Raw genomic sequence first — 56,595 nt, forward strand, 5'->3', positions numbered from 1 at the left:
GTCATTCGTGCATTATCAAAATACATTGGACCAAAGTCGGGAACGGATCGTCCATTTTTGTATGATACCAATGCAGAATATTTACCACCTTTACAAGATGTCAGTGACTGTTTCGATTTTCTCGCGTATCAACAGTATGGTAGCGATGACCAACGCACGCAACGAGCATTAAATAATTTAAGTCCGGTTCTCAATGGGGAACGATTTGTTCCAGGATTAACTTTCCCAGAAGAGCAAGATCGCAACCGCTGGTATGACACAAAAGAGCCGTATATGGAAAGTAACATGTATAAAGTAGCTCGTTATTCTTATGAAAATAATTTAGGGGGCATGTTCCTCTATGCCTTAGATCGCGATGGTCGCACCTATAATGAAGACGATTTAAATCAGATAAAACCTTCTAATTTACTTTGGACAAAAACGGCCATTGCAGAGAGTAAAGGCGTTTCTCTTGCAGAGATGCAAGCGGCTGCGCAGCACTATTTAAAACGAATTAGCTACGCCAACACAGACCTTGAAGCACAAAATAAAGCCGCAGAAGCAGTGACACAAGCAACGACGCTTTATGATGTGAATAAAGCTATTTTAGGTGGCGATTATGGCCAAGGGATTTCAAACACCTATGATGCTGAATTAGAAAAAGGCCTGTTAGCCATTGACTTAACCACTTTATATCGTGTGTTGGATCAAGCAGTTACAGCCATTGAAAAGTCAGAAAGCTATACACCAGAAACGATTCAAGCACTACAAACAACAAAAGAGACAGTCGCAACAGAACTTGCGGGAAAAACGTATACAGCCGCGCAAGTGACTACTTGGCAAACGGAGGTCCAAACAGCTTTGGATAATTTAAAAGAGAAACAAACACAACCTTTAAAAAGTGTCTTTTCCATTGATGCGGGAAGAAAATATTTTTCCGTGGAGCAACTGGAAGAATTAGTGGCCAAAGCCAGTCAAAATGGGTACACAGATGTCCAATTAATTTTAGGAAATGATGGCTTACGGTTTATTTTGGATGATATGTCGGTCAATGTGAATGGTAAAAAATACAACCACAACCGGGTTTCAAAAGCAATCCAACGAGGCAACAACGCGTATTACAATGATCCTAATGGCAACGCGTTAACACAAAAAGAAATGGATCGGTTGTTGGCTTTTGCGAAAGAGCGCAACATCAACATCATTCCCGTGATTAACAGTCCAGGACATATGGATGCCTTGTTAGTGGCCATGGAAAAACTAGCGATTAAAAATCCCGCTTTTGATGGCTCAAAACGAACAGTAGATTTAGGGAACCAAAAGGCAGTGAATTTCACAAAGGCGATTATCAGTAAGTACGTGGCTTATTTTTCCGCGCATAGTGAAATTTTCAATTTTGGTGGCGATGAGTATGCAAATGATGTCGACACAGGCGGTTGGGCGAAACTGCAATCTTCTGGGCGCTACAAGGATTTTGTCGCTTATGCGAATGATTTAGCTAAAATAATTAAAGATGCGGGCATGCAGCCAATGAGCTTCAATGATGGCATTTATTACAACAGCGACGATTCTTTCGGTACATTTGACCCAGAGATTATTATTTCTTATTGGACAGCCGGTTGGAGCGGATATGACGTAGCCAAACCTGAGTACTTTGTTCAAAAAGGACACAAAATTTTTAATACCAATGATGCGTGGTATTGGGTCGCTGGCAATGTTGATTCTGGCATTTATCAATATGATGATGCTTTAGCAAATATGTCGAAAAAAGCATTTACAGATGTGCCAGCAGGTAGCCCAAATCTTCCAATTATTGGAAGTATTCAATGTGTTTGGTATGATGACCCTAGTCGTGACTATGATTTTGAACGAATTTATACGCTAATGGATACGTTCTCGGAAAATTATCGTGAGTATATGGTGGTTAAATAAAACTAGTTAAAGCTAACGAGGTATCTATAAAGACTGATCCTGGGACAAAAACCACTTTGGATTTTTGTCCCAGGATCAAAACCTGATAAACGGCGGGAACAGAACCAACGCCTTCGGAAATAAGCCGAAATTCTCCAAAAATTAAAGAGCAATTTTCGGAAATTTCTTCTTATTTCTCGGAGCTAAACGGTTCTTTCCCGACCTCAGCCTTCTTTAACGGAAGAAGATTTGTTTGAGGGCCAACAATCAATTTAGGAATGCCTTATTGAAATGTTCCTGTTCTTATTGTAGACTGAAAGAAGTGGTGGTGGAAAGCTATCACCATTAATAGAAAAGCAGGAAAATAAAAAGGATCTTGTTGGAAGTTTAATGCTTGAAAATGTAAGCGGAATCATTTTTGTTGAAATGCTAAAAAAGGGAGTAGAGTTATGAGTAATGAAAATATCGTCTTAGCAAGAAATACAGAGCGTGCACCAAAGCATCCTCTCGCAGCCCAAACAGTCGCATTTTCCCACTATAATCATTTGTCAGCACAGTTACCTATTGAGCCAACCTCTGGACAATTGGTAGAAGGTGGCATTCGGGCCCAAGCGACACAATGTTTGAAAAATATCCAAGCGGTTGTTGAAAGTATCAACCATGTGATGAGTGACATTGTCAGAATGACCATTTTTGTCAAAGATATGCGGGATGCTGCCGCAGTTGAGGAGGTCTATGCGGCCTTTTTTACCCATTATTATCCAGCTAAAACAGTGGTCGCCGTCACAGATTTGCCGTTAGGCGCTTCCGTTCAAATGGAGGCACTTGTTTCAAATGGGGAAGGAACTATCCCTAATGCGCCTCAAGCTGGGGATTTAATTAAATTAACAAATCAGACTGTTCAGGCACCAATTGATGCTCTAGCCAGTCAAACGGTCGCGTTTTCTCACTATAACAATCTGTCTGCACAATTGCCTATAGATCCTCAAACGGGCAGAGTTGTGGCTGACTGTGTTAAAACGCAAACAAAACAATGTTTGAAAAACATAAAAGCCATTTTAACCAGTATTGATGTGCCTTTTGATGATATTGTGAAGGTCAATATTTATTTAAAAGATTTATCTAAGCTAGAAGCTGTCAATCAAGTATATGCCGCTTTTTTCCCAGATTCAGGAATTGCGCGTACGGTCAATTATATGCCAGCACGAACAGTGATTGCTGTTGCTGATTTACCAATGGGCGCGGCGGTGCAAGTAGAAGCGGTGGTTTCTCATGGGGATGGTACGCCACCACAAGCGATTGAAGATCGACATGGATTAATTATTGAAGCAAATAATACAGAGCACGCACCGAAGTGTCCATTTTCGACACAAACTGTTGCTTTTTCTCATTACAACCATCTATCAGCTCAGCTACCATTGGACCCTAAAACAAATGCGTTAGTCGCTGGCGGAATCAAGGAACAAACGACGCAATGCTTAGAAAACATCAAAGCGATTATTGAAAGTGTGGATCACAGCTTAGCTGATCTGGTGAAAGTGAATATTTTTGTGAAAGAGATTGAAGAGCTGGCGGCAGTAGATGACGTCTACCAAACGTACTTCCCTGAAGGCACGCCTGCCAGAAGAGTGATTGGTGTGACGGATTTACCAAAAGGTGCCCAGATTCAAATCGAAGCGATTGCTGGGAACGCAGAAGGTACGCCACCAATTGGCTAAACAGTAAAATAAACAAACGTCAGCTGGCTTCTGAAGCCAACTGACGTTTTTAGTATTTAGATAAATCAGTAAAGTAAGTTAGTTGCCATTTTTGTGTTTTTTTTGCGGTTTGATTAAGGTTTTGGCACCAAGAAGGATAAAAACGGGCCGCCATTTTGCCTTTTTGTTGGTGCGTTTTGAGAATTTTTTGTTGGATTAAACATTCTTTCGGCAGAAGAAAGAGACCTTGCTTTTCTTGATCAGCAATGACAATTGCTAACATTTCAGGGGCTTCCGTAGCATCAAAGGCTTCGTTCTGATTTTGTTGATTTTTTTCCCAGAAGGCTGCAAAATAGCCTTCTTTTTTCGGCGTTTTTTTGGCTAAGCGACTGCGGATAAGTTGTTGCGATTCATTAACTTGGCATAAAAAGCCTTCATATTCGGCATTTTGTTTTTCTTCGGAAAGCAGGGTGATCGCGCCCACTGCTTTTTCAAGTATTGGCAATGAATTCATAGGGAATGTCCTTTCTTTTCGTTTAACGTCGGTAAGAGTTCTTGGATAATGGTTAATCCTTTCGCCAATACCTCAAGCTGATTGGAGGCCAAGGAAATTCGTAAAAAAGCATCTGGCTGATTTTGCACAGTAAAGCGGCTCGAGTGAAAAAGACGTACCCCATTTTGGAGAAATTCTTGTTCAATTTGCGGCGCCGTTTTTTCGGTAGAAAGGGGAATAGTTCGGTAGTACGGCAAAGGATTGCTAGGTCTAGCTAACCCAAAAATGGTATCAAATAAGTCATTGGCTTGTTTTGTTAAAGCCAATTTTTCTATCACTAATTCTTCTGCAACTGGTGAGCGTAAGACTTGGGTGACAATTTCAGCATCAAAGCCAGAAGTTTTAACGTTAATATTAAAAATCGCACGCTCTATTTCTTGGCGAAGAAGCGGAGGGAAAACAAGGTATGCAACGCGTAAGCCTGTACAGACAAATTTTGTCATCCCCGCTAAGTAAATCGTTTGTTGAGGTAAGAGTTCTTGAAACGTTGGTAAAACTGCTTGCTGTGCATAAGTTGTTAAAAAAGAATGAATGTCATCTTCAATTACCCATAAGTGTTCTTGCTGAATAATTTCAGCTAAAGTCATTCGGCGGGCGCTAGACATTTGGAAACCAATCGGGTTATTACATGCGGGCATTAAGAAAATACCGTGTATTTTTTTCTTTTTGCATTCTTGCAGTAAATGCTCTGGGTCCATCCCCTCGGAATCATAGCCAATCGGGACGATTTCTAAATGATAAAGCTGGGCGAGTTCAATAAAATTTGAATACGTGTATCGATCTACGGCAATCCGCTGACCTGGAGAAAAAGCGGCGGCTAACGTCACGGCCAGCCCATTCTGGACACCAGATACAATGGCAACTTCTTCGGCATTGGTCCGAACGCCTTGTGTCTGAAGCCATTCGGCAGCGGTTGCTCGTTGAAAGTGCGTACCTAAAGGATCGCGATAATTTAGCAAACTGTTAAGGGCCGCATTTTTACTAACGGATTCAATAAAAGGTAAAATCCGCTGATTACACATATCAAAGGAACTAACCAGCCCTAAATCAATTAGATGGTCCGCTACTTGGTTGGTAGAGATTGTAATTGAGTGAAACGCGTTGGGAGAAACGAAAGTGCCGCTACCGATGTTGGTATAAAGTAAGCCTTTTTCCATAGCATGTTTATAAGCTTGACCAATCGTCGTGAAATTCAGATCCAAGTAATCAGCTAATTCTCTTTGCGAAGGCAATTTCACATTTTTTTGAAGTGCACCAGATAAGATATCCGCTTCTAATTGTTGAACCAATGATTGGTAATAAGGTCTTGTTAAACGTTCTTTAACAGGGCGCCATGACAACGCATAGTTCTCATAGGAATTAATCGGCATGAGGGGAATTTCCTTTCTATAAAATTGTATTCCATACAATTATAGCATTGAGTGTATTGTTTGTCTGGTTTATGATAGCGCAAAGGGAGGAATTCAGATGGACATTATTTCTTATGAGAGGGTCATTCAACAATTGTCGTTTTCCGAAGCAATTCAAGTGATGAAACGTTGCTTTGCAGAGTTGCAAAAAGGAAAAATTTCGCAAAGTGAGCGCCATGTAGAGGTTTTACCAGATGGGGAAAATCAGAATCTTTTTGCATTAATGCCTGCTTACTTAGGAAAAAATCGCTTTTTTGGGGCAAAAATCATTACAGCTTTTCCAGAAAATCCACAAAAAAATTTGGCCTCACATCTTGGTCAAATTTTATTGTTTGATAGTTCTACTGGAAGACCAGTTGCGATGATGGACGCCAATGCGATTACGTGGCTTCGCACAGCAGCTGTTTCTGCTTTGGCAACCGATTATTTAGCAGCTCCAGAGGCAAAAAGTATCGCTTTGATTGGTGCAGGTCAACAAGCTTCGTCTCATCTCGCAGCGCTACAAAGCGTTCGGGCGATTGAAAAGGTTTTTATATATGACCGAATAGCAGAACGCGCACGAAAATTAATCGCTAAGCAACAGCACAATTACCCCGCATGTACCTTTATTGGTTGTTCTTCTGTCCAAGAAACCGTCCAGGAAGCGGAAATTATCTGTACACTAACTTCCAGTCAGGACGCATTTTTAGAAGAAAAAGACGTTTTGCCGAATGCCCATATCAATGCAATTGGTACATTCACGCCGACTTCCAGAGAATTAACAAGCGACCTTGTTAAAAACAGTCAAGTGTTTGTAGATGAGTATGCGGCTGCATTAAAAGAAAGCGGGGATCTTTTAATTCCGATTTCAGAAGGTGCCTTTTCAGCTGAAAAAATTGTAGGTTCTCTCGGCGAATTAGTGACTGGCAAAGTTAAACTAAAGGCGGAGCAGAAAGGCCGCACGATTTTTGATGCAGTTGGCTTAGCAGTTGAGGATTTGTGTTGCGCGGAATACATTTATCAAAAAATACAAGGAGAGAATTAAAATGAGTTATTCCTATTATATTGTCGATGCTTTTGCGGAGGAAGTTTTTAAAGGCAATCCCGCAGTTGTTTATGTTTTGGAAAAATGGTTGCCAGAAGCGGTGATGCAAAACATTGCGATTGAAAATAATTTGTCAGAGACTGCTTTTACAGTCAAAGTGGGACAAAGTTACGCCCTGCGCTGGTTTACGCCGGAACGAGAAATCGATCTCTGTGGACATGCTACATTAGCGACGGCTTTTGTGTTATTTAACTATTATTCCGTTGCGGAAGAAACACTCCATTTTACTAGTCAAAGTGGACCGCTCGCAGTGACCAAAAAAGAGGAATACTATTATCTAGATTTTCCTTATATCCTACCGGAAAGGATTCCAATTTTGCCAGAGTATGAAGTCGCTTTAGGCGCGAAAATTTATGAAGCTTATTTAGGCCGCGATTTATTTTTTGTCTTAAAAAACGAAGAGACAGTGGCAAAAATCACACCAGATTTTTCTGCATTAAAAGCATTGGATTTAGGAGTAGGAGTCATTGTAACGGCACCAGGAGACTCGGTGGATTTTGTTTCACGGACTTTTTTCCCGAAACTAAGAATTAACGAAGATCCAGTTTGTGGTTCTGCGCACGCCAATTTAATTCCTTATTGGGGAAAACGGCTCAATCAAACGACCCTTTCGGCCTATCAAGTGTCCCCAAGAGGCGGCTTTTTAACTTGTGAAGTGAAAGAAGATCGAGTCATTATTGGTGGTACTGCTAAACTATTTGCAAAAGGGGAAGCTTACTTGCCTGTATAAAAGTACACCGACCGCTAGCAATTCGTCGTTAGCGATCGGTGTACTTTTTAAATAGAATAGTTGCGAGAAACAAAGGGGACTTCTTCACCATTTTCGAGCTTATTTAGATACAAAGCTAACATGAAAAAGTAACCTGAGAGTAAGTTGACTACATCATACAGCTGCGGATCAATTTTTTTACCACCATAGTCCATGCGATAAAGTAAACGAACAATATCTTTGGCTTTGGCTCTTAAAATGTGTGCATAAGAGGAACAGATTGTGCCCATCGGTAAAACAAAAGGACGATTTTCTTCGTATGTCAGTTCATTCATAGCATTGACACGTTCCAAAAGCCAGGCTATTTCTTCCTCTGTGACTGTTAATTTTGTTCGAGTCGTTGGATTGACATGGTAGATTAACTCGCAAATTTTGGCTAGTTCTTCTGTTAGTGCAGGCTGTTCAGGGACGTCTAATTGTTGCACATATCCTCGTAGAAGACCTGTCATCGAGGCTAATTCATCAGTCATTAATTCAAAATCACATCGTAAATCTTCTGGTTTAGAAGATAGATACGGGTACGCTTCATACGGACTGCGGTACATTTTTTCCATTCAATTTCCCTACTTTCTAAAAATAAAAAGCCCTCAAAAAGAATGCACGAAAGCCAATCTTTTTGAGCGCCGTTGCTCGACTGTTCACAGTACACCATTGTACTTGCTAAGGTAATCATAGCCAAGAGTGAAGGGAGAGTCAAGGGGGAATCAATATGAGATAACTCTATTGATTTATTTTTTGTTTAATATAATCAATGACATCTTTCTTTTGTTCTTTAGCCTCTGATATATATTCCTTTAGTTCTTTATCCGTAATTGTTGAACTGTTAATTCCTTGTTCATACAATTGTCGTCTAGTTTTTGAAACATCATCTGTTGGATTCAATTCTCTATTCTTTAAATTCTCGGTTGTTTCAATTGTTATAGATGATGTAGAAGTTGGTGTTGTGTCCGGATTACTACTATCTTTTTTAGAAGACTGGGTAGTTTGCTGTTTAGTTGATACTTCAGTAGATGAAGAATCTCTATTTTTTTCCACAGTATTATTACTACATGCCGTTAAAAATAAGGCTAACAATAGTACAATAAGTTTTTTTTTCATTATATCCTCCTATAAAATAACGAAACATGGTCGGCCTTCTGTCCAATCAATTGGATCATTTGACGGGGTATTCCAAAGTGCTTGTGTTGACACCCAACCTGAGTAAAACTGGCGACCATACGGATCATAGGTTAAAGTGTAACCATTTTTGTACTCATGAACAACAATAGCATGTCCAATCCCAACATTTTGATATAAAATAACAGGATATCCTTCAGAAAGATAGGCGTTCAATGTAGCTACATCATTAATAACTTTGATCGAACGGCCATATGATTGAGCTGTTATCACTAAATCAGTTGCAGAAGCGCCAAAGTATCTTTGATTTAACCCGCCATAAGAAGCCATTCTTGTTGCAACACTGACAGGATTTACATTATAACCGTAAGAGCCTCTTAAAATCATAGATAAACTTGTTGGAACACATCCTGCTGCGCCAATGGTATAGTTTCCGATATAAGTATTAATCCATTGTGGGTCACGTTGAGAATAATAATAAGGTTTTTTCTTTAATCTTTCTGCACGTAATCTGTTTGCTATCTCTGCTGGTGTGCGAGCTTCATCGCCAACTAAAAAAGCTTTTCCAGATCCTTTAGGAGCCGTTTCACCCTTTCTAACTATTTTGATTTGAATAGCTTCCAATCGTTTAGATGCAGATTGACTCCCAGATGGTGCGCCATTAGCTGCCCAATTCAACCAACCTTTATCTTGGATATGAACACGGTAATAGACATCATAATATCTGGAAACATCTCCAGATAGGTTTATTTTAATCGCTTCTAAACGTAATTTTTTCCCACTAGTACCAGATAACTCACCATTTTTTTTCTTCTCTTGCCAACCAATACTTTGAACATGTGTCGAATATTCTATATTTCCGGCTAAAGCAGCATCACTAAGATTGATTTTAATCGCTTCTAATCGTAGTTTTTTTCCACTAGTACCAGCGCTTTCACCATTTCTAACAAACCCTTGCCATCCGATTTCTTGCACGTGTGTTTGATAATTGACATTTGGTTTGATTTCATCTGGACGTTTTGCTTCATTTCCAATTAAAAAGGCTTTTCCAGATCCTTCAGGTGCCGCTTCGCCCTTCTTCACTAATTTAATTTGAATGGCTTCTAATCTTTTAGCGGCGCTTTGACTACCTGCGGACTCACTGTTTTTTGCCCAATTCAACCAACCTTTATCTTCTATATGCACACGATAATAAACATCATATGCGTTAGCTATTTCTCCAGTTAAGCGAATTTGAATCGCTTCGAGCCGCAAAGACTTTCCGCTTGTACCAGACAATTGATTATCTTTCACATATCCTTGCCACCCAATTTCTTGGACATGTGTTCTATATTCTACAGATCCAGCCAAATCTGAATTTGAAATATTCATTTTAATTCCTTCAAGACGTAAAGAGCGTCTGCTAGTCCCAGATATTTCCCCGTTTTTGACAACCCCTTGCCATCCGATGTCTTGGATATGTGTCTGATAATTAATATCAGGAACTTTTTCTTCTGCTTTTGCCGGTGCTACAGGTGTGTCCTCATTACTTTGTGATGTTTCCAAAGTAGTTTCAGTATCGTCGCTACTATTTTCTGTATCATTAACAGTTGTTACTTCTGATGTAGAAACTTCAGTGGTAGAATCGGAGGTTGAGGAAGTGGAAGTTGTTTCTGTTTCCTCTTGAGAATTTATGATGCTTGGATTCATTTCTTCAGTGACACCGCTACTCATTTGTTGCTCCGTTAGAGATGTTTCTGAAGCCACCGTTTCTTCAGTAGTTCCCTTAGAGCGTTCCAAAGCGTAAGCAGAAATAGGGGTAACGAGAAATCCAGACAATAAAACCGCTAACATAGAACTAGTTATAACACTTTTTTTCATTAATTTACTCCTTCATAGCTTATTTATTATTTATAGTATACGACAACGTCAAAGGCCAAACAAGAACGTCTTGTTTTTATAAGAACAATAGTGAAAAAGTGTCTATAAAATGACTGAAAAAATTACTAGAAGTAAACCAATCAATAAACTGACAAGACCAGAAAGTTGACCTAATCGTTGTTGGGTAGAAGAAGGTTGATCGGTAACAGTGAGCAAACTTGAGAAAAAGTTCATTTTTTTCACGAGTATTAAATACGCAACAATAAGCAAAAGAATACCCGAAAAAAGGTACGAAAGGGGCTCAGAAATAAATTTTTGGGCACGAAGTAAAAAAATTCCTATGAAGAGGACAACAAAACCATACTTAAGAAAAGTTGCTTTTGACATGTTGAAATCGCTTCCTTTTAATTGATGAATTTTATTAATAGCCACTATTCTTATGATTAAATTATAGGACTTTGAGGGCGGTGGAGCAAAGGAAAAATGGAGAATGGTGGGAGGGAAGTGTGATAACACAAAAGAAAACCCGCTAGAAACACCTATAAAATAGGTTTTCTAGCGGGTTGATTGTTATTCCCACTCCACAGTTGCAGGTGGTTTTGAAGTAATATCGTACACGATACGGTTTACATGTGCAACTTCGTTCACGATGCGCACAGAGATTTTTTGTAAAACATCCCAAGGGATACGGGCAAAGTCAGCGGTCATGCCGTCGATAGAAGTCACAGCACGGATACCGACTGTGTAATCGTAGGTACGGCCATCGCCCATAACGCCTACTGAGCGGATGCCAGGTAAGACAGTAAAGTACTGCCAAATGTCACGATCTAAGCCAGCTGCTGCGATTTCTTCACGTAGGATAGCATCTGAATCACGAACGATTTGTAATTTATCTTCTGTAATTTCACCAAGCACACGAATACCTAATCCTGGTCCTGGGAATGGTTGGCGCCAAACGATTGCATCAGGCATGCCAAGTTCAGTTCCTAAGGCACGAACTTCGTCTTTGAATAATGTATTTAAAGGTTCAATTAATTCAAATTGCATGTCTTCAGGAAGACCACCAACGTTGTGATGTGATTTAATTGTTTGCGCAGTTTCTGTACCAGATTCGATGACGTCTGTGTAAAGAGTTCCTTGTGCTAGGAATGAAACGCCTTCTTCCCCAGCAAGTTTAGTTGCTTCGTCATCAAAAACATACACAAATTCGTTACCGATGATTTTACGTTTTTGTTCAGGGTCAGAAACGCCTGCTAATTTGCTTAAGAAGCGTTCTTTCGCATCTACTTTAATAATGTTTAAGCCAAATTTACCGCCTAAACTTTCCATTACTTGCTCTGCTTCACCTTTACGTAATAATCCATGGTCAACGAAGATACAAGTTAATTGGTCGCCAATGGCTTTTTGTAAAAGTACGCCGACAACACTTGAGTCAACGCCACCTGATAAACCAAGTAAGACTTTTTTATCGCCTACTTGTTCACGGATTTTAGCGACTTCCATATCGATGAAGTTTTCCATGCTCCAGTCACCAGTACAGCCACAAACATCAAAAGCAAAGTGACGTAATAAGTCGTTACCATATTCTGAATGACGAACTTCTGGGTGAAATTGTACGCCGTAGAATTTGCGGTTGGCATCTTCGATAGAAGCGATTGGACAATCGTTGCTTGTCCCAACTTTTTCGAATCCAGGAGCGATTTCTGTTACTAAATCACCGTGGCTCATCCAAACGGTTTGTTTCGCAGGTGTTCCTTGGAATAATGTCGCCTCACCAAGGATTTCTAATTCTGCTTTTCCGTATTCACGGTTTGCGGCAGGTTCTACTTTTCCGCCTAAGTTATGAGTCATTAATTGCATACCGTAGCAGATGCCAAGAATGGGAATTCCTAACTCATAAATTTCTGGATCAATGCTAAAAGCATCTTTGTCATACACGCTGTTTGGTCCACCTGAGAAGATGATTCCTTTAGGCGCGATTTTGCGAATTTCTTCTGCCGTAGTTCGGTGGCTTAATAACTCAGAGAATACGCCAAATTCACGAATACGACGAGTAATCAATTGGTTAAACTGACTACCAAAGTCTAAAACAATAATTTTTTCGACAGATGTCAAATCGGCAACGTTAGTCACGTCTATTACCCCTTATCCATTTAAATTTATCTAAAGAAAAGGCGGTTAAAAAGTGGTTCACTTTTGTTCCGTACTCTTCTTTGTCTAGCTATACTTATTAAAACATTTTACTCCTTGAAAGTCATGCATTCTGCTGAAAATTTTCAAGGATATTTCTACAAAAGATACAGGATATTTCTTAGCTCGTCAACCCTTAATATTTACGTAGATAGATTTGGTCAATCAAATGATTTTCCGTTTTATGCAAAATAATGTCCGCACGTCCGCGCGTTGGCAAGATATATTCCTCCAAGTTCGGCAAGTTCACGGTTTTCCAAACATTCCGTGCCATGGCGAAAGCATCTTCTCGTTTGCCAATTGCATATTGGTAATAATAATTATTAGGATCTAAGAAAGCCGTATCTAATAAGGCCCCAAAACGTTCTAGGTACCATTTTTCAATTAAGGCTGGATCGGCATCCACAAAAATAGAAAAATCAAAAAAATCACTCACATAAATTTGTTGATTGGCGGGTAACTGTAAGGTGTTAATGCCTTCAACAATCAGAATATCTGGTTGTTGAATCAACTCATATTCGCCTTCGATAACATCGTAGACACTGTGAGAATAGACGGGTGCTTTAATTTCGTCTTTGCCGCTTTTGACTTCGTTTAAGAAATTAATTAGCTTTTCCATGTCATAACTTTCAGGAAACCCTTTTCGGTCCATCATTCCCTGTTCTTCTAACACTTTATTGGGATACAAAAATCCATCCGTTGTAATGAGTTGAACGTTTCTTCGTTTAAACGTTCGGGCCAGAATTCTTTGCAAAAGACGAGCGGTGGTGCTTTTACCAACGGCGACACTGCCGGCAATTCCAATGATGAATGGTGGTACAGAGACATATTCATGTAGGAATAATCCTTTGCTAAGTGTTAGCGATTCAAATTCTTTCATGTACAAATGAATAAGATGCGTTAAGGGTACATAAATTTCTTGTACATCTTTTAGTGAAATTTGGTCGTTCACACTTTTAATGTTATCCAATTCTGCTTCGGTTAACGGTGCTTTGCCGTCATGATAAAACCCATGCCATTCTTCTCTGGAAATTGGGTAGTAATTCATTTTATCGTCCATTGTTCCTCCACCAAACCCTGTTCAATCTTTGTACATTTTACCATAATTTCACAAGGGAAACACAGGATTTTACAAAAGAATTCCCTTCTTCGCCAATTTATGATGAAAATGGTATCATGAAAAGAGAAAACTGTTAGAAAAGAGGGGAAAAGCCATGAGAAAAATTGTATTATTTGGTGATAGCATTACTGCTGGTTATTTAGACGAAGCCGTCTCACCTGTTCTTGTTGACTTAGTGAAACGGGATATTGCTGCGATGGGTCTAGAAGAAGTGGCTGTTATTAATGCTGGAATGCCTGGCGATACAACAGAGGATGGTTTAAAACGATTAAATAAAGAAGTACTAATTGAGAAACCTGATGAAGTGGTGATTTTCTTTGGCGCCAATGATGCGTCACTGGATCGAAATATAACAGTAGCCACGTTTAGAGAAAATCTTGAAACAATGATTCACGAAATTGGTTCAGAAAAGGTGATTTTAATTACGCCACCATATGCGGATAGTGGCAGACGTCCAGAACGTCCACAAACGCGTATCAAGGAATTGGTCAAGGTTGCACAAGAAGTCGGAGCGGCACATAACTTGCCAGTTATTGATTTGTATAAAGCGATGACTGTTTATCCTGGAACGGATGAATTTTTACAAGCGGATGGTTTGCATTTTTCACAAGTGGGCTATGAATTATTAGGTGCCTTGATTGTTCGAGAAATAAAAGGTAGACTAAAACCAAAACAAGCATAGATAGGAAGAACAAAATGGCGAATCATTATTATACAGAAAATCCAGAATTAGCACATGATTTAGAAAGCTGGTCTTTTCCATTACGTGGTCGGACCTTTCAGTTTACGACCGATAGCGGGGTCTTCTCAAGAGGAACAGTGGATTATGGTTCTCGTGTGTTGATTGATGCCTTTGAATGGGAAAATTTACCAGCAGGCCGTTTGTTAGATGTTGGTTGTGGCTATGGACCAATTGGGTTGTCCTTAGCAGCGGCGACTGGTCGACTGGTGGAAATGGTGGATGTCAACCAACGGGCGGTTGGGCTAGCTCAAATGAACGCCCAACGTAACCAAATTACTACTGTGGATATCCATTCTTCCAATGTGTATGAAACCTTAAACGAAACGACCTACGCGGCGATTGTTAGCAATCCGCCCATTCGTGCAGGCAAAAAAGTTGTCCATGGCATTTTAACAGGGGCTTTTCCGTTGTTGAAAGTTGGTGGCACACTAACGGTGGTTATTCAAAAGAAACAAGGTGCACCTAGTGCAGAAAAGAAAATGGCTGAAGTATTTGGCAATGTTGAAATTGTGACAAAAGACAAAGGCTATTATATTTTACGAAGTGTTAAAGAAGCAGAGTAAAAAAGAACCGCCACTTTAGTGGAGGTTCTTTTTTAGAATAGATATGCTTGATCAATTTTTTGGTTCAACAGTTTTTTTTCGTCTGGCGATAAAAAAGCACCTGCAAGCGCATTTTTAGTGAGTTGCTTCATTTCGTCATAACTTAATTGATACCAAGTGGCCAATTTCATGAATTCTTTCGTTAACGTAGTATCTGAAACAGTGCGATTATCGGTATTGATGCAGACGGCTAAGCCAGCCTCGATAAATTGTTGAAAAGGGTATTCAGCCAATGTTTTGACGGTGCCTGTTTGGAAGTTGCTAGTTGGACACATTTCTAAAAGAACCTTTTTTTCTTTTAAGAGCGCCAAGTATTCGGGTGTATCTTTCAAAGCAATACCGTGACCAATCCGAGTAGCACCTAAAGTGACAGCATCAGCGACATTTTTGCCACAGCCGCATTCCCCAGCGTGGAGTGTTAATGGAATTGACAATTGGTTGGCTAAAGCTAATACGTCTTCAAATGTGTATGGAGGAAAATCGACTTCATTGCCAGCTAAATCAAATCCGACAACGCCTGTTTCTCTGAAATCATGCGCTAAGTGAACGATTTTTTCTATGGCTTGTTGTTGGTCATGTCGCATGCCGCATAACAGTGCATTGCTTTTTACACCAAAATCTTCTTCGCCTTGTTTTAAGCCAGTTAAAACAGCAGTCACGATTTCAGGTAACCGTAAGCCTTTTTCTGTATGTTGGGAAGGCGCAAAACGCACCTCTATGTAAGCCACGCCATCTTCTGCAGCTTGGCTAATCACGTCATACGCCGCTGCTTGCAAAGCTTCGGCCGTTTGTAGACAGGTTAGCACGAAGTCGAACCGAGTTAAATAATCATTCAAATCGGTGCATTTTTCAGGGGCAACCACTAACTCTTTCAAGGCTTGTTCGTCTTGGGGTAATGGAATGTTTTGTTTTTCAGCAATGGTGCGTAAAGTGGTTGGTCGAATCGACCCATCTAAGTGACAGTGCAGCTCGATTTTTGGTAATTGACGGACACGGGATTCTTCCATGAAAAAATAGCCTCCATTTTCTTTTGTTTTTTAATCTTTTTAGTCTATTTCTTTTGTCTTTTTTTTGTTAAAATGTAAAAGATTCGATAAGTATTTTGAAGACTGTAACACGTCTACAAATGTCTGTCAATGCAAAAGGAGACGTTGGGAGGGGCGCGATGAAACTAACGATTAAAGAAATTGCTGATATGGCTGGTGTTTCTGTCACAACCGTCTCACAAATTCTGAATAATAAAGGGAGTCGTTTCAGTGAAAAAACCCGCAACAAGGTGTTGGCGGTAGTCGCTGAAAATCATTACAAACCAGATTACTTTGCTTCGAATGTAATCAACCGTCATTCCAAAACCATTGGTATGATTGTGCCAGATGTGACGGATTTCTTTTTCTCAAAAGTGATTGAAGGTGTAGAAACATATTTAAATTCGTTAGGCTACATGATTTTGTTATGCAATTCAAAGCATGATTCCGAGCAAGCGATGCAATATGTTAGCGAGTTGATTCATCGGTCGGTGGATGGCATTATTTTTGCCACGCCGAATGTTTTGCCAGAAAATCATATTTTAAAAGACCGACGAGAACATCCGATTCCTGTCATTCTTGTCGATCGTGGGATTAATCCACGAGATAGTGGACGATTAATCGTTAAAGAGTACGAAGGTGCTTATCAAGCGGTCCATCATTTGATTCAACAAGGGCATCAGCATATTGGCATGTTGCGTGAAAGTGCCGGCTATTATCGTTTGACGGAACGAGTGACGGCGTATCAGCATGCGTTACAGGACAACAATTTACCTTTTCGTCCGCATTATGTTTGTGCTGGGGAATTGAACTTGCATGGCGGCTATGCTGCGGCGAAAGAAGTTTTGAAAAATGAAGAAATCACAGCAATTTTTTGTGGTAATGATGAAATGGCGATGGGAGCTTATCAAGCCATTGAAGAAGCAGGCAAGAAAATTCCTGACGATATTTCGGTGGTTGGCTTTGATGGCTTGGAAATTTCCGAATATTTGGTGCCGAGTTTAACAACCGTCTATCAGCCGAGTTTTGATATTGGCTATTATGCAGCAAAATTTTTGGTGGAAGCTATTGCAGATCCAACAGGGAAAGTTCCAAATAAAGTTTTTGATGCGACGTTTATTGCTAGAAAAAGCACAAAACCGATTTAAAAAACAGCTTAGAAATGGAATGTTCGTGTTGTTTACGTTTTCAAAAGAAAAAAATAATAGTAAACTGGTTTACTAAATGGTTTAAAGCTGAACGATTTTGTTGTATAATACATTATCGGGAAATCGGAGGGAACGAATTCATGAGAATGGTAGACATTATTGAAAAGAAACGTGACGGGCATCAACTAACAAGCGAAGAAATTCAATTTATTATCAACGGATACACAGATGGTTCAATTCCAGATTATCAGGTAAGTGCCTTTTTAATGGCTGTTTTTTACCAAGATATGACAGACGAAGAAATTACACAAATGACGTTAGCAATGGTCCATTCAGGCGAAATTGTGGATCTTTCTTCTATAGAAGGAATCAAAGTCGACAAGCATTCTACAGGTGGCGTAGGCGACACTACGACGCTTATTTTAGCGCCATTAGTTGCTAGTGTCGGGGTCAATGTAGCAAAAATGTCTGGTCGTGGCTTAGGCTACACGGGCGGTACGTTGGATAAATTAGAAGCGATTCCTGGTTTTAAAGTTGAATTGACAGAAGAACGTTTTATTCAATTGGTGAACGATACAAAAGTGGCAGTGATTGGTCAGTCAGGTGATCTAGCACCAGCAGACAAAAAACTTTATGCGTTACGTGATGTGACCGCCACTGTTGACTCAATTCCATTAATTGCAAGTTCCATTATGAGTAAAAAAATTGCCGCAGGGGCAGATGCGATTGTCTTAGATGTGACTACTGGTGAAGGGGCCTTTATGAAAGACCTAGCAAGTGCTCGTCGATTAGCGGAAACAATGGTTCGCATTGGGAAACTGGCAAATCGCCAAACGATGGCAGTAATTTCAGACATGTCACAACCTTTAGGGGAGGCTATCGGAAATAGTTTAGAAATCGTTGAAGCAATCGAGACCTTGCAAGGAAATGGGCCAGAAGATTTAGTGGAGATGTGCTATGTCTTAGGAAGTCAGATGGTTGTTTTAGCTAAAAAAGCCGAGACGTTAGACGAAGCACGGGCTTTATTAGAAGAAGCATTAACAAGCGGTCGAGCGCTCGCAAAATTTAAAGAAATGATTGAAAATCAAGGCGGCGACAGTTCCGTTGTTGACCAGCCAGAAAAATTATTAACCGCAACTTATCAATTTGATTTACCTGCCAAAGAAACAGGCGTGGTACAAAAAATCGTTGCCAATGAAATTGGCGTTGCCGCAATGTTACTGGGCGCTGGTCGGGCTACGAAAGAAGATACGATTGATTTTGCAGTTGGCTTGAAACTTCACAAAAAAGTAGGGAGCCCAGTTGAAAAAGGCGAATCATTACTAACTATTTATGCCAATCGTGAAGACGTGACAGAAGTCGAACAATTGCTTTATAAAAACATTGAAATTGGACCAACCGGCGAAGAGCCTATTTTGATTCACGATATTATTACGGAATAAAACAATAAGAAAAGAGGAATTCTCATCATGGAATTAAACCGCATGATTGACCACACTATTTTGAAACCAGAAGCGACAGAAGCCGCTGTCCAAAAAATTATTGACGAAGCTAAGGAGTACAACTTTTTCTCTGTATGTATCAATCCTTGTTGGGTCGCTTTCGCTAGCGAGCAATTAGCAAATACCGACGTCGCTGTGTGTACCGTTATTGGCTTTCCTTTGGGGGCAAATACACCAGAAGTTAAAGCATACGAAGCAGCTGATGCAATTAAAAATGGTGCGAATGAAGTGGATATGGTGATTAATATTGGTGCATTAAAATCACAACAATACGATTACGTACGTCAAGACATTCAAGGCGTAGTAGATGCAGCCAAAGGAAAAGCGTTAGTCAAAGTGATTATTGAAACAGCATTATTAACAGACGAAGAAAAAGTTAAAGCTTGTGAATTAGCCAAAGAAGCAGGTGCCGATTTCGTTAAAACATCTACTGGCTTCTCAACAGGCGGCGCTAAAGTAGCAGACATTCGTTTAATGCGTGAGACAGTTGGTCCTGACATGGGCGTTAAGGCTTCTGGTGGCGTGCATAATGCAGAAGAAGCGCTAGCAATGATTGAAGCGGGGGCAACACGTATCGGTGCAAGTACGGGTGTAGCAATTGTTTCTGGCGCAACTGGCGAAGGGTATTAATTCGTATTTCAAATTAAACGAAGGTGTGGCGAAAAAGATGACAGTAAAACAAGAATGGCTTGATTGTGCCGTAGAAGCATTGGCACACGCCTATGTACCGTATTCTAACTTTCCTGTGGGCGCTTGCTTAGTGACTGCAGACGGGAAAATGTATCAAGGAGTCAACATTGAAAATGCCTCCTTTGGTTTAACAAATTGTGCAGAAAGAACGGCGATTTTTAAAGCCATTTCAGAAGATGAACGGACCTTCCAACATTTAGTTGTAGCAGGTAATACAGAGGCACCCATTTCTCCATGTGGCGCTTGTCGTCAAGTAATGGCTGAATTCTTTGATCCACAAATGCCGGTCACGCTAGTTGGTAAAGATGGCGCGACTAAAACAATGACAGTTGAGGCATTATTGCCCTATTCATTTACAGATAAAGATTTTTAAAAAAAGGACATAAGGTTTCGTTGGGCTCAAAGTAGATTTCAATAGCATAAATGCGAATGAAATAATAGATAAAATAGTAGGGGGCTTTTCGGAAAGTGAAACAAGCAAAATTTTTAGGTCTAGGATTGGCGGCAGTTGCCTTAACCATTGGGTTAGCTGCATGTGGTGGCAATAGCAAAAAGAACGCCAACACAAAAGGTGATCCACAACATAGTGTCGTAATGGTCACAGATACAGCCGGCATTGATGACAAATCTTTTAACCAATCTGCGTGGGAAGGAATGCAAGAGTGGGGCAAAGAGCACAAACTTCCAGAAGGACCTCAAGGGTATGCGTATATTCAATCAAATGAAGCATCTGATTATACATCAAACATTGACCAAGCCATTTCAAGTCAATTTAAAACGATTTTTGGCATTGGCTATTTACTAAAAAATGCAGTAGTAGATGCAGCGGACGCCAACCCAGAAACGAATTTCGTTCTAATCGACGATACAGTTAATGGGAAAAACAACGTCGCTTCTGCAACATTTAGAGATAATGAATCTGCGTATTTAGCAGGTGTGGCAGCAGCTAACACTACGAAAACCAACAAAGTAGGATTTATCGGCGGGGTTGAAGGACCTGTTATTGGCCGTTTCCAAGCTGGTTTTGAAAAAGGTGTAGCAGATGCTGGCAAAAAATTAGGAAAAGATATTCAAATTACGTCTACTTATGCAGGGACATTTGCAGACGCTTCAAAAGGACGGGCCTTAGCTTCTTCTATGTATCAAGCAGGTGCCGACATTATTTATCACGCAGCGGCGACTACAGGACAAGGAATCTTCCAAGAAGCCAAAGCGCTAAATGAAACAGGTTCAAAAGATAAAGTTTGGGTGATTGGTGTTGACCGTGACCAAAACGAAGACGGTAAATATACAACCAAAGATGGCAAGGATGATAACTTAACGTTAGCTTCAACCATTAAAGGGGTAAATATTGCTGTGAAAAAAATCTCTGATCTTGCATTAGAAGATAAATTCCCTGGCGGCGAACATTTAACTTATGGATTGAAAGATGGCGGTGTTGATTTAACAACAGAAGCCCTAAGCGATCAAGCCAAAACGGCAGTTAAAGAAGCCAAAGAACAAATCATCTCTGGTGACGTAAAAGTCCCAGACCAACCTTAGAAACAACTTAGTTGTTTAAATACATTAAACTATTTTTAGGAGGCTTTACAGAAATGAAAAAAGCAAAATTATTCGGTTTTAGTTTGATTGCATTAGGTTTATCAGTTTCACTTGCAGCATGTGGTGGTGGCAAAGGCAAAACCGCTGAAAGCGGCGGTGGCAAAGGGGATGCAGCGCATAGTGCTGTAATCATTACAGATACAGGCGGCGTGGATGACAAGTCGTTCAACCAATCTTCTTGGGAAGGATTGCAAGCTTGGGGTAAAGAACATGATTTACCAGAAGGTTCAAAAGGGTATGCATATATTCAATCGAATGATGCAGCTGACTATACAACAAATATTGACCAAGCGGTATCAAGTAAATTCAACACAATCTTTGGTATTGGCTACTTGCTAAAAGATGCAATTTCTTCTGCAGCAGATGCCAACCCTGATACAAACTTTGTTTTAATCGATGATCAAATCGATGGCAAAAAGAATGTCGTTTCTGCAACATTTAGAGATAATGAAGCAGCTTACTTAGCCGGTGTTGCTGCTGCAAACGAAACAAAAACGAACAAAGTCGGTTTTGTTGGTGGTGAAGAAGGGGTCGTAATTGACCGTTTCCAAGCTGGTTTTGAAAAAGGTGTGGCTGATGCTGCGAAAGAATTAGGTAAAGAAATTACTGTTGATACAAAATATGCGGCTTCATTTGCTGATCCTGCCAAAGGGAAAGCTTTAGCTGCTGCAATGTACCAAAACGGCGTTGATATCATCTTCCATGCTTCTGGTGCGACTGGACAAGGGGTCTTCCAAGAAGCAAAAGACTTGAATGAATCAGGTTCTGGCGACAAAGTTTGGGTAATCGGTGTTGACCGCGATCAAGATGCTGATGGCAAGTACAAAACAAAAGACGGCAAAGAAGACAACTTCACGTTAACTTCAACGCTTAAAGGTGTCGGCACAGCGGTTCAAGATATTGCCAACCGTGCGTTAGAAGACAAATTCCCTGGTGGCGAACATTTAGTTTATGGATTAAAAGATGGTGGCGTTGACTTAACAGACGGCTATTTAAACGACAAAACAAAAGAAGCTGTTAAAACAGCAAAAGATAAAGTAATCTCAGGTGACGTAAAAGTCCCAGAAAAACCAGAATAATTTAAGCTCCTAAATGAAAAAAGAAGGGCTCATTATTGTTCCTTCTAAAAATGAAGTGGTCCTTGGCAGCGACGGCTGCCAAGGAAACCCTTTATGATGTTTGGATTTTTAACTAAATAGTTGAGGTTCTTCAACTACTTAGTTAAGGGTCAAAATTACCCTCTAAAGTATTGCCAATATAATTTTGTTAGGAAGTGAATAGACCTTGTCTCAAGAAGAAAACGTAATTGAGATGCGTAAAATCACCAAAGAATTTGGGACGTTCAAAGCCAACGACCAAATTGATTTACAAGTAAAACCTGGTGAAATCCACGCACTGCTAGGTGAAAATGGTGCAGGCAAGTCGACCTTGATGAATATCTTATCAGGGCTATTGGAACCGACCTCAGGTGAGATTTATATGAATGGCGAAAAAGTCAACATTACAAGTCCTACTGCAGCCAATCGTTTAGGAATCGGAATGGTCCATCAGCATTTTATGTTAGTTGAAGCCTTTACTGTGACTGAAAATATTATCTTAGGTAGTGAACCTACCCATGGCGGTATTTTAGACCGGAAAAAAGCGAAAAAAGAGATTGAAGAAGTGTCTAAGCAATACGGGTTGGATGTAAATCCCAATGCCTATATTCGCGATATTTCTGTAGGTATGCAACAACGGGTTGAAATTTTAAAGACCTTATATCGTGGTGCGAACGTTTTAATTTTTGACGAACCAACCGCAGTATTAACGCCACAAGAAATTGATGAATTAATGATTATTTTGAAAGAACTAACCGATGAAGGCAAATCGATCATTTTAATTACACATAAGTTAGATGAAATTAAAAAAGTAGCGGACCGTTGTACGGTCATTCGCCGGGGGCAAAGTATTGGCACCGTCAATGTGAAAGACGTTTCTTCGCAACAGTTAGCCGATATGATGGTGGGCCGTTCTGTTTCTTTCAAAACAGAGAAAAAACCAGCGCAACCGAAAGAAACAATTTTATCAATTAAAGATTTAGTAGTGAAAGAAAGCCGCGGCTTAGATGCGGTGAAAAATCTTAGCTTAGATGTCCGAGCAGGGGAAGTTGTTGGAATTGCGGGGATTGATGGCAATGGACAAACAGAATTAATCCAAGCCTTGGCAGGATTAACCAAAGTCGAAAACGGGTCCATTCATTTGAATGAAAAAGAGATTACTAATCGCAAACCTCGTGAAATTACGGAAATGGGTGTCGCCCACGTTCCTGAAGACCGACATAAATATGGCTTGGTATTAGAGATGACATTGGCTGAAAATATTGGCCTACAAACGTATTACCAAAAACCATACAGTTCAACAGGTATTTTAAACTATCGAATGATTAACAAACACGCCCGTGAATTAATTGAAGAATATGATGTACGGACTCCTAATGAATTAGTACCAGCTCGGGCGCTTTCAGGTGGGAATCAGCAAAAAGCGATTATTGCCCGAGAAGTTGACCGCGATCCAGATTTGTTGATTGTTTCTCAACCAACACGCGGTTTAGATGTCGGAGCTATTGAATACATTCATCGTCGACTAATTGAACAAAGAGATAAAAATAAAGCTGTTTTATTAGTAAGTTTTGAATTAGACGAAATTTTGAACGTTTCTGATCGTATCGCTGTTATTCATGCGGGGGAAATTGTCGGAATTGTTGATCCGAAAGAAACGACAGAAAATGAATTGGGCTTGTTAATGGCTGGCTACTCATTGGAAGAAGCCCGTGCTGAGTTATCAAAAGTAGAGGCAGGTGAAACTGTTGAATAATCGTTCTGAAAAAATAAGAAATATTTTAGTCCCTGTGTTATCTGTTATTATGGGTTTCCTCTTAGGGGCAATTATTATGGTTATCTTTGGCTATGACCCAGTGGCTGGGTATCAAGCGATGTTTGAAACAGCTTTCCAAGGAAAGAAAAGTATTGGTGAGATTTTTGTCACCGCAGCACCGTTGATTTTTACCGCTTTAGGATTCTCGGTGGCTAATTCGGCTGGATTCTTTAATATCGGGCTTTCTGGACAAGCCTTATGTGGTTGGGTGGCTAGTATTTGGGTCGCTTTATCCATGCCTGATGCACCCCGGATGATTGCGTTGCCGGTGGCGATTATTGTTGGGGCAGTTGCAGGAGCTTTAGCAGCAGCCATTCCAGGTTTCTTGCGTGCCTATTTTGGGACGAGTGAAGTTATTGTTACGATTATGTTGAATTATATTTTATTATACACAGGAAATCATATTGCTAATAATGTCATGAAACCAAGTATTATGGCGAATAAAGGGATTACCAAAATGATTGGTGCGAATGCATCATTACGCTCACCGTTTTTAACAAGTATCAGTGATGGCTCTCGTTTGAACATCGGCATTTTCTTGGCCTTCATTTTCCTTATTCTTGTGTGGTTCTTGATGAAAAAAACAACGCTTGGTTTTGAAATTCGGTCGGTGGGGTTAAACCCATTTGCTTCTGAATATGCTGGAATGAGCAGCAAGCGAACGATTATTTTATCCATGATGATTTCAGGAACGCTGGCTGGTTTAGGTGGTGCGGTCCAAGGATTGGGGACTTTCCAAAACTTCTTTATTCAAAACACATCGTTGAGCATTGGGTTCGATGGTATGGCCGTGTCTCTATTAGGAGCAGGTAGCTCAATCGGGATTTTACTTTCCGCATTACTGTTTGGAATGTTAAAACTTGGTGGACAAGGAATGCCGTTGATAGCTGGTGTACCAACCGAATTAGTTGATGTTGTTATTGCAGCAATTATTTTCTTTGTGGGAATTAGTTATTTAATTCGTTTCTTGTTAGCGAAAGCGTCTGGTAGTAAAAAAGAAGTAGCGATTGTAGAAACAATTGAAGCGGCGCCAGACAAAAACAATCAAGAGGGGGGAGACATCTAATGGATTTAGCAACAATTTCCTCAATCATCACGCAAACATTAGTGTATGCAACTCCGCTCATCTTGACAGCATTAGGCGGAACGTTCTCAGAACGAAGTGGTGTGGTTAACGTTGGTTTGGAAGGTATTATGGTAATGGGCGCTTTCAGTTCGGTCGTTTTTAACTTGACGTTTGCTGATACATTTGGCGCGGCGACACCATGGATTGCTTGTTTAGTAGGAGGCGTTGTCGGGATTGTCTTTTCTCTCTTACATGCCGTTGCAACTATTAACTTACGAGCAGATCATATTATCAGTGGTACTGTCATTAACTTGATGGCACCGGCGCTAGGGGTTTTCCTAGTAAAAGTTATTTATCAAAAAGGACAAACAGATATGATTACACAATCATTTGGTTATTTTTCTTTCCCAGGATTGTCAAAAATTCCAGTGATTGGTGAACTATTCTTTGCAAAAACCTCTTTGCCAGCTTTCGTAGCAATTTTGATTGCGATTTTAGCTTGGTTTGTCATTTATAAAACACGTTTTGGCTTACGGTTACGTTCTGTGGGAGAACATCCACAAGCGGCAGATACATTGGGAATTAATGTCTACTTAATGCGTTATTCTGGCGTCTTGCTATCCGGCTTCTTAGGCGGTATGGGCGGAGCTGTCTTTGCTCAAAGTATTGCGGGTCGTTTTGGGATTACCACAATTGCAGGACAAGGGTTTATTTCAATGGCCGCAATGATCTTTGGTAAATGGAATCCACTTGGGGCAATGGGCGCAGCCTTATTCTTTGGTTTTGCACAAAACTTAAGTATTGCTGGGGAAAACTTACCAATTATTTCAGAAATTCCAAAAGTTTATCTACAAGCAGCACCATACGTATTGACCATTTTAGTCCTAGTTGTGTTCTTCGGAAAATCATCGGGACCAAAAGCGAACGGGAAAAATTACGTCAAAACGAAATAAGAAAAGAAATAGGCCCTCCGTCAAAGCGACGGGGGGCCATTTCTTTTCTTAGGATAATCAGTTGAACACAAGCGACATTAGGTACTGCTTCACTGCAAAAAAGCGAGTTGATAAAGGTAACTTTTCTTTTTTCTTTTGGCTGTTTTTTACAATTCGAAGGAAGTGTCGAAATTTTGAAAAAAACCAACAAGTCTAGCAGCTTTTTTTTCAAAAATCGTTGGTTTTTCTGCTATACTTTTGTTTGTAGTAAGAATAGGAAAAGTGGAGGACGTTCAATGAATAAAACACGTGTAGAAGCATTTAGTGATGCAGTCATTGCCATCATCATGACCATCATGATTTTAGAAATTAAGACTCCTCAAGTGGGTGTTTTGGCAGGTTTGATAGAAAATATCCCATATTTTTTATCGTTTATTGTCAGTTTTATTTTTATCTGTATCGCTTGGTACAATCATCATTACATAATGTCCGTAACTCATTGGTTTTCTAAAAAAGCGTTTTGGGCAAATAATTTTTGGTTATTCTCCATGGCCTTCATTCCGGTAGCAACTGCTTGGGTGAGTGAATTTTGGTGGATGCGGGCACCTGTTTATTTTTATCTTGTTGTGTATACGGTTTGGGATTTTGCCTACTTCTTGCTAACAAGGATCATTTATGAAGACAATGTAGTGAAAGATCCACAAGGTGCAGCTAAGTTAAGAAAATCGAAATCTTATAGTAAGGCAACAAAAATCATTCATCTTTGTCTTTTCGCAATCGGATATATCGGCATTTATTTTTATCCGCCCATTGGCATTGGTGTGATTTTATCAGAAGCGGTTATCTGGTATTTAAATGTGCCAAAAGAGGGAGACCGCTTGGAGTGTTAAAAGTTTCGATTGTATAAAGAGTCGTGTTCTTTTTAAAGAGCAGGCTATTCGAAAAAAACAATAAAAAAGTTTCCTAATTACGGAGGGAGACTTTTTTTCTTTCAATTTTTAAGCCCTGCTAAAATCGAAGGAATCAGTGAAAATTTTAATGCTCTTTCAGGCAATAATAGCGGATTCATGGTATAATTGAAGAGCTGAGAATAAATAGATTATTCTGTTTGATTCTCGAGACTATTTAAAAGGCTAGCGTAAAATAATTGTCATTCTTGACGTATTTACGACCTTAGAGGAGGAAGCAAGTGTGTTTAAACGTGTTCATTTAATCGTACTAGATTCAGTCGGTATTGGTGAAGCACCAGATGCTGAAAAATTTGGAGATGTCGGCAGTGATACACTAGGTCATATTGCCAAAGAAGCGGGACTAACCATTCCTCATTTAGAAAAACTTGGATTGGGAACTATTGCTCCTTTAACAGGTGTCAAAGCAGTGGCAGACCACGATGGCTATGCCACCAAATTAGAAGAAATTTCTGTTGGAAAAGATACTATGACCGGTCACTGGGAAATTATGGGCTTGAACATCAAAAAACCTTTTCGAGTATTCCCAAACGGCTTTCCTGAAGAATTACTGAAACAAATTGAAGATTTTTCTGGGCGAAAAGTTGTTTGTAACAAACCATATAGCGGGACAGCAGTCATTGATGATTACGGCGAACATCAAATGAAAACAGGGGATTTAATCGTTTATACTTCAGCGGACCCTGTTTTACAAATTGCGGCGCATGAAGACATTATTCCATTAGAAGAATTGTATAAAATTTGTCAATATGTTCGTGACATTACGAAAGACGAACCTTATATGATTGGTCGGATTATCGCTCGCCCGTATGTTGGTGAACCAGGTAATTTCACTCGAACCAGTAACCGTCATGACTATGCTTTAGATCCTTTTGGCCATACTGTTTTAGATTCGTTGAAAGAAAACGGCAATGATGTGATCGCTGTTGGGAAAATTAACGACATCTTTAATGGACAAGGAATTACTGAAGCTATCCGCACGAAGAGCAATATGGATGGGGTGGATCAATTATTAACGGTCATGAACAAAGATTTCACAGGTTTAAGTTTTACTAACTTAGTGGATTTCGATGCGCTGTATGGCCACCGTCGTGATGTAAAGGGCTATGCAAAAGCCATCGAAGATTTTGATGGTCGTTTGCCAGAGATTATGGCAGCTATGGCCGAAGATGATTTGCTTTTAATTACAGCAGATCACGGGAATGACCCAACTTTCCCAGGAACAGACCACACACGTGAATATGTACCTTTATTGGCTTATAGTAAAAAAATGACAAAACAAGGCAGCTTGCCACAAGGATTTTATTCAGATATTTCAGCAACGATTGCTGAAAACTTTGAAGTTCCTGCAACGGAAAACGGTCAAAGCTTTTTAAATCAATTACAATAATTCGAGGAGGCAACACATGACAACGTTAACGAACCATTTAAACGAAACAACTGAGTTTTTGAAAGAAAAAGGGGTGCAACAAGCAGACTTCGGTCTAATCTTAGGTTCTGGGTTAGGTGAATTAGCTAATGAAATAACCGATGCGATTGCTATTCCTTTCTCTGAAATTCCCCATTTTTCTGTTTCAACAGTCGTTGGACATGCTGGACAATTAGTTTACGGAACGCTTTCTGGAAAAAAAGTTTTGGCGATGCAAGGACGTTTTCATTATTATGAAGGACATTCGATGCAAACGGTCACTTATCCCGTTCGTGTGATGGCTGCTTTAGGCATTCATTCAATGATTGTAACCAACGCAGCTGGTGGCGTAAATGAAACATATACACCGGGGAATTTGATGTTAATCAATGACCACATTAATTTTACAGGCGATAATCCGTTAATTGGTGAAAATGATGAAGAAATCGGGCCGCGTTTTCCAGATATGAGTCATGCTTACACGCAAGAATATCGGGAAGTGGCAAAAAAAGTGGCTGCGGAACAAAATATTGATTTAAAAGAAGGCGTGTATATGGGCTTTTCTGGCCCGACATATGAAACGCCTGCAGAAATTCGGATGTCACGGACGATGGGTGCAGATGCAGTTGGCATGTCAACTGTTTCGGAGGTCATTGTAGCTGTGCATAGTGGCATGAAAGTACTAGGCATCTCTTGTATTACGAATTTAGCAGCTGGTATGCAAAGTAGTTTAAATCATGCAGAAGTAGTTGAAACAACTGAACGCGTTAAAGGACAATTCAAAGAGTTAGTGAAAGCAACACTAGCAGCTTTATAAAAAAAGGAGTAAACCAGAATGAGTGTGCATATCGAAGCAAAACCAGGTGAAATTGCCGATAAAATTTTACTACCAGGGGATCCCCTCCGAGCAAAATATATTGCGGAAACTTTTTTAGAGAATCCTGTCTGCTATAATCAAGTTCGTGGAATGTTAGGTTACACAGGAACGTATAAGGGACAGCGTGTTTCGGTCCAAGGAACAGGGATGGGGATGCCTTCAGCAGGTATTTATGCCCATGAGTTAATTAACTCTTACGATGTGAAGAAGTTAATTCGTGTTGGTACGTGTGGTTCTATTTCAGAAAAAGTCAACGTTCGTGAATTAGTTATCGCACAAGCAGCAGCGACGCCTTCTTCCGCGATTCGCAATGATTTTCCTAAATATGATTTTCCACAAATTGCGAGCTTCGACCTTTTACTCAAATCTTACGAAATTGCTAAAGCAAAAGGCTTTACTACCCATGTTGGTAACGTATTGTCAGATGATGTTTTTTACAAAGATAGCTTAGATGATGTCTTTCGTTTAGGTCGATACGGGGTATTAGCGATTGAAATGGAAGCGGCAATGTTATATTATTTAGCAGCAAAATTTGATGTAGAAGCATTGGCGATTATGACGGTGAGTGATAGCTTGGTGACAGGCGAAGAAACAACGGCAGAAGAACGCCAAACGACGTTTAATGAAATGATTGAAGTTGGTTTAGAAACGGCAATTGCTAATTAAAAAATGCTTGGATGATTATTTTCATCCAAGCATTTTTTTAATTTAAGAGCGTTTTTTTTACATCTTCAACAATTTGAGTATTCGCAATAGGTCCGTTGTATAACCAACTACTTTTTTTATCATAGGTATGAACTTGGTTATTTTTCACAGCAGGTAAGTTCTTCCAAATTGCTTCTTGGAAAAGAGGTGCTGATTCATCACTGTTTACAAGGAAAATGTGGTCTGCGTCAAGCTCAGCTAATTTTTCTAAAGAAACTTGATTCCAATCCGCAGTAGCATTTTTAGAAATTTCTTCCACTAATTTTGGAACTTGGAGGCCTAAGTCCTGATAGAGCACGGTTCCGCTTGAGCGATTATCGCTAACCATAAAGACTTGGTTGTTGGTTACCCATAAGACTGCCGCAGATTTGCCAGCATCTTTTTTGCCAAGGTCTTCTTGGACGCCTTTGGTTAAGGTATCATAATCTTCTAACACTTTTTTCGCTTGTTCTTTTTTATCTAAAACAGTGGCAATATCTTCCAATTGATCACGCCAGGTGACATTTTCGCCGTTTTTGACTACATAAGTTGGCGCAATTTTACTGTATTCTTTGTATTTACCACCTTCAACTAGAGCAGATGAACTGATTAATAATAAGTCAGGTTCAAATTTTAGAACCGCTTCATATGGCAAGTCATAGGAAATAGTGGGGATATCTTTCAATTCTTTCGCTAAATAATCTTGAATGCTGCCTTGTCCAACTGTCCATTGTGCCACTGGTTTTTCTCCTAGTGCAACTAGATAATCTTCTAAATAGCTCGCAATAATCCGTTTGGGTTTCGCGGGGACGGTTACTTTATTGCCTAAGGTATCTGTTACTTCATGTGTTTTGTCAGCGTTATTGGCTTCTTTATTCGTATTACCACAAGCTCCGAGTAAGAATGAACCAAGAAGAAGGGTGGTACCAATTAGGACCGTCTTTTTTAAAAGTTTCATTGTGTAACTCCTTTATTTTTAGTTGATAACGATTCTCATTATCAATTAAAAACGACCGTTTGTCAATCATCGCTTGTTTTTTTGAGCAAATAAGTTGCATTTTTAGATAATTCGTTTTTTTGATTGGAAGAAACATTGCTTTTTAAGGAAGGGTCTTTTATAATCAAGGAACAATGAGTGAGAACGATTCTCAATAAATGTAAAATAACGACAGAAAAATTAAAGAGGAATGGTTATGAATTATTTAGAGGCAGAGGACTTAACTACAGGATATGGTCGTCAAGTGATTAGTGAAGCGCTGAACTGTTCATTTGAAGCGGGAACTATTACAAGTATTATTGGACCAAATGGTTGTGGCAAATCGACCTTGTTAAAAACACTTGCGCGTATTTTGCCAGCTGAGAAAGGCAAGGTGTTCATTAAGAACCAAGAACTTCAACATTTTTCTTCAAAAGAAGTGGCGCAAGAACTAGCGATCTTATCACAAACGCCAGAAAATACAATCGATTTATCTGTTTTTGACCTCGTCTCTTTCGGGCGATATCCTTATCAATCGGGCTGGAAAAGTGTCACCAAAGAAGATCAAGAGTACATACAATGGGCATTAGAATTAACAGGCTTAACTGAGTTAGCTAGAGAGTCTGTGGCAATTTTATCAGGTGGACAACGTCAACGGGTTTGGATTGCTATGGCGCTAGTGCAGGATACAGATATTTTAATTTTAGATGAACCGACCACCTATTTGGATCCAGCGCATCAGCTAGAAATTTTAAATGTGTTAAAACGAATTAATCAAGAACATCAAAAAACTATCGTGATGACGATTCATGATATTAATTTAGCTTCTCGTTTTTCTGATCGCGTGATTGCGATGAAAGAGGGAAAGATTATCAATGAAGGAACACCGCAAGAAGTGATTACTGTTACTGGCTTAGCAGATGTTTTCGCTATTCAAGCAGAAATTAGTTACCATAGTCAGACACAGCGGCCACTAGTGCTTTCTTATGAGTTGATGGAAATGGAGCTGGATGGATGAAAGGCATAAGCGGATTTTATAGACACCAATGGCAAGTGTTACTTGTCTGTCTTTTTTTGCTACTGGGGACAATGCTTCTGTCGCTGATGTTTGGTGCGACGTCGGTTTCGATTCAAACGATTATTGAATCATTTACGCACTTCGATGCGACCAATCAAGCGCATCAAGTCATCCAAACGGTTCGGTTGCCGCGGATTTTAGGGGCCGCTTTTGTGGGGGCAAGTTTAGCGGTGAGTGGGGCGTTAGCGCAAGGGATTACGCAAAACCCATTGGCAGATTCTGGCTTGCTGGGTATCAATGCTGGGGCTGGCTTGGGCTTAGCGCTTGTTTTTGCTTTCCTCCCTCAGGCAAGTTATTGGTGGCTTTTAGTTGTTTCTTTTCTTGGTGCCGGCGTGAGTGTGGCACTGATTTATTATCTTTCTAATCATTCAATTCGAGGAGCAAGCCCCATGCGTCTGACCTTGGTGGGGGCTGGTATTAGTGCCCTTTTTTTATCATTTAGTCAATTCTTAGCCATTCAGTTCAATTTGAGTCAAGAGTTAACGTTTTGGTTTCTTGGCGGCGTCAGCGTTATTTCTTGGGCACAATTAAAAATAGTCGTCCCGATCTTTCTGGGCGCATTTGCATTAGCAGTTCTGATTAGTCCGTCGATGACTATTTTACGGTTTGGCGATGATGCAACAATTGGTTTGGGGCGAAATCCGCAGCGTATTCGGTTGTTTGCCAGTATAACGATTTTGCTTTTATCAGGATTGTCTGTGGCGCTGGTTGGCTCGGTCAGTTTTGTTGGTTTGGTGGTGCCTCATGTGATGCGAACAGTTTCTGGAGAAAATTACCGTCGCTTGATTCCGTTCTCGGCGTTAGGCGGTGCGCTCCTCGTTTTGGTGGCAGATTTAATCGCTCGAATGGTGAATCCGCCTTTTGAAACACCATTTGGGATTATCACGGCCTTAATTGGCATCCCATTCTTTCTTTATTTATTTCGTAAAGGAGGGCAACTAGGATGACACAGAAAAAAGTGTCCCGTTGGGTGGCTGTCTTAATAGTTGGGATTATCCTAACTGCTTGTATCAGTTTAACGCAAGGGGAATTATCTGTTTCCGTCATGGATTTAAAAGCCCTTCTTTTGGGACAGGGAAGTCAGGCCAAACAACTGTTAGTTTGGGATTTTCGGTTACCACGGATTGTGCTAGCGGTCCTTTCGGGCGCAGCTTTAGGCTTAAGCGGTGCTATTCTTCAAGGGATTACTCGGAATCCGTTAGCAGATACTGGGATTTTAGGCATTAATGCGGGTGCGGGTTTGGCAGTGATTTTGTTTATTAGTTTTGTTGAGACGACAAGTATCACAACGTTTGCACTTCCGCTCGTGGCCTTAGTTGGCGGCTTGCTAGCGGCTGTTGGGATTTTAGTAATCGCGTATCATCATCGTTTAGGATTGACGCCAGTTCGAATGGTCTTATCGGGTGTCATTTTGAGTACGGGTATTTCAGCACTCACCTTATTAATTACATCAAAAATTGACACTGAAAAGTACCGTTTTGTTACAATGTGGCAAGCAGGCAGTATCTGGGGTAGTAATTGGTTCTTTGTGGGCGCTTTGTTGCCTTGGCTAGTCATCGGGTTCTTTTTTGCGATGAAGCGTCATCGTCTGTTGGATATTTTACAATTGGGGGACGAAACAGCTATTTCTGTAGGTATTGCTGTGAAAAAAGAACGAATCGTTTCGTTGCTGTTAGCGGTGATGTTGGCGGCATCAGCGATTTCCGTTACAGGGGGAATTAATTTTTTAGGTTTACTTGCGCCACATATTGCTCGCAAATGTGGTTTTACGCAACAAAAACAGGTATTGCCATTGGCGGCGTTGTTTGGGAGTTTACTTTTATTGGTTAGTGATACGATTGGTCGGCTATTGCCTGGCAATGGAGAAATGCCTGCAGGGATTATTGTTGCGATCATCGGTGCGCCTTATTTTCTTTATTTGTTAATCAAAACAAGCGATTCGTTATAAAAAAGAATCAAAAGCTGGGTCAATTGGTCGTTGTGAAAGCAACTGTCATTTGCTCGGCTTTTTGATTGGCGGATTTTTGAAAAAATAGTATGATAAATGCGTAAGAGCATTGAATGGAGGATGAAAGAATGGAAAACTTTAATTTTTATGTACCAACAGACATCCGTTTTGGGAAAGATCGTTTAGACGAATTACCTGCTGTGTTAGATCAATTTGGCAAAAATGTCTTACTTGTTTATGGTGGCGGTAGTATCAAACGTAATGGCTTGTACCAACAAATTACTGATTTGGCCCAAAAAAACGGGCATACATTGATTGAGTTGAGCGGTGTCGAACCAAACCCGCGCATTGAAACCGTTAGAAAAGGAATTGAGTTGTGTAAAGAAAACCAAGTCGATGTTATTTTAGCAGTTGGCGGTGGTTCAACCATTGACTGTTCCAAAGCAATAGCTGCGGGCTTTTATTCGGAAGAAGATATCTGGACAGTCATTGCAGCCAGAAAAGGGTATACAGGTCCTGCTTTACCAATCGTGACCATCTTGACTTTAGCAGCGACAGGTAGTGAAATGAACGCAGGTGCTGTCATTTCTAACTTAGAAACCAATCAAAAATTAGGCTTTGGTGGTCCGAATATGATTCCAAAAGTTTCGTTCTTGGATCCAACGAATACTTTTACGGTTCCTCAAAATCAAACAGCAGCTGGCTCAGCGGATATTTTCAGTCATTTGATTGAAAACTATTTTAGTATTTCGACAGGCACGGACGTCCAAGATTTTGTGTCAGAAGGCTTAATGCGAACGGTTATCAAAAATTGTCCTATTGCTTTAGAAAATCCAGAAGATTATGATGCACGTGCTAATTTAATGTGGGCAAGTAGTTTAGCCTTAAATGGTTTAACAGGGCGCGGCAAACAAGGTGTTTGGTCTTGTCACCCAATGGAACATGAATTAAGTGCGTTTTATGACATTACGCATGGGATTGGCTTAGCAATTTTAACGCCTCGTTGGATGAATTACGTTTTGTCTGAACAAACCGTAGGCAAGTTTGCGCAATTTGCTCGAAATGTTTGGGGAATAGTCGAACAAGAAGAGGAAGTAGCAGCGAAAAAAGGTATTCAAGCATTATATGATTACTTTGTGGCTTGTGGCATTCCAATGACATTACCAGAAGTTGGCATCGAAGCAGATAAATTTGAAGAAATGGCACAACAAGCTGTGGCCCATAGTGCAATTGCCGAAAAGGCTTATGTACCATTGGATGCAGCGGATATAGTAGCGATTTATAAAGATTGTTTAACCGAAAGTCAATTTATTTAATCCATAAAAAAGCGGTTTGCCTTGGCAAACCGCTTTTGTTAATAAGAAACAAGTTCTTATAAGTAGTATTTTTCTTTCACAGTTAAATCATCGTTTAATTCATAAACTAATGGTTTACCTGTTGGGATTTCAAGATCCATAATATCTTCATCAGAAATGCCTTCGATGTGTTTAGCTAAAGCACGTAATGAATTACCATGAGCCGCTACTAAGACAGTTTTGTTGTCTTTTAAAGCTGGCGCAATTTCATCTTGCCAGAATGGTAATGCACGTTCCAAAGTAACTTTCAAGTTTTCGCCACCAGGAATATCGCGTTGGTCTAACATTGCATAACGACGGTCGTTTGCTGCAGAACCTTCATCTGTTGCTTCCATTAATGGAGGAAGAGTATCGTAAGAACGACGCCAGATGTGGACTTGTTCGTCTCCGTATTTTTCAGCAGTTTCTTTTTTGTTTAGTCCTTGTAATTTACCATAGTGACGTTCGTTTAAGCGCCAAGATTTGATTTGAGGTACCCATAATTGATCTGAGTATTCTAGTAAATAGTTACAAGTTTTGATGGCACGAGTTAAAACAGAAGTATAAGCAACGTCGAATTCGATGCCTGCTTCTTTAATTTTACGGCCGCCTTCTTTTGCTTCTTCAACACCTTCAGGTGCTAAATCTACGTCAGCCCATCCAGTAAATTGGTTTAAGGCATTCCATTCGCTAAGTCCATGACGAGAAAAAACTAATTTTGGCATGTATAAGCTCTCCTTTGAGTTTAGTTTTCTGAAAATAAGATTTCCACGTTTATTGTACACCGTTTTGCGCAAGATTTCCAATGGAAAATAGTAAAAAAACGTGAAAGTTGCTGAAAAATTAGAGTGAAATCGAATCAAAAAAGAAGCCCCATCTGAAGGACTTCTTTTTTATTCTTAGGAATACAGCCGCTCGACATCTGTCTCAGGTAAATTGATGTATTTATAACAAGTGCCCACCGAAACGCCGCATTTATTAGAAATAAATTGGATTGTTTCTTTGTTTTCATAATATAATGCACGGATTTTGCGGACGGTGCGTCCATCAATTTTTGGACGTCCACCTACTTTTCCGTTTTCACGAGCTTTGTGGAGCCCGACGAGTGTTCGTTCTTTAATTAGTGCACATTCCATCGCAGATAAGCTCTCCATTAATTGGAAATAGGCTTCACCTGTTGGAAGGTGAGTATCAATTCCTTCTGAAATGCTGACAAAATCAACTTGTTTTTCCTTTAACATTTTCATAAAGTCTGTTAATTGGCGGGTTGTTTTACCTAAATGGTGCAATTTACAAACAATAAGTGTATCCCCAGCAGAAAGAAGTTTTTCGACTTCGTCTAAGACACTGATCTCCGCTTGAGGATCAAATGTCTCTTGGAAAATATCATCACAACCAAACGATTGGAGAGTGGTTAGTTGATTTTTTAAATCGTCTTCAATAATAGTTGTGCGTGCATAACCAATTCGTTTCATATATTATCCTTCCTATATAAATAATCTTTTTTCACACATTCTTAACGTGCGGGAACATGTAAGGTTTTCGGTCCATCTTCATAACCGACGATTACCATAGAAACCATATTTAAAAATAAGCCGTGTTCAACGACGCCAACCAAGTTGTCTAAATAAGAACCCAAAGCTTCTGGATCTGTAATTTTTTCTAAATGCAAATCGATGATATGGTGGCCTCCATCTGTTATTAATGTTTCGCCAGCAGCGTTTAAACGAAGTGTTGGGTGATAGCCTTTTTCTTCAAATAAATGCACTAGTTGGCGGCTGCCATAAGGAACAACCTCAACTGGAAGTGGGAAAGCTCCTAAATCGTCCACCATTTTTGATTTATCCACAATCCAAATACATTTCTTTGAATAAGTGGCCACAATTTTTTCAAAAAGTAAGGCAGCCCCACCGCCTTTGATTCCTTGAAAATCAGCGCTGATTTCATCGGCGCCATCAATCGTAAGATCCACATACGGAACCTCATCAATACTTTTTAAAGGAATGCCCAAGGCCAAGGCTTGTTTCTCTGTTTCTTTTGAAGTAGTAACCCCCACGATTGACAATCCTTCTTCTTTTATGCGACGACCAATTTCGTCTACCATAAATTTTGCTGTTGAGCCAGTACCCAAACCGACAATCATGCCGTCTTCTACATATTTTGCAGCTTCGATTCCTACCATTTGTTTCAGATTCATCGCTGTTTTCCGCCCCCTTCAATAGTCAAAGATATTGTACCGTTAATTAACTAAAAAAGATAGAAAGTTTTTGAAAAAGTCATAAAAATTTTTAAAGGAAAAGTGCGTTTAAATAGAAGGAAAAGCTTTTTTTCGAAAGGCGAAAGAAGAGGGTTGACAGCTGATACTTATCGTGGTATCCTAACAAAGGTGCTTTATCTACAGGTTCCTTATAGGGACGTGCTGACTGTCTATCAAAGCATATTTGATAAAGAGTGCAGAGATTGCATTATTTTTTATCGCGAAAAAAGAACCACCTGGATGTGTGGAACTAGAAGCGAAGTAAGGAAGGAGGAGAACAAGGAATGCCTACAATTAACCAATTAGTACGTAAACCTCGTAAATCTAAAGTAGAAAAATCTGATTCACCAGCCTTAAACAAAGGATATAACAGTTTTAAGAAAACTCAAACAAACGTTAACTCTCCGCAAAAACGTGGAGTTTGTACACGTGTGGGTACGATGACACCTAAAAAACCGAACTCAGCTTTACGTAAATATGCCCGTGTTCGTTTGTCAAACTTAATCGAAGTTACAGCTTATATCCCAGGTATCGGTCACAACTTACAAGAACACAGCGTGGTATTATTACGTGGTGGACGTGTAAAAGACTTACCAGGGGTACGTTACCATATCGTTCGTGGTGCGCTTGATACTGCCGGTGTTAACGACCGTAAACAAAGCCGCTCTAAATACGGTACAAAACGTCCTAAAGCTTAATTATAATAAGACAATAACAACTTGAAAAATCATATTTCGGAAGGAGGAGTTACGGATGCCTCGTAAAGGTCCTGTTGCAAAACGTGATGTTTTACCAGATCCAATTTATAACTCAAAATTAGTAACTCGCTTAATCAACCGTGTAATGGTTGACGGTAAACGCGGGATTGCTGCTAACATTATCTATAATTCATTTGATATCATCAAAGAATCTACAGGTAACGATCCATTGGAAGTTTTTGAACAAGCAATGAAAAACGTTATGCCTGTTCTTGAAGTTAAAGCACGTCGTGTTGGGGGTTCTAACTACCAAGTACCAGTTGAAGTTCGTCCAGAACGTCGTACAACTTTAGGTTTACGTTGGGTAGTTAACTACGCACGTCTACGTGGTGAACACACAATGGAAGAACGTCTAGCGAAAGAAATCATGGATGCTGCTAACAACACTGGCGCTTCTGTTAAAAAACGCGAAGACACACACAAAATGGCAGACGCAAACCGCGCATTTGCTCATTATCGTTGGTAAGATCCTCTCTGTCTGTCGCGTAAAGTGGCAGCAGAAAGTCAATTTACAATCGATTTAAATAAAGAGAGGAGTAAACATACAAAATGGCAAGAGAATTTTCACTTGAAAAAACTCGTAACATTGGTATCATGGCCCACGTTGATGCTGGTAAAACAACAACAACTGAGCGTATCTTGTACTACACTGGTAAAATCCATAAAATCGGTGAAACCCATGAAGGTGCTTCACAAATGGACTGGATGGAACAAGAACAAGAACGTGGTATCACGATTACATCCGCTGCGACAACTGCACAGTGGAAAGGCTACCGTGTAAATATCATCGATACTCCAGGACACGTGGACTTCACAATTGAAGTACAACGTTCTCTACGCGTATTAGATGGTGCGGTAACAGTTCTTGACTCTCAATCAGGTGTAGAACCTCAAACAGAAACTGTTTGGCGTCAAGCGACTGAATATAAAGTTCCTCGTATTGTATTCTGTAACAAAATGGATAAAATCGGTGCGGACTTCTTCTATTCAGTAGAATCATTACATGATCGTTTACAAGCAAACGCTCATCCAATTCAAATTCCAATCGGAGCTGAAGAAGACTTCACTGGAATCATTGACTTGATTAAAATGAAAGCTGAAATCTACACAAATGATTTGGGAACAGATATTCAAGAAACTGATATTCCTGAAGATTATTTAGAAAAAGCGCAAGAATGGCGCGAAAAATTAGTTGAAGCTGTTGCTGAAACTGACGAAGACTTAATGATGAAATATCTTGAAGGTGAAGAAATCACTGAAGAAGAATTAGTCGCTGGTATCCGTCAAGCAACAATCAACGTTGAGTTCTTCCCTGTATTAGCTGGTTCAGCATTCAAGAATAAAGGGGTTCAATTAATGTTGGACGCTGTTCTTGATTACTTACCATCTCCATTAGATATCGATGCTATCAAAGGGATCGATACTAAAACAGACGAAGAAACAACTCGTCCAGCTGATGACGAAGCACCTTTCGCTTCATTAGCATTTAAAGTTATGACTGACCCATTCGTAGGTCGTTTAACTTTCTTCCGTGTTTATTCTGGTGTCCTTGAAAGTGGTTCATACGTATTGAACGCTTCAAAAGGCAAAAAAGAACGTATCGGTCGTATCCTACAAATGCACGCCAACACTCGTCAAGAAATTGACAAAGTGTACTCTGGTGATATCGCTGCTGCTGTTGGTCTGAAAGACACAACAACTGGTGATACATTATGTGCATTAGATGCACCAGTTATTCTTGAATCTATTGAATTCCCTGATCCAGTTATCCAAGTCGCTGTTGAACCTAAATCAAAAGCTGACCAAGATAAAATGGGCGTGGCTCTACAAAAACTTGCTGAAGAAGATCCATCATTCCGCGTTGAAACAAACGTTGAAACTGGTGAAACAGTTATCTCTGGTATGGGTGAATTGCACTTAGACGTTTTAGTAGACCGTATGAAACGTGAATTCAAAGTTGAAGCTAACGTAGGTGCTCCTCAAGTATCTTACCGCGAAACATTCCGTGCTGCGACTAAAGCAGAAGGTAAATTCGTTCGTCAGTCTGGTGGTAAAGGACAATACGGTCACGTATGGGTTGAATTTACACCAAATGAAGAAGGTAAAGGCTTCGAGTTTGAAAACGCAATTGTCGGTGGTGTGGTTCCTCGTGAATACATCCCAGCAGTTGAAAAAGGGTTAGAAGACTCTATGAACAACGGTGTTCTTGCTGGTTATCCATTAGTTGATATCAAAGCAAAACTTTACGATGGTTCATACCACGATGTCGATTCAAATGAAACGGCCTTCCGTGTAGCTGCTTCTATGGCATTGAAAGCTGCGGCTAAAAATGCAAACCCAGTTATTTTAGAACCAATGATGAAAGTTACAATTACTGTTCCTGAAGATTACTTAGGTGATATCATGGGACACGTAACAAGTCGTCGTGGACGTGTTGAAGGTATGGAAGCACACGGTAACTCTCAAATCGTTAATGCGATGGTACCTTTAGCTGAAATGTTTGGTTATGCTACAACATTACGTTCAGCAACACAAGGACGCGGTACATTTATGATGGTATTTGACCACTATGAAGACGTACCTAAGTCTGTTCAAGAAGAAATCATCAAGAAAAACGGCGGCAACGCATAATTTTCCTTGAGAATAAAAGGTTTGTTTTTAGAACTATCCTTTTTTCAAGATTTCGTGTAAAATAGCTTATGATGATCAGACGATTTTTAGTAACGTCTATCACATATAAAACAAACAATAAAATTTATATTTTTAGGAGGAACATTCAAAATGGCAAAAGAAAAATTTGACCGTTCTAAATCCCATGTTAACATTGGTACTATCGGACACGTTGACCATGGTAAAACTACATTAACAGCTGCAATTGCTACTGTATTATCAAAACACGGTGGCGGGGAAGCACAAAGCTACGATTCTATCGATAACGCTCCAGAAGAAAAAGAACGTGGAATCACAATCAACACTTCTCATATCGAATATGAAACTGAAACTCGTCACTATGCACACGTTGACTGCCCAGGACACGCGGACTACGTTAAAAACATGATCACTGGTGCTGCTCAAATGGACGGAGCTATCTTAGTAGTTTCTGCTGCTGATGGTCCTATGCCTCAAACACGTGAACATATCTTATTATCACGTAACGTTGGTGTACCATACATCGTTGTATTCTTAAACAAAATGGATATGGTTGATGACGAAGAATTATTAGAATTAGTAGAAATGGAAGTTCGTGACTTATTATCAGAATACGATTTCCCAGGCGATGATGTTCCAGTTATCGCAGGTTCTGCTTTGAAAGCTTTAGAAGGCGACGAGTCTTATGAAGAAAAAATCTTAGAATTAATGGCTGCAGTTGACGAATATATCCCAACTCCAGAACGTGATACTGACAAACCATTCATGATGCCAGTCGAAGACGTATTCTCAATCACTGGACGTGGTACTGTTGCTACAGGCCGTGTTGAACGTGGTGAAGTTCGCGTTGGTGACGAAGTTGAAATCGTTGGTATTAAAGACGAAACATCTAAAACAACTGTTACAGGTGTTGAAATGTTCCGTAAATTATTAGACTACGCTGAAGCAGGCGACAACATCGGTGCTTTATTACGTGGTGTAGCACGTGAAGATATCGAACGTGGACAAGTATTAGCTAAACCAGCTACAATCACTCCACACACAAAATTCAAAGCTGAAGTATACGTATTATCAAAAGAAGAAGGCGGACGTCACACTCCATTCTTCACTAACTACCGTCCTCAATTCTACTTCCGTACAACAGACGTTACTGGTGTTGTAGAATTGCCAGAAGGTACTGAAATGGTAATGCCTGGTGATAACGTTGCTATGGACGTTGAATTAATTCACCCAATCGCTATCGAAGACGGAACTCGTTTCTCTATTCGTGAAGGCGGACGTACTGTAGGTTCAGGCGTTGTTACTGAAATCGTTAAATAATTAACTTTTTAACTATAGCTTTAACCAGCGTAAAAAACTGGGGTATTCGGACGTAAGACCAGAGAATTTATTCTCTGGTCTTTTTTTGTTTAGAAATTGGCTGGCTAAAAAATAAGCCAATTGGCTGTTTTAGCAGTCTTGTTTCTTCCGTATACTTGGAGAAAAAGGTTAGGTGATTTAATGGAAAAAGTATTGACGATTGCAGGCTCCGATTCAACTGGAGGGGCAGGGATTCAAGCAGATTTAAAAACATTTGAAGAGTATGGAGTTTTTGGGTTTTCAAGTTTAACCTCGATTGTGACGATGAATCCTACGACAGGTTGGTCACATGAAGTAACTGAATTGCCAGAAACGCTCTTAGAAAAACAATTGATTTCGGTTTTTGCAGGCGGTCCAGTCGCGGCTTTGAAAACAGGGATGATGGGTAATGAACAAAATATTAAAATGGCTAGTAAGTACATTAAACAAGAAAAAATTCAAAAAGTCGTGATTGACCCAGTCATTGCTTGTAAGGGAACGGCACAAATTCTGCAACCCAAAAGTGTGGAAGGCCTAAAAAACGATTTACTGCCATTAGCATTAGTTGCCACGCCTAATTTAATTGAAGCGGGCATCTTATCTGGTTTAGGCGAAATTTCTTCCGTGGCGGAGATGGAAGAAGCGGCAAAACGAATTGTACAAATGGGAGCCAAACATGTCGTGGTTAAAGGGGGACATCGCTTAGCTGGTGAAAAAGCACTGGACTTGTTTTACGATGGTCACACCGCGCATCTTTTGGAAAATGAATTATATCCTACTGATTATAATCATGGTGCAGGTTGTACTTTTTCAGCGGCAATCACAGCTGGCTTGGCGAAAGGTTATTCGGTGTTAGAAGCAGTAACTTTAGCGAAAAAATTTGTAGCAGCGGCGATTAAACACGGTATTCAAGTTAATCCTTATGTGGGGCACGTATGGCATGGCGCATACACTCATGCGGAACAACGGATGTGTAAGAAAGCATAATATTTAGAACTAGAGGAGTCTGTCAAGGACTGGCTCTAGTTTTTTTGTGATAAAGAATAACAATAGTAGGTATTACGTTAAAAGAATGTTCAAATTTTTAAAAGAGGAGTAGAATAGAACTGTAATTGCAAAAAAAGAAGCGGAACATAGAAGGGGTGTTAACTTTTCTGTGCTTCAGTTTAGAACGGACTGTGGTGTTTGTTTTGACGAACTACCGGAAAGCGACTTCTTTTTGTTTTGGCTTCAAATGGTATTTAATGGAGGGTATGCAATGTTAGAAAAAGAAACGTACAGTCAACTGTTTAAATGGTCTTTTTCAAAAAAGACACAAGTCACATACTGGGATGGTACCGTCAAAGAGTATGGGCAAGGGTCGGGGGATCCGGTTTTTAAAATTGTATTCAATGAAAAAATTCCTGTGAAGGATTTACTGAATAACGCTTCGTTAACTTTAGGGGAAGCCTACATGGATCGCAAAATTGAAATCGAAGGCGATATCCAAGCACTGATTTATGATGTGTATAACCAAAAGGATAGCTTTTTACACAATGCTAAATTTATTAAATGGCTTCCTAAAGAAAGTCATTCAAAAAAACGCTCGCAAGAGGATATTCACAGCCATTACGATCTAGGAAATAATTTTTACAAAAAATGGCTTGACCAAACAATGACGTATTCATGTGCTTATTTTAAAACGCCTGAAGATACATTAGAACAAGCGCAAGTGAATAAAGTGCATCATATTTTAGATAAATTGTTTATCAAAGAGGGCGACACTTTACTGGATATTGGCTGCGGCTGGGGCACGTTAATTTTAACTGCGGTGAAAGAATATGGAGCCAAAGCAACTGGGATTACATTAAGTGAAGAGCAATTTCATCATATTCGCCATATTATAGAAAAAGAAGGTCTACAAGATCGAATGACTGTCAAATTGATGGATTATCGTGATTTAAAAGGAGAGTCTTTTGACCATATTACGAGTGTTGGGATGTTTGAACATGTCGGTGCGGAAAATCTACATGAATATTTTGACGTCGTTCAACGAAACTTAGCGCCTAAAGGTACGGCGTTGATTCATGGAATCAGTCGCCAACAAGGTGGGGCTAAAAATGCTTGGATTAATCGTTATATTTTCCCAGGTGGCTATATTCCTGGTGTCACTGAGCTAGTCGGCCATATGACAGAAAACGACTTGCAAGTGATTGACTTGGAAAGTTTGCGCAGAGATTATCAATTGACGTTGGAACATTGGACAAAAAACTTCCATAATATAGAAACAGAAATTGTTGACGAAAAAGGCGAGCGCTTCTATCGAATGTGGGACTTATATTTGCAAGCATGTGCAGCCTCATTCCAAGCAAGCAATATTGATGTTATTCAATATTTATTGGTTCATCCAGATAACAATGATATTCCAATGCGCCGGATTGGTTAATAGAATAAAAAAGAGAGAATTTGAGATTCTGGTAAAAAAGGAATCTCAAATTCTTTTTTTATAAAAATAGGATGAAAAGAATTGAAAAACAAAACAAATGCTTTTCAAAACAAGAAAAAATTCTTTCAAAAAAACGCAGAAAATCCTTGCTAACACTATCCTTTCATAGTATAATCAAAAAGGTGCTGTTTACAGGAGTGTAAAAAGCATTGGTAGATCAACGATTTGATTTGCCGGCTGTGAAGCGAGAGGTTGCGACACGCTCGGACGCTTTGCCATGAACGAGCATGCCGGATAAATTTTCGTGGAGCTATGTCTACTTTTAAAATAGGCGAAGGAGGGAACAAGATGGCAAAACAAAAAATTCGTATCCGTTTAAAAGCGTATGAACACCGTATTTTAGATCAATCAGCGGATAAAATTGTGGAAACAGCAAAAAGAACTGGAGCTGACGTATCAGGTCCGATTCCATTACCAACAGAACGCTCACTTTACACAGTTATTCGTGCGACTCATAAATACAAAGATTCTCGCGAACAATTCGAAATGCGTACTCACAAACGTCTAATTGACATTGTGAACCCAACACCAAAAACAGTTGACGCTCTAATGAAGCTTGACTTACCGTCTGGTGTTAATATTGAAATCAAACTATAAAATTAAGATGGAGGTGTACTCATGACCAAAGGAATCTTAGGGAAAAAAGTGGGAATGACACAAATCTTTACTGAGTCTGGTGAATTAATTCCAGTAACAGTAGTTGAAGCTACGCCAAACGTAGTTTTACAAGTAAAAACTGTTGAAACTGACGGATACGAAGCTATCCAAGTTGGTTACCAAGACAAACGTGAAGTTTTATCAAACAAACCTGCGAAAGGTCATGTTGCAAAAGCAAACACGGCTCCTAAGCGCTTCATTAAAGAATTCAAGAATGTTGAGCTAGGAGAATATGAAGTAGGTAAAGAAATCAAAGTAGATGTTTTCCAAGCAGGAGACGTTGTTGATGTTACAGGTACTACGAAAGGTAAAGGATTCCAAGGGGCAATCAAACGTCACGGCCAAAGCCGCGGACCTATGTCTCATGGTTCTCGTTATCACCGTCGTCCTGGGTCAATGGGTCCAGTAGCGCCTAACCGTGTATTTAAAAATAAACGACTAGCCGGCCGTATGGGTGGCGACCGCGTAACAATTCAAAACCTTGAAGTTGTTAAAGTGGACGTAGAAAGAAATGTTATCTTAATCAAAGGAAACATTCCTGGAGCGAAAAAATCTTTAATCACAATTAAATCAGCTGTGAAAGCTAAATAAGTGTAGGGAAAGGAGGAACTAAGGAATGCCGAATGTAGCATTATTCAAACAAGATGGAACTCAAAACGGTGAAATCACTTTAAATGAAGAAATCTTCGGAATCGAACCTAATGAAAGTGTTGTCTATGATGCAATCATCATGCAACGTGCTTCATTAAGACAAGGAACACACGCAGTTAAAAACCGTAGCGCTGTTCGTGGCGGTGGCCGCAAACCATGGCGTCAAAAAGGAACTGGTCGTGCTCGTCAAGGTTCAATCCGTTCACCACAATGGCGTGGAGGTGGCGTAGTCTTTGGACCAACACCGCGTTCATACAGCTACAAACTTCCTAAAAAAGTTCGTCGCTTAGCAATGAAGTCTGTATTATCAGACAAAGTTGCTGAAAATAACTTGGTAGCAGTAGAAGGTTTAAGCTTCGATGCACCAAAAACAAAAGAATTCAAACAAGTTCTTGCTAACTTGTCTATCGATACTAAAGTATTAGTTGTTTTAGAAAATGGTAACGACTTTGCAGCTTTATCAGCTCGTAACTTACCAAACGTTTCTGTAGTAACTTCTGATAACGTTAGTGTGTTAGATGTTGTGTCAGCTAACAAAGTCTTGGCAACACAAACAGCTCTTACTCAAATTGAGGAGGTGCTTGCATAATGGAATTACTAGACGTAATCAAACGCCCAGTGATCACTGAAAAATCCATGTTAGCTATGGACGAAAAGAAATATACTTTCGAAGTGGACACTCGCGCAAACAAAACTTTAGTAAAACAAGCTGTTGAATCAGCATTCGATGTTAAAGTAGCAAACGTAAACATCTTAAACGTGCGTCCAAAATTCAAACGCATGGGTAAATATGCAGGTTATACAAAAAAACGTCGCAAAGCGATCGTTACATTAACTGAAGATTCAAAAGAAATTCAATTATTCGAAGCTGCTGAATAAGCAGTCCTGAACAATATCAACGTAGGAGGGAAATAAGACGTGGCGATTAAAAAGTACAAACCTACCACAAATGGCCGTCGTAACATGACAAGTTCTGATTTCGCTGAAATCACAACTTCAACACCAGAAAAATCATTGTTACAGCCATTAAAAAACAATGCCGGTCGTAACAACAACGGTCGCATTACGGTTCGTCACCAAGGTGGCGGTCACAAACGTCAATACCGTGTGATTGACTTCAAACGTAATAAAGATAACGTCGCAGCGGTTGTTAAAACGATCGAGTACGATCCAAACCGTTCTGCTAACATCGCGTTAGTTCATTACGAAGACGGGGTTAAGGCATACATCTTAGCACCAAAAGGATTAGAAGTAGGCATGCGCCTAGTATCTGGTCCAGAAGCAGATATTAAAGTAGGTAACGCATTACCATTGGAAAACATTCCAGTTGGTACAGTTATCCACAACATTGAAATGAAACCTGGTAAAGGTGGACAATTAATCCGTTCAGCTGGAACAAGCGCGCAAGTACTTGGTAAAGAAGGCAAATACGTATTAATCCGCTTAAACTCTGGCGAAGTTCGTATGATCTTAGCAACTTGCCGTGCAACAATCGGTTCAGTTGGTAACGAACAACACGAATTAATCAACATTGGTAAAGCTGGCCGCTCTCGTTGGATGCGTAAACGCCCAACTGTTCGTGGTAGCGTAATGAACCCTAACGATCACCCACACGGTGGTGGTGAAGGTAAAACACCAATTGGACGTAAAGCGCCAGTATCTCCATGGGGTCAACCAGCAATTGGATACAAAACACGTAATAAAAAAGCTAAATCAGACAAACTTATCGTTCGTCGTCGTACTAAATAATTTTTTTGACCATGTGTCGTACATTTTGAGAGGAGGTTCACCATGGGTCGTAGTTTAAAAAAAGGACCTTTCGTCGATGATCATTTGATGAAAAAGGTCGAAGCACAACAAGGTGCCGAAAAGAAAAAAGTAATTAAAACTTGGTCTCGCCGCTCTACAATTTTTCCATCATTCGTAGGTTTCACAATCGCTGTATATGATGGACGGAAACATGTCCCTGTTTACATTCAAGAAGACATGGTAGGACATAAATTAGGTGAATTTGCACCAACTAGAACTTATCGTGGCCACGTTGCTGACGATAAAAAAACTAAACGCTAATTTTGAGGGGAGGATATGCAAATGTCAGAACAAATTACATCAGCTAAAGCAACTGCAAAAACAGTTCGCACTTCACCTCGTAAAGCACGTTTAGTAATCGATCTTATCAGAGGGAAAAGCGTTGCGGATGCAATTTCAATCTTGAAATTCACACCGAACAAGTCTGCTGGAATCATTGAAAAAGTTTTAATGTCAGCAGTTGCTAACGCAGAAAACAACTTTGACTTAGACGTTGAAAGCTTAGTCGTATCTGAAGCATTTGTTAACGAAGGACCAACAATGAAACGTTTCCGTCCTCGTGCAAAAGGTTCAGCTTCACCAATCAACAAACGTACTAGTCACATCACAGTAGTTGTAACAGAGAAATAAGTCTCATGAAATAGGCTGTTTTCTTTATGAAAACAGAGCTTAAACATTTAAGAGGAGGGACAATCAGTGGGTCAAAAAGTACATCCAATTGGAATGCGTGTAGGCATCATCCGCGACTGGGATGCGAAATGGTATGCTGAAAAAGAGTATGCTGAATTCTTACACGAAGATTTAAGAATCCGTAAATTTATCGCAACAAAACTTGCTGATGCTGCTGTATCTACAATTGAAATCGAACGCGCTGCAAACCGTGTTAACATTTCAATTCACACAGCTAAACCAGGTATGGTTATCGGTAAAGGCGGATCTGAAGTCGAAAACCTAAGAAAAGAATTAAACAAATTAACTGGCAAACGAGTTCACATCAACATCGTTGAAATCAAAAAACCAGATTTAGATGCAAAATTAGTAGGCGAAGGAATTGCACGTCAATTAGAAAACCGTGTTGCTTTCCGTCGTGCTCAAAAACAAGCTATCCAACGCGCAATGCGTGCTGGTGCTAAAGGAATCAAAACTCAAGTATCAGGTCGTCTAAACGGTGCGGATATCGCTCGTTCAGAAGGATACTCTGAAGGAACTGTACCACTTCACACATTACGTGCGGACATTGATTACGCATGGGAAGAAGCGGACACTACTTACGGAAAACTAGGAGTTAAAGTGTGGATCTATCGTGGAGAAATTCTTCCAACGAAAAAAAACACTGAGAAAGGAGGGAAATAATCATGTTAGTACCTAAACGTGTAAAACACCGTCGTGAATTCCGCGGAAAAATGCGCGGTGAAGCTAAAGGCGGAAAAGAAGTAGCATTTGGTGAATGGGGTTTACAAGCAACTGAATCTCACTGGATTACTAACCGTCAAATCGAAGCAGCCCGTATTGCAATGACTCGTTACATGAAACGTGGCGGGAAAGTATGGATTAAAATTTTCCCTCACAAGTCTTACACAAGTAAAGCTATCGGCGTACGTATGGGTAAAGGTAAAGGGGCACCAGAAGGCTGGGTATCACCAGTTAAACGTGGTAAAATCATGTTTGAAATCGCAGGCGTTCCTGAAGAAGTAGCTCGTGAAGCTCTTCGTCTTGCATCTCACAAATTGCCGGTAAAAACTAAGATCGTAAAACGTGAGGAAATGGGTGGTGAATCGAATGAAGGTTAAAGAAATCAGAGAATTAACCACTGCCGAAATGCTAGATAAAGAAAAACAATTAAAAGAAGAATTGTTCAACTTAAGATTCCAATTAGCAACAGGTCAATTAGAAAACACTGCACGTATTAAAGAAGTACGTCAATCGATTGCACGCATCAAAACAGTATTGCGTGAACAAGCTAACTAATAGTGGAAGGAGGCCAAACGCGTATGACTGAAGAAAGAAATCAACGTAAAGTTTACCAAGGTCGTGTGGTATCAGACAAAATGGATAAAACAATCACAGTTGTCGTTGAAACAAAGAAAAACCACCCTATCTATGGCAAACGTATGAAATATTCTAAAAAATATAAAGCGCATGATGAAAACAACACAGCGAAAGTTGGAGACATCGTAAAAATCATGGAAACTCGTCCATTATCAGCTACAAAACGTTTCCGTTTACTAGAGGTAGTCGAAGAAGCAGTTATTATCTAATAAAACGAGAATTTCCTAATAGATTGAAGCACAAAATCTGAAAGGGGGATACACATCGTGATCCAACAAGAAAGTCGTTTAAGAGTCGCTGACAATTCTGGCGCACGTGAAATTTTAACGATCAAAGTCCTAGGCGGATCTGGTCGTAAAACTGCTAACATCGGTGACGTTATTGTTGCTACTGTCAAACAAGCAACGCCAGGTGGGGTTGTTAAAAAAGGTGAAGTAGTTAAAGCCGTTATCGTTCGTACAAAATCTGGCGCTCGTCGTGCTGACGGTTCTTACATCAAATTTGATGAAAATGCTGCGGTAATTATCCGTGACGATAAAAGCCCACGCGGAACACGTATCTTCGGACCAGTTGCACGTGAATTACGTGAAAACAACTTCATGAAGATCGTTTCTCTAGCACCAGAAGTATTATAATCTCGAGCCCACGTTAAAGGAGGTGCGAAACAGTAATGTTTGTTAAAAAAGGCGATAAAGTAAAAGTTATCACTGGTAAAGATAAAAACAAAGAAGGCGTTGTCTTAGCAGCGTTTCCTAAACAAGATAAAGTTATCGTTGAAGGTGTCAACGTCGTTAAAAAACACCAAAAACCAAACCAAGCAGCCCCACAAGGTGGAATCCTTGAAGTGGAAGCGCCAATTCATGTTTCTAATGTAATGGTGATTGATCCTTCAAACGGAGAAGCTACTAAAGTTGCGTTTAAAGAAGTCGACGGCAAAAAAGTCCGCGTTTCTAAAAAAACAGGTGAAGTTTTAGATAAATAAAAATTGCGGAAGGAGGGCTTACTGAATGAACCGCCTGAAAGAAAAATATATTAAAGAAGTAACACCATCATTGGTGGAAAAATTTAATTACAGCTCAGTTATGCAAACACCTAAAGTTGATAAAATCGTTATCAACATGGGTGTGGGTGATGCAGTATCAAATGCTAAAAACTTAGACAAAGCTGTTGAAGAATTAGCATTAATCACTGGTCAAAAACCACTTATCACAAAAGCTAAAAAATCTATCGCTGGATTCCGTTTACGTGAAGGAATGCCAATCGGTGCGAAAGTAACGCTACGCGGCGAAAGAATGTACGAATTTTTAGATAAATTAGTAACAGTTTCTTTACCTCGTGTACGTGACTTCCACGGTGTCAGCAAAAAAGCTTTCGATGGTCGTGGTAACTATACTTTAGGTATTAAAGAACAATTAATCTTCCCAGAAGTTGATTATGATTTAGTAGATAAAGTACGCGGTATGGACATCGTAATTGTTACAACAGCGAACACTGACGAAGAGTCTCGCGAATTGTTGGCACAATTAGGTATGCCATTCCAAAAATAATATAAGGAGGCGAACTACGTGGCTAAAAAATCAATGATTGCTAAAAACAAACGTCCTGCTAAACATTCAACACAAGCTTATACTCGTTGTGAACGTTGTGGACGTCCACATTCAGTTTATCGTAAATTTCATCTTTGCCGTATTTGCTTCCGCGAACTTGCCTATAAAGGTCAAATTCCCGGCGTGAAGAAAGCTAGCTGGTAAACAAGTAAACTCGCATAAAGGAGGTAAATAGTTCAATGGTCATGACAGATCCAATTGCAGATTTTCTAACTCGCATTCGTAATGCGAACATGGTTAAACATGAAACTTTAGAAGTACCTGCTTCAAAAATCAAACGTGATATCGCAGAAATCCTGAAACGTGAAGGATTTATCCGCGACGTAGAATACATCGAAGATGACAAACAAGGCGTAATCCGTGTTTTCCTAAAATATGGTAAAAACGAAGAACGTGTTATCACAAACTTAAAACGTATTTCTAAACCAGGTTTACGTGCATACGTAAAAGCTGACGAAGTACCAAAAGTATTAAACGGTCTAGGAATTGCAATCATCTCTACATCAGAGGGTGTAATTACTGACAAAGAAGCTAGAGCGAAAAATATCGGCGGCGAAGTAATCGCCTACGTATGGTAATTCTAAAAAATACACAAGGAGGTGTCTCTAAGTGAGCCGTATTGGTAATAAAGTTGTTGTTCTTCCTGCTGGTGTTGAAATCAAGCAAGACGGAAACAACATTACAGTTAAAGGACCTAAAGGTGAATTAACACGCGAATTTTCTTCTGATATCAAAATGAACATCGAAGGAAACGAAGTGACATTCACTCGTCCAAACGATTCAAAAGAAATGAAAACAATCCACGGAACAACTCGTGCAAACTTCAACAACATGGTTGTTGGTGTTTCTGAAGGTTTCCAAAAAGCACTTGAACTTATCGGGGTCGGATACCGTGCCCAAGTACAAGGCAACAAATTAACTTTAAACGTTGGTTATTCTCATCCTGTCGAAATGACAGCACCAGAAGGCGTAACATTTGAAGTACCTGCGAACACACAAGTTATCGTTAAAGGCATCAACAAAGAAGTTGTTGGTGAATTAGCTGCTAACATCCGTGGCGTTCGTCCTCCAGAACCTTATAAAGGCAAAGGGATTCGCTATGTTGGTGAATTTGTACGCCGTAAAGAAGGTAAAACTGGTAAATAATAACAGCTGTGTAGAAAACAGAAGTCAACAACAAGCAACTGTCATTTTATGGGATTTTTCCAATAAAATGCTTTTGTCTTGTCTGCCAGCTTCTCTTTTCCGTAATCTGCTGACTGCTTGAAATATTAGTAGTAAACATTAAATCAAAGAGGTGAAAATTGTGATTACAAAACCAGATAAAAACAAAACACGTCAAAAGAGACATCGTCGTGTACGTAACAAAATCTCTGGTACTGCTGAGTGCCCACGCTTGAACATTTTCCGTTCTAACAAAAACATCTACGCGCAAGTCATTGATGACGTAGCGGGTGTGACGCTAGCAAGTGCCTCTGCCTTGGATAAAGAAATTTCAGGTGGAACAAAAACAGAAACAGCTGCAGCTGTTGGTAAACTAGTTGCTGAACGTGCCGCTGAAAAAGGCATCAAAAAAGTAGTCTTCGACCGTGGTGGATACCTTTACCATGGCCGCGTGCAAGCTTTAGCTGAAGCTGCTCGTGAAAATGGACTAGAATTTTAGGAGAAGGAGGAACACCATTCATGGTTTATATTGATCCAAAACATTTGGAATTAGAAGACCGCGTTGTAGCGATCAACCGTGTAACAAAAGTTGTTAAAGGTGGACGTCGTTTACGTTTCGCAGCTTTAGTTGTTGTCGGTGACAAAAACGGACACGTTGGTTTCGGTACTGGTAAAGCACAAGAAGTACCTGAAGCTATCCGTAAAGCAATCGAAGACGCGAAGAAAAACTTAGTTGAAGTGCCTATGGTTGGTTCTACTATCCCGCACGAAGTAATTGGCGTATTCGGTGGCGGCCGTATCCTTATGAAACCTGCAGTAGAAGGTTCTGGGGTAGCTGCTGGTGGACCAGTTCGTGCCGTATTGGAATTAGCTGGTGTAGCAGATATTACATCTAAATCACTAGGTTCAAACACACCTATTAACGTTGTTCGCGCAACTGTTGAAGGTCTAAAACAATTAAAACGTGCCGAAGAAGTGGCAGCACTTCGCGGTAAATCTGTAGAAGAAATTATCGGTTAAGGAGGACAAAAATAATGGCTGAATTAAAAATTACTTTAAAACGCAGTGTTATCGGACGTCCTCAAAACCAACGTGCTACAGTTAAAGCGTTAGGTTTAGGTAAAGTGAATAGTACTGTTACAAAACCTGCCAATGAAGCAATCAAAGGTATGGTTAACACTATTTCACATTTAGTGGACGTAGAAGAAGTTTAAGATTTATAGATTTGTAATAGAAGATTGCTTAAGGAGGTGCCAAACCTATGAAACTTCATGAATTAAAACCTGCTGAGGGCTCACGCCAAGTACGTAACCGTGTTGGACGTGGTACTTCATCTGGTAATGGTAAAACAGCTGGCCGTGGACAAAAAGGGCAAAAAGCCCGTTCAGGCGGTGGTGTTCGTTTAGGATTTGAAGGGGGTCAAACTCCATTATTCCGTCGTTTACCAAAACGTGGGTTTACAAACATCAATCGTAAAGATTACGCTGTTGTGAACTTAGATACTTTAAACCGTTTTGAAGATGGAACAGAAGTAACTCCTGTTGTCCTAAAAGAAGCAGGAATCGTTAAAAACGAAAAAGCGGGAATCAAAGTTCTTGCAGATGGTGAGTTAACGAAAAAATTAACTGTGAAAGCAGCTAAATTCTCGAAATCAGCACAAGAAGCTATCGAAGCTGCTGGTGGTTCAATCGAGGTGATCTAATTGTTCAAGCTATTAAAGAACGCCTTTAAAGTCAAAGACATTAGATCAAAAATCTTATTTACAGTTTTAATCTTGTTTGTATTTCGCCTAGGTGCGCACATTACTGTGCCCGGGGTGAATGCAAAGGGATTGTCTGATTTAAGTAGCTTACCCTTTTTGAATATGTTGAATATGGTGAGTGGTAGTGCCATGCAAAACTTCTCTATCTTCTCGATGGGGGTTTCGCCATACATTACAGCCTCTATTATTATTCAACTATTGCAAATGGATATTGTACCTAGATTTGTAGAGTGGTCAAAACAAGGGGAAGTTGGTCGTAAGAAATTAAATCAAGCAACAAGATATCTAACGATTGTCTTGGGTGTGGCTCAGTCAATGGGGATCACTGCTGGTTTTAATAGCTTAAGTCAAACTGGGATTGTCAACAATCCAACCTTAGGTACCTTTGTGATGATTGCAGTTATTTTAACTGCTGGGACGATGTTTGTGACTTGGATGGGTGAACAAATTACAGAAAAAGGAATCGGAAATGGTGTTTCAATGATTATCTTTGCCGGGATTATTTCTCGTTTGCCAGGAGCAGTCAAAGAAATCTATGAAGATTACTTCGTCAATATCGAGTCTTCTCGTATTTGGCAATCTGTTATTTTCATTGCAATCTTAGTTATTGCTATTTTGGTGATTGTTACAGTCGTAACGTTCTTCCAACAAGCAGAACGTAAGATTCCAATCCAATATACAAAACGTGTTTCTGGTGCACCAACAAGTAGTTATTTACCGTTAAAAGTAAATGCTGCTGGGGTTATTCCAGTTATCTTTGCCAGCTCGTTAATTGCAACACCAAATGCCATTTTACAAGCTTTCTCATCAAAATTCGCTGGTGAAAATTGGTATGACATTATGACAAAAATCTTCAGTTATAACACAGTTCCAGGGGCAATCATCTATACTGTCCTAATCGTTGCGTTTACGTTCTTCTATGCATTTGTTCAAGTAAACCCTGAGAAATTAGCGGAAAACTTACAAAAACAAGGAAGCTACATTCCAAGCGTGCGGCCAGGTAAAGGTACAGAAGAATATGTATCTGGCGTGTTAATGAGATTAAGTGTTGTCGGCTCAATTTTCCTAGGACTTGTTGCTTTACTTCCAATCATTGCGCAAATGGTTTGGAACTTACCTCAATCAATCGGTTTAGGTGGAACAAGTTTACTAATCGTTATCGGGGTTGCATTAGAAACAACGAAACAATTAGAAGGATTAATGATGAAACGTCAATATGTCGGCTTTATCAATAAGTAAGAATCGAGTGTTGAGGTTTTACCTCAGCACCATTCTCACATATGGCTAGCTTCATAAGCCGGTCTTTAAAATTAGGAGGAGAATATATGAACCTCATTTTAATGGGATTACCTGGAGCAGGTAAAGGCACCCAAGCAGAAAAAATCATTGATACGTATGGCATTCCACATATTTCTACTGGAGATATGTTCCGTGCAGCAATGAAAAATGAAACTGCCTTGGGCCTAGAAGCGAAATCTTATATCGATAAAGGTGAACTGGTTCCTGACGAAGTAACAAACGGAATTGTTAAAGAACGCCTTGCTGAACCAGACACAGACAAAGGATTCCTATTAGATGGTTTCCCACGTACACTGGATCAAGCAAAAGCATTAGATACAATGCTTAAAGAATTAAACAAAAAAATTGATGCTGTCATTGACATCCATGTAGAAGAAGATGTATTAATCGAGCGTTTAGCTGGACGATTCATCTGTCGCACATGTGGCGCAACGTATCATAAATTATTCAACCCGCCAAAAGTTGAAGGCACTTGTGATCGCTGTGGCGGACATGAATTCTACCAAAGAGAAGATGATAAGCCCGAAACGGTTAAAAATCGTTTGGCAGTCAACATTGAAAGTAGCGCACCAATCTTAGCTTTCTATAAAGAACAAGGCTTGATGCATACAATCGATGGCAATCGCGAAATCGATACTGTTTTTTCTGATGTGAAAAAAATCATTGACGAAAACTAATTTCCAATTGCCCGCAGTTTAACCCTGTTGTTGTATTCAGTTTCTCTTGCCAAAACATAACTAAATATGGTAGAATATATCAGTCCGACTTCTACAGTTTTGTGACATCAAAATGAATAACGAAGTTAGTTGAGAATTTCTAGGTGGGAGCTGGAGTTTCCGCCGTTTTATCGTGTGAAAACGCGAAACAAGTACAAGGAGGTACTGTGCGTGGCAAAAGAAGATATGATTGAAGTCGAAGGTACAGTCG

General features: G+C 39.8%; 66 protein-coding genes (2 of these 66 running past the window's edge). 53 read left to right on the forward strand and 13 right to left on the reverse strand.

Annotated features, from left to right (window positions below; all coding sequences use genetic code 11):
* Together IGK03_RS00495 and IGK03_RS00500 are read left to right on the forward strand one after the other, a co-directional pair.
* Window positions 1-1,911, forward strand: the 3' portion of a protein-coding gene (locus IGK03_RS00495) for an EndoS/ChiA family endoglycosidase (RefSeq protein ID WP_010823365.1). 597 nt of this gene lie to the left of the window's left edge; the window shows 1,911 of its 2,508 coding nt (coding positions 598-2,508); the start codon falls outside the window, past its left edge; it ends in the stop codon at window positions 1,909-1,911.
* A 428-nt stretch (window positions 1,912-2,339) separates the two neighbouring features.
* Window positions 2,340-3,608 (forward strand): RidA family protein, encoded by a 1,269-nt coding sequence (locus IGK03_RS00500; RefSeq protein ID WP_142963957.1) that lies wholly within the window; start codon window positions 2,340-2,342, stop codon window positions 3,606-3,608.
* Between the two features lie 49 nt (window positions 3,609-3,657).
* Here IGK03_RS00500 and IGK03_RS00505 read toward each other — a convergent pair whose 3' ends face one another.
* On the reverse strand, window positions 3,658-4,101 hold the full coding sequence (locus tag IGK03_RS00505; protein WP_033598877.1) for a MepB family protein: 444 nt from the start codon (window positions 4,099-4,101) through the stop codon (window positions 3,658-3,660).
* On the reverse strand, window positions 4,098-5,510 hold the full coding sequence (locus IGK03_RS00510; RefSeq protein WP_142961136.1) for a PLP-dependent aminotransferase family protein: 1,413 nt from the start codon (window positions 5,508-5,510) through the stop codon (window positions 4,098-4,100). The genes IGK03_RS00505 and IGK03_RS00510 overlap by 4 nt, the downstream gene beginning before the upstream one ends.
* 97 nt (window positions 5,511-5,607) lie before the next feature.
* On the opposite strand from IGK03_RS00510, the gene IGK03_RS00515 reads away from it, so the two are divergent.
* Both IGK03_RS00515 and IGK03_RS00520 read left to right on the forward strand, forming a co-directional pair.
* A complete protein-coding gene (locus IGK03_RS00515) occupies window positions 5,608-6,573 on the forward strand; it encodes an ornithine cyclodeaminase family protein (protein WP_430602405.1) in 966 nt (321 codons plus the stop codon).
* A gap of 1 nt (window position 6,574) precedes the next feature.
* Window positions 6,575-7,363 carry a PhzF family phenazine biosynthesis protein gene (locus IGK03_RS00520; protein ID WP_104859627.1) on the forward strand — a complete coding sequence of 263 codons (789 nt, stop codon included), beginning with the start codon at window positions 6,575-6,577 and terminating at the stop codon, window positions 7,361-7,363.
* Window positions 7,364-7,410: 47 nt separating this feature from the next.
* Here the strand turns inward: IGK03_RS00520 and IGK03_RS00525 are convergent, their stop codons facing one another.
* The 6 genes from IGK03_RS00525 to coaA all read right to left on the reverse strand — a co-directional run bounded on the left by IGK03_RS00525 (window position 7,411) and on the right by coaA (window position 13,628).
* Entirely contained in the window at window positions 7,411-7,956 is a 546-nt protein-coding gene (locus IGK03_RS00525; protein WP_010816962.1) for an ATP:cob(I)alamin adenosyltransferase, read from the reverse strand.
* A 166-nt stretch (window positions 7,957-8,122) separates the two neighbouring features.
* Entirely contained in the window at window positions 8,123-8,500 is a 378-nt protein-coding gene (locus IGK03_RS00530) for a hypothetical protein (protein WP_002367622.1), read from the reverse strand.
* 9 nt (window positions 8,501-8,509) lie between these two features.
* On the reverse strand, window positions 8,510-10,378 hold the full coding sequence (locus IGK03_RS00535) for a C39 family peptidase (RefSeq protein ID WP_202520321.1): 1,869 nt from the start codon (window positions 10,376-10,378) through the stop codon (window positions 8,510-8,512).
* A gap of 102 nt (window positions 10,379-10,480) precedes the next feature.
* A complete protein-coding gene (locus IGK03_RS00540; protein WP_174084206.1) occupies window positions 10,481-10,810 on the reverse strand; it encodes a hypothetical protein in 330 nt (109 codons plus the stop codon).
* Window positions 10,811-10,948: 138 nt separating this feature from the next.
* Window positions 10,949-12,511, reverse strand: a complete 1,563-nt coding sequence (guaA, locus tag IGK03_RS00545) for a glutamine-hydrolyzing GMP synthase (RefSeq protein ID WP_010707970.1) — start codon at window positions 12,509-12,511, stop codon at window positions 10,949-10,951.
* 193 nt (window positions 12,512-12,704) lie between these two features.
* A complete protein-coding gene (gene coaA, locus IGK03_RS00550; protein ID WP_002361524.1) occupies window positions 12,705-13,628 on the reverse strand; it encodes a type I pantothenate kinase in 924 nt (307 codons plus the stop codon).
* 154 nt (window positions 13,629-13,782) lie between these two features.
* Between coaA and IGK03_RS00555 the strand changes: the two genes are divergently transcribed.
* Both IGK03_RS00555 and IGK03_RS00560 read left to right on the forward strand, forming a co-directional pair.
* Window positions 13,783-14,370, forward strand: a complete 588-nt coding sequence (locus IGK03_RS00555) for an SGNH/GDSL hydrolase family protein (protein WP_002356161.1) — start codon at window positions 13,783-13,785, stop codon at window positions 14,368-14,370.
* Between the two features lie 14 nt (window positions 14,371-14,384).
* Window positions 14,385-14,993: a class I SAM-dependent methyltransferase gene (locus tag IGK03_RS00560; RefSeq protein WP_002356162.1), complete on the forward strand. Its 609-nt coding sequence runs from the start codon at window positions 14,385-14,387 to the stop codon at window positions 14,991-14,993.
* Window positions 14,994-15,025: 32 nt separating this feature from the next.
* On the opposite strand, the gene add is transcribed toward IGK03_RS00560, so the two are convergent.
* On the reverse strand, window positions 15,026-16,039 hold the full coding sequence (add, locus tag IGK03_RS00565; protein WP_002368573.1) for an adenosine deaminase: 1,014 nt from the start codon (window positions 16,037-16,039) through the stop codon (window positions 15,026-15,028).
* A gap of 158 nt (window positions 16,040-16,197) precedes the next feature.
* On the opposite strand from add, the gene IGK03_RS00570 reads away from it, so the two are divergent.
* The 13 genes from IGK03_RS00570 (at window position 16,198) to deoD (ending at window position 29,829) form a co-directional block, all read left to right on the forward strand.
* A complete protein-coding gene (locus IGK03_RS00570; RefSeq protein WP_002356164.1) occupies window positions 16,198-17,205 on the forward strand; it encodes a substrate-binding domain-containing protein in 1,008 nt (335 codons plus the stop codon).
* A gap of 140 nt (window positions 17,206-17,345) precedes the next feature.
* Complete coding sequence (locus IGK03_RS00575; RefSeq protein ID WP_002356165.1) at window positions 17,346-18,647, forward strand: pyrimidine-nucleoside phosphorylase; 1,302 nt, start codon at window positions 17,346-17,348, stop codon at window positions 18,645-18,647.
* 27 nt (window positions 18,648-18,674) lie between these two features.
* Entirely contained in the window at window positions 18,675-19,337 is a 663-nt protein-coding gene (gene deoC, locus IGK03_RS00580; protein ID WP_010707972.1) for a deoxyribose-phosphate aldolase, read from the forward strand.
* Window positions 19,306-19,770 (forward strand): cytidine deaminase, encoded by a 465-nt coding sequence (locus tag IGK03_RS00585; protein ID WP_002387503.1) that lies wholly within the window; start codon window positions 19,306-19,308, stop codon window positions 19,768-19,770. The genes deoC and IGK03_RS00585 overlap by 32 nt, the downstream gene beginning before the upstream one ends.
* Window positions 19,771-19,865: 95 nt before the next feature.
* Window positions 19,866-20,939 carry a BMP family lipoprotein gene (locus IGK03_RS00590; protein ID WP_002356168.1) on the forward strand — a complete coding sequence of 358 codons (1,074 nt, stop codon included), beginning with the start codon at window positions 19,866-19,868 and terminating at the stop codon, window positions 20,937-20,939.
* Between the two features lie 53 nt (window positions 20,940-20,992).
* On the forward strand, window positions 20,993-22,078 hold the full coding sequence (locus tag IGK03_RS00595; RefSeq protein WP_002356169.1) for a BMP family lipoprotein: 1,086 nt from the start codon (window positions 20,993-20,995) through the stop codon (window positions 22,076-22,078).
* Between the two features lie 205 nt (window positions 22,079-22,283).
* Window positions 22,284-23,852, forward strand: a complete 1,569-nt coding sequence (locus tag IGK03_RS00600; protein ID WP_002381361.1) for an ABC transporter ATP-binding protein — start codon at window positions 22,284-22,286, stop codon at window positions 23,850-23,852.
* Window positions 23,845-24,978 (forward strand): ABC transporter permease, encoded by a 1,134-nt coding sequence (locus tag IGK03_RS00605; RefSeq protein WP_002356171.1) that lies wholly within the window; start codon window positions 23,845-23,847, stop codon window positions 24,976-24,978. Before IGK03_RS00600 ends, IGK03_RS00605 begins: the two co-directional genes overlap by 8 nt.
* Window positions 24,978-25,931 (forward strand): ABC transporter permease, encoded by a 954-nt coding sequence (locus IGK03_RS00610; RefSeq protein WP_002356172.1) that lies wholly within the window; start codon window positions 24,978-24,980, stop codon window positions 25,929-25,931. The genes IGK03_RS00605 and IGK03_RS00610 overlap by 1 nt, the downstream gene beginning before the upstream one ends.
* 275 nt (window positions 25,932-26,206) lie before the next feature.
* Window positions 26,207-26,800, forward strand: a complete 594-nt coding sequence (locus tag IGK03_RS00615) for a TMEM175 family protein (RefSeq protein ID WP_002367631.1) — start codon at window positions 26,207-26,209, stop codon at window positions 26,798-26,800.
* Between the two features lie 301 nt (window positions 26,801-27,101).
* Window positions 27,102-28,268: a phosphopentomutase gene (gene deoB / locus IGK03_RS00620; RefSeq protein ID WP_002356179.1), complete on the forward strand. Its 1,167-nt coding sequence runs from the start codon at window positions 27,102-27,104 to the stop codon at window positions 28,266-28,268.
* 16 nt (window positions 28,269-28,284) lie between these two features.
* Window positions 28,285-29,103 carry a purine-nucleoside phosphorylase gene (locus tag IGK03_RS00625; protein WP_002356180.1) on the forward strand — a complete coding sequence of 273 codons (819 nt, stop codon included), beginning with the start codon at window positions 28,285-28,287 and terminating at the stop codon, window positions 29,101-29,103.
* An 18-nt stretch (window positions 29,104-29,121) separates the two neighbouring features.
* The gene (deoD, locus tag IGK03_RS00630; RefSeq protein ID WP_002359338.1) at window positions 29,122-29,829 is read left to right on the forward strand and encodes a purine-nucleoside phosphorylase; all 708 of its coding nucleotides are present in this window, start codon (window positions 29,122-29,124) and stop codon (window positions 29,827-29,829) included.
* Between the two features lie 37 nt (window positions 29,830-29,866).
* Here deoD and IGK03_RS00635 read toward each other — a convergent pair whose 3' ends face one another.
* A complete protein-coding gene (locus tag IGK03_RS00635) occupies window positions 29,867-30,805 on the reverse strand; it encodes an iron-hydroxamate ABC transporter substrate-binding protein (RefSeq protein WP_430602408.1) in 939 nt (312 codons plus the stop codon).
* A 229-nt stretch (window positions 30,806-31,034) separates the two neighbouring features.
* Here IGK03_RS00635 and IGK03_RS00640 point away from each other — a divergent pair, with 229 nt between their 5' ends.
* The 4 genes from IGK03_RS00640 to IGK03_RS00655 all read left to right on the forward strand — a co-directional run bounded on the left by IGK03_RS00640 (window position 31,035) and on the right by IGK03_RS00655 (window position 35,165).
* Window positions 31,035-31,841: an ABC transporter ATP-binding protein gene (locus IGK03_RS00640; protein ID WP_002373821.1), complete on the forward strand. Its 807-nt coding sequence runs from the start codon at window positions 31,035-31,037 to the stop codon at window positions 31,839-31,841.
* Window positions 31,838-32,848 carry a FecCD family ABC transporter permease gene (locus IGK03_RS00645; RefSeq protein ID WP_010775503.1) on the forward strand — a complete coding sequence of 337 codons (1,011 nt, stop codon included), beginning with the start codon at window positions 31,838-31,840 and terminating at the stop codon, window positions 32,846-32,848. The genes IGK03_RS00640 and IGK03_RS00645 overlap by 4 nt, the downstream gene beginning before the upstream one ends.
* Complete coding sequence (locus IGK03_RS00650; RefSeq protein ID WP_010707976.1) at window positions 32,845-33,849, forward strand: FecCD family ABC transporter permease; 1,005 nt, start codon at window positions 32,845-32,847, stop codon at window positions 33,847-33,849. Before IGK03_RS00645 ends, IGK03_RS00650 begins: the two co-directional genes overlap by 4 nt.
* Window positions 33,850-33,962: 113 nt before the next feature.
* Window positions 33,963-35,165 (forward strand): iron-containing alcohol dehydrogenase, encoded by a 1,203-nt coding sequence (locus IGK03_RS00655; RefSeq protein WP_002408242.1) that lies wholly within the window; start codon window positions 33,963-33,965, stop codon window positions 35,163-35,165.
* 56 nt (window positions 35,166-35,221) lie between these two features.
* Here the strand turns inward: IGK03_RS00655 and gpmA are convergent, their stop codons facing one another.
* From gpmA to rpiA, 3 genes are all read right to left on the reverse strand, one after another.
* Complete coding sequence (gene gpmA, locus IGK03_RS00660) at window positions 35,222-35,908, reverse strand: 2,3-diphosphoglycerate-dependent phosphoglycerate mutase (protein WP_002359343.1); 687 nt, start codon at window positions 35,906-35,908, stop codon at window positions 35,222-35,224.
* 174 nt (window positions 35,909-36,082) lie between these two features.
* Complete coding sequence (locus IGK03_RS00665) at window positions 36,083-36,658, reverse strand: recombinase family protein (protein ID WP_002356188.1); 576 nt, start codon at window positions 36,656-36,658, stop codon at window positions 36,083-36,085.
* A 41-nt stretch (window positions 36,659-36,699) separates the two neighbouring features.
* Window positions 36,700-37,380, reverse strand: a complete 681-nt coding sequence (gene rpiA, locus IGK03_RS00670; protein ID WP_002381363.1) for a ribose-5-phosphate isomerase RpiA — start codon at window positions 37,378-37,380, stop codon at window positions 36,700-36,702.
* A 344-nt stretch (window positions 37,381-37,724) separates the two neighbouring features.
* Between rpiA and rpsL the strand changes: the two genes are divergently transcribed.
* The 30 genes from rpsL to infA form a co-directional block, all read left to right on the forward strand.
* Window positions 37,725-38,138: a 30S ribosomal protein S12 gene (rpsL, locus tag IGK03_RS00675; RefSeq protein ID WP_002356190.1), complete on the forward strand. Its 414-nt coding sequence runs from the start codon at window positions 37,725-37,727 to the stop codon at window positions 38,136-38,138.
* 55 nt (window positions 38,139-38,193) lie between these two features.
* Window positions 38,194-38,664 (forward strand): 30S ribosomal protein S7, encoded by a 471-nt coding sequence (gene rpsG / locus IGK03_RS00680; protein ID WP_002356191.1) that lies wholly within the window; start codon window positions 38,194-38,196, stop codon window positions 38,662-38,664.
* 83 nt (window positions 38,665-38,747) lie between these two features.
* Window positions 38,748-40,829, forward strand: a complete 2,082-nt coding sequence (gene fusA, locus IGK03_RS00685; protein WP_002356192.1) for an elongation factor G — start codon at window positions 38,748-38,750, stop codon at window positions 40,827-40,829.
* A gap of 150 nt (window positions 40,830-40,979) precedes the next feature.
* Window positions 40,980-42,167 carry an elongation factor Tu gene (gene tuf / locus IGK03_RS00690; protein WP_002356194.1) on the forward strand — a complete coding sequence of 396 codons (1,188 nt, stop codon included), beginning with the start codon at window positions 40,980-40,982 and terminating at the stop codon, window positions 42,165-42,167.
* Window positions 42,168-42,347: 180 nt separating this feature from the next.
* Window positions 42,348-43,172 carry a bifunctional hydroxymethylpyrimidine kinase/phosphomethylpyrimidine kinase gene (gene thiD, locus IGK03_RS00695; RefSeq protein ID WP_033625264.1) on the forward strand — a complete coding sequence of 275 codons (825 nt, stop codon included), beginning with the start codon at window positions 42,348-42,350 and terminating at the stop codon, window positions 43,170-43,172.
* 271 nt (window positions 43,173-43,443) lie between these two features.
* Window positions 43,444-44,610, forward strand: a complete 1,167-nt coding sequence (locus IGK03_RS00700) for an SAM-dependent methyltransferase (RefSeq protein WP_202334731.1) — start codon at window positions 43,444-43,446, stop codon at window positions 44,608-44,610.
* Window positions 44,611-44,958: 348 nt separating this feature from the next.
* Complete coding sequence (gene rpsJ, locus IGK03_RS00705; RefSeq protein WP_002389727.1) at window positions 44,959-45,267, forward strand: 30S ribosomal protein S10; 309 nt, start codon at window positions 44,959-44,961, stop codon at window positions 45,265-45,267.
* A gap of 21 nt (window positions 45,268-45,288) precedes the next feature.
* Entirely contained in the window at window positions 45,289-45,918 is a 630-nt protein-coding gene (rplC, locus tag IGK03_RS00710) for a 50S ribosomal protein L3 (RefSeq protein ID WP_002356199.1), read from the forward strand.
* A gap of 25 nt (window positions 45,919-45,943) precedes the next feature.
* A complete protein-coding gene (gene rplD, locus IGK03_RS00715; RefSeq protein WP_002356200.1) occupies window positions 45,944-46,567 on the forward strand; it encodes a 50S ribosomal protein L4 in 624 nt (207 codons plus the stop codon).
* A complete protein-coding gene (locus IGK03_RS00720; protein ID WP_002356203.1) occupies window positions 46,567-46,857 on the forward strand; it encodes a 50S ribosomal protein L23 in 291 nt (96 codons plus the stop codon). The genes rplD and IGK03_RS00720 overlap by 1 nt, the downstream gene beginning before the upstream one ends.
* A 39-nt stretch (window positions 46,858-46,896) precedes the next feature.
* Window positions 46,897-47,727, forward strand: a complete 831-nt coding sequence (gene rplB / locus IGK03_RS00725; protein ID WP_002356204.1) for a 50S ribosomal protein L2 — start codon at window positions 46,897-46,899, stop codon at window positions 47,725-47,727.
* A gap of 42 nt (window positions 47,728-47,769) precedes the next feature.
* On the forward strand, window positions 47,770-48,048 hold the full coding sequence (gene rpsS / locus IGK03_RS00730; protein WP_002356205.1) for a 30S ribosomal protein S19: 279 nt from the start codon (window positions 47,770-47,772) through the stop codon (window positions 48,046-48,048).
* 21 nt (window positions 48,049-48,069) lie between these two features.
* Window positions 48,070-48,417: a 50S ribosomal protein L22 gene (gene rplV, locus IGK03_RS00735; protein ID WP_002356206.1), complete on the forward strand. Its 348-nt coding sequence runs from the start codon at window positions 48,070-48,072 to the stop codon at window positions 48,415-48,417.
* Window positions 48,418-48,483: 66 nt separating this feature from the next.
* Window positions 48,484-49,140, forward strand: coding sequence for a 30S ribosomal protein S3 (rpsC, locus tag IGK03_RS00740; protein WP_002356207.1), 657 nt, complete (start codon window positions 48,484-48,486; stop codon window positions 49,138-49,140).
* A gap of 2 nt (window positions 49,141-49,142) precedes the next feature.
* Window positions 49,143-49,577, forward strand: coding sequence for a 50S ribosomal protein L16 (rplP, locus tag IGK03_RS00745; protein ID WP_002356208.1), 435 nt, complete (start codon window positions 49,143-49,145; stop codon window positions 49,575-49,577).
* Complete coding sequence (rpmC, locus tag IGK03_RS00750; RefSeq protein ID WP_002383858.1) at window positions 49,567-49,755, forward strand: 50S ribosomal protein L29; 189 nt, start codon at window positions 49,567-49,569, stop codon at window positions 49,753-49,755. The genes rplP and rpmC overlap by 11 nt, the downstream gene beginning before the upstream one ends.
* 23 nt (window positions 49,756-49,778) lie before the next feature.
* Window positions 49,779-50,045, forward strand: coding sequence for a 30S ribosomal protein S17 (gene rpsQ, locus IGK03_RS00755; protein WP_002359348.1), 267 nt, complete (start codon window positions 49,779-49,781; stop codon window positions 50,043-50,045).
* A gap of 57 nt (window positions 50,046-50,102) precedes the next feature.
* Window positions 50,103-50,471 carry a 50S ribosomal protein L14 gene (gene rplN, locus IGK03_RS00760; RefSeq protein ID WP_002356211.1) on the forward strand — a complete coding sequence of 123 codons (369 nt, stop codon included), beginning with the start codon at window positions 50,103-50,105 and terminating at the stop codon, window positions 50,469-50,471.
* Window positions 50,472-50,506: 35 nt separating this feature from the next.
* Window positions 50,507-50,818, forward strand: a complete 312-nt coding sequence (gene rplX / locus IGK03_RS00765) for a 50S ribosomal protein L24 (protein ID WP_002356212.1) — start codon at window positions 50,507-50,509, stop codon at window positions 50,816-50,818.
* A 25-nt stretch (window positions 50,819-50,843) separates the two neighbouring features.
* Entirely contained in the window at window positions 50,844-51,383 is a 540-nt protein-coding gene (rplE, locus tag IGK03_RS00770; RefSeq protein ID WP_002356213.1) for a 50S ribosomal protein L5, read from the forward strand.
* Window positions 51,384-51,401: 18 nt separating this feature from the next.
* Window positions 51,402-51,587, forward strand: a complete 186-nt coding sequence (locus tag IGK03_RS00775) for a type Z 30S ribosomal protein S14 (protein WP_002356214.1) — start codon at window positions 51,402-51,404, stop codon at window positions 51,585-51,587.
* A 35-nt stretch (window positions 51,588-51,622) separates the two neighbouring features.
* Window positions 51,623-52,021 carry a 30S ribosomal protein S8 gene (gene rpsH, locus IGK03_RS00780; protein WP_002356215.1) on the forward strand — a complete coding sequence of 133 codons (399 nt, stop codon included), beginning with the start codon at window positions 51,623-51,625 and terminating at the stop codon, window positions 52,019-52,021.
* 31 nt (window positions 52,022-52,052) lie between these two features.
* Window positions 52,053-52,589, forward strand: coding sequence for a 50S ribosomal protein L6 (rplF, locus tag IGK03_RS00785; protein ID WP_002356217.1), 537 nt, complete (start codon window positions 52,053-52,055; stop codon window positions 52,587-52,589).
* A 160-nt stretch (window positions 52,590-52,749) separates the two neighbouring features.
* Window positions 52,750-53,106, forward strand: a complete 357-nt coding sequence (gene rplR, locus IGK03_RS00790) for a 50S ribosomal protein L18 (protein WP_002356218.1) — start codon at window positions 52,750-52,752, stop codon at window positions 53,104-53,106.
* 20 nt (window positions 53,107-53,126) lie between these two features.
* A complete protein-coding gene (gene rpsE, locus IGK03_RS00795; RefSeq protein WP_002356219.1) occupies window positions 53,127-53,627 on the forward strand; it encodes a 30S ribosomal protein S5 in 501 nt (166 codons plus the stop codon).
* Window positions 53,628-53,641: 14 nt separating this feature from the next.
* Window positions 53,642-53,821 (forward strand): 50S ribosomal protein L30, encoded by a 180-nt coding sequence (gene rpmD, locus IGK03_RS00800; RefSeq protein ID WP_002356220.1) that lies wholly within the window; start codon window positions 53,642-53,644, stop codon window positions 53,819-53,821.
* Between the two features lie 47 nt (window positions 53,822-53,868).
* Window positions 53,869-54,309 (forward strand): 50S ribosomal protein L15, encoded by a 441-nt coding sequence (gene rplO / locus IGK03_RS00805; RefSeq protein ID WP_002356221.1) that lies wholly within the window; start codon window positions 53,869-53,871, stop codon window positions 54,307-54,309.
* Entirely contained in the window at window positions 54,310-55,608 is a 1,299-nt protein-coding gene (secY, locus tag IGK03_RS00810) for a preprotein translocase subunit SecY (RefSeq protein ID WP_002359350.1), read from the forward strand. It begins immediately after the preceding gene.
* Between the two features lie 86 nt (window positions 55,609-55,694).
* Window positions 55,695-56,345, forward strand: a complete 651-nt coding sequence (locus IGK03_RS00815) for an adenylate kinase (protein ID WP_002356223.1) — start codon at window positions 55,695-55,697, stop codon at window positions 56,343-56,345.
* A gap of 210 nt (window positions 56,346-56,555) precedes the next feature.
* On the forward strand, window positions 56,556-56,595 hold the start of the coding sequence (gene infA, locus IGK03_RS00820) for a translation initiation factor IF-1 (protein WP_002356224.1). It continues 179 nt past the right edge of the window; 40 of the gene's 219 nt are visible here — the first part of the coding sequence; the start codon lies at window positions 56,556-56,558; the stop codon falls past the right edge of the window.

The sequence above is a fragment of the Enterococcus sp. DIV2453a genome, from assembly GCF_050533535.1.
GTDB lineage: Bacteria > Bacillota > Bacilli > Lactobacillales > Enterococcaceae > Enterococcus > Enterococcus faecalis.

Bases quoted from the DNA above. Each gene is read 5' to 3' on its own strand.
- IGK03_RS00500 (WP_142963957.1), top strand. From the start codon at position 2,340: ATGAGTAATGAAAATATCGTCTTAGCAAGAAATACAGAGCGTGCACCA.
- IGK03_RS00505 (WP_033598877.1), bottom strand. From the start codon at position 4,101: ATGAATTCATTGCCAATACTTGAAAAAGCAGTGGGCGCGATCACCCTG.
- IGK03_RS00510 (WP_142961136.1), bottom strand. From the start codon at position 5,510: ATGCCGATTAATTCCTATGAGAACTATGCGTTGTCATGGCGCCCTGTT.
- IGK03_RS00515 (WP_430602405.1), top strand. From the start codon at position 5,608: ATGGACATTATTTCTTATGAGAGGGTCATTCAACAATTGTCGTTTTCC.
- IGK03_RS00520 (WP_104859627.1), top strand. From the start codon at position 6,575: ATGAGTTATTCCTATTATATTGTCGATGCTTTTGCGGAGGAAGTTTTT.
- IGK03_RS00525 (WP_010816962.1), bottom strand. From the start codon at position 7,956: ATGGAAAAAATGTACCGCAGTCCGTATGAAGCGTACCCGTATCTATCT.
- IGK03_RS00530 (WP_002367622.1), bottom strand. From the start codon at position 8,500: ATGAAAAAAAAACTTATTGTACTATTGTTAGCCTTATTTTTAACGGCA.
- IGK03_RS00535 (WP_202520321.1), bottom strand. From the start codon at position 10,378: ATGAAAAAAAGTGTTATAACTAGTTCTATGTTAGCGGTTTTATTGTCT.
- coaA (WP_002361524.1), bottom strand. From the start codon at position 13,628: ATGGACGATAAAATGAATTACTACCCAATTTCCAGAGAAGAATGGCAT.
- IGK03_RS00555 (WP_002356161.1), top strand. From the start codon at position 13,783: ATGAGAAAAATTGTATTATTTGGTGATAGCATTACTGCTGGTTATTTA.
- IGK03_RS00560 (WP_002356162.1), top strand. From the start codon at position 14,385: ATGGCGAATCATTATTATACAGAAAATCCAGAATTAGCACATGATTTA.
- add (WP_002368573.1), bottom strand. From the start codon at position 16,039: ATGGAAGAATCCCGTGTCCGTCAATTACCAAAAATCGAGCTGCACTGT.
- IGK03_RS00570 (WP_002356164.1), top strand. From the start codon at position 16,198: ATGAAACTAACGATTAAAGAAATTGCTGATATGGCTGGTGTTTCTGTC.
- IGK03_RS00575 (WP_002356165.1), top strand. From the start codon at position 17,346: ATGAGAATGGTAGACATTATTGAAAAGAAACGTGACGGGCATCAACTA.
- deoC (WP_010707972.1), top strand. From the start codon at position 18,675: ATGGAATTAAACCGCATGATTGACCACACTATTTTGAAACCAGAAGCG.
- IGK03_RS00595 (WP_002356169.1), top strand. From the start codon at position 20,993: ATGAAAAAAGCAAAATTATTCGGTTTTAGTTTGATTGCATTAGGTTTA.
- IGK03_RS00610 (WP_002356172.1), top strand. From the start codon at position 24,978: ATGGATTTAGCAACAATTTCCTCAATCATCACGCAAACATTAGTGTAT.
- IGK03_RS00615 (WP_002367631.1), top strand. From the start codon at position 26,207: ATGAATAAAACACGTGTAGAAGCATTTAGTGATGCAGTCATTGCCATC.
- IGK03_RS00625 (WP_002356180.1), top strand. From the start codon at position 28,285: ATGACAACGTTAACGAACCATTTAAACGAAACAACTGAGTTTTTGAAA.
- deoD (WP_002359338.1), top strand. From the start codon at position 29,122: ATGAGTGTGCATATCGAAGCAAAACCAGGTGAAATTGCCGATAAAATT.
- IGK03_RS00635 (WP_430602408.1), bottom strand. From the start codon at position 30,805: ATGAAACTTTTAAAAAAGACGGTCCTAATTGGTACCACCCTTCTTCTT.
- IGK03_RS00640 (WP_002373821.1), top strand. From the start codon at position 31,035: ATGGTTATGAATTATTTAGAGGCAGAGGACTTAACTACAGGATATGGT.
- IGK03_RS00645 (WP_010775503.1), top strand. From the start codon at position 31,838: ATGAAAGGCATAAGCGGATTTTATAGACACCAATGGCAAGTGTTACTT.
- IGK03_RS00650 (WP_010707976.1), top strand. From the start codon at position 32,845: ATGACACAGAAAAAAGTGTCCCGTTGGGTGGCTGTCTTAATAGTTGGG.
- IGK03_RS00655 (WP_002408242.1), top strand. From the start codon at position 33,963: ATGGAGGATGAAAGAATGGAAAACTTTAATTTTTATGTACCAACAGAC.
- gpmA (WP_002359343.1), bottom strand. From the start codon at position 35,908: ATGCCAAAATTAGTTTTTTCTCGTCATGGACTTAGCGAATGGAATGCC.
- IGK03_RS00665 (WP_002356188.1), bottom strand. From the start codon at position 36,658: ATGAAACGAATTGGTTATGCACGCACAACTATTATTGAAGACGATTTA.
- rpiA (WP_002381363.1), bottom strand. From the start codon at position 37,380: ATGAATCTGAAACAAATGGTAGGAATCGAAGCTGCAAAATATGTAGAA.
- rpsL (WP_002356190.1), top strand. From the start codon at position 37,725: ATGCCTACAATTAACCAATTAGTACGTAAACCTCGTAAATCTAAAGTA.
- rpsG (WP_002356191.1), top strand. From the start codon at position 38,194: ATGCCTCGTAAAGGTCCTGTTGCAAAACGTGATGTTTTACCAGATCCA.
- fusA (WP_002356192.1), top strand. From the start codon at position 38,748: ATGGCAAGAGAATTTTCACTTGAAAAAACTCGTAACATTGGTATCATG.
- tuf (WP_002356194.1), top strand. From the start codon at position 40,980: ATGGCAAAAGAAAAATTTGACCGTTCTAAATCCCATGTTAACATTGGT.
- thiD (WP_033625264.1), top strand. From the start codon at position 42,348: ATGGAAAAAGTATTGACGATTGCAGGCTCCGATTCAACTGGAGGGGCA.
- IGK03_RS00700 (WP_202334731.1), top strand. From the start codon at position 43,444: ATGTTAGAAAAAGAAACGTACAGTCAACTGTTTAAATGGTCTTTTTCA.
- rpsJ (WP_002389727.1), top strand. From the start codon at position 44,959: ATGGCAAAACAAAAAATTCGTATCCGTTTAAAAGCGTATGAACACCGT.
- rplC (WP_002356199.1), top strand. From the start codon at position 45,289: ATGACCAAAGGAATCTTAGGGAAAAAAGTGGGAATGACACAAATCTTT.
- rplD (WP_002356200.1), top strand. From the start codon at position 45,944: ATGCCGAATGTAGCATTATTCAAACAAGATGGAACTCAAAACGGTGAA.
- IGK03_RS00720 (WP_002356203.1), top strand. From the start codon at position 46,567: ATGGAATTACTAGACGTAATCAAACGCCCAGTGATCACTGAAAAATCC.
- rpsS (WP_002356205.1), top strand. From the start codon at position 47,770: ATGGGTCGTAGTTTAAAAAAAGGACCTTTCGTCGATGATCATTTGATG.
- rplV (WP_002356206.1), top strand. From the start codon at position 48,070: ATGTCAGAACAAATTACATCAGCTAAAGCAACTGCAAAAACAGTTCGC.
- rplP (WP_002356208.1), top strand. From the start codon at position 49,143: ATGTTAGTACCTAAACGTGTAAAACACCGTCGTGAATTCCGCGGAAAA.
- rpmC (WP_002383858.1), top strand. From the start codon at position 49,567: ATGAAGGTTAAAGAAATCAGAGAATTAACCACTGCCGAAATGCTAGAT.
- rpsQ (WP_002359348.1), top strand. From the start codon at position 49,779: ATGACTGAAGAAAGAAATCAACGTAAAGTTTACCAAGGTCGTGTGGTA.
- rplX (WP_002356212.1), top strand. From the start codon at position 50,507: ATGTTTGTTAAAAAAGGCGATAAAGTAAAAGTTATCACTGGTAAAGAT.
- rplE (WP_002356213.1), top strand. From the start codon at position 50,844: ATGAACCGCCTGAAAGAAAAATATATTAAAGAAGTAACACCATCATTG.
- rpsH (WP_002356215.1), top strand. From the start codon at position 51,623: ATGGTCATGACAGATCCAATTGCAGATTTTCTAACTCGCATTCGTAAT.
- rpsE (WP_002356219.1), top strand. From the start codon at position 53,127: ATGGTTTATATTGATCCAAAACATTTGGAATTAGAAGACCGCGTTGTA.
- rpmD (WP_002356220.1), top strand. From the start codon at position 53,642: ATGGCTGAATTAAAAATTACTTTAAAACGCAGTGTTATCGGACGTCCT.
- rplO (WP_002356221.1), top strand. From the start codon at position 53,869: ATGAAACTTCATGAATTAAAACCTGCTGAGGGCTCACGCCAAGTACGT.
- IGK03_RS00815 (WP_002356223.1), top strand. From the start codon at position 55,695: ATGAACCTCATTTTAATGGGATTACCTGGAGCAGGTAAAGGCACCCAA.